Genomic DNA, 56,330 nt, shown 5'->3' on the forward strand with positions numbered 1-56,330 from the left:
CGTCCACCAGAGTCACGGCGGACTCCACGATGCCGCGCAGCACCTGCGGCAGGTCCAGTTCCCGGCCCACGGACATCACGGCTTCGAGCAGCCCGATGAGCCGGTCCCTGGTGCCACGCACCTCCTCGATACGCACCTGGACCTCGTCGATCAGCTCGTCGAGTCGCAGCCGCGGAAGCCTGTTCTCCGCGGGCTCCGGGCCCTCACGACCCATCCGAACCTCCGGCTGCATCGGGCGCACGGGCTGCACCCCGAGGCGCGCCCTTTCACCGTAGTCCGGATGAGCTGCCCGTTCCTGTCGGTTCCTCCGGGTGACGAGCCCGGTCGGGCCCGACCGGGGACCGTTCGGCCCTCCCCAGCCCCGGAGCGCGCGTTGCAGGGTGGTGACGCGGGGCAGCGAACGACCGGACCCGCATCACCTCACCCGCCCGGACCCAGCACGACCTCGCTCGGTGACTCAGCTCAGACAGGACAAGCCGTGCCTACCACCGCTCTGACCCGATCACTCGTGACGTCGCTGATCGAAGACGCCGTCACCGCTCCCTCGATGCACAATGCACAGCCCTGGAGGTTCGTCCACCGGACGGGCACCGACGTCATCGAGCTGCACGGCGATCCGCTGCGCGCGATGCCCCGCGAGGACCCGGATCACCGCGCGCTCCACCTCGGTTGCGGCGCAGCGCTGCTCGGCCTGCGGGTCGCCGCGGCACACAGGGGTCGGCACGCCGAGGTCCGACCGCTGCCCGCGCCCGAGGACCCCTGGTACCTGGCCGACGTGCGCCTCGGTGGTCCGGAGGACTCCGACGCCGCACTCGACGCGCTCCACCCCGCCCTCGCGCGCCGGCACACCAGCCGCTTCCCCTTCACCGAGGAGCGGATCCCCTCCGAGGTGATCGACGGGCTCCGTGCCGCGGCATTGTGTGAGGGCTGCCGACTGGCCGTACCGGGTGCCTGGCACACGGACACCGTCATGGGCCTCGTCCACACCGCCGAACTGTTCGAGGCGGCGGACGAGGCCGTACGAGCCGAGATCGCCGCCTGGACACGCACGGGCGTGCCCGGGGAAGGCCCCGCCTCCGAGGGAGTCCCCGCGTACGCCTTCGGCCCACGGCAGTACGACGTGACCTCTCCGGTCAGGGACTTCGGCGCCCCTCGCCGGGTGCCCGGCCGTGCCTCGGCACGCTTCGAGAAGGACCCGCAGATCGCGCTGCTCGGCACGGCCGCGGACACTCCGGAGGACTGGCTGAGGGCCGGGCAGGCCATGCAGCGGGTCCTTCTTCAGGCCACCCTCGACGGCCTCGCCACGTCCCTGATGTCCCAGCCACTGGAATGGCCCGAACTCCGTGTCGACGCGCGCGATCCCAGCTCCTCGATCAGCTTCGTCCACATGGTGTTCCGACTGGGCTACGGCCCCCAGGGGCTGGCCACGCCCCGCCGGCCCGTGTCCGAGGTGCTCAGCTTCGCATGAGTCTCCTCGTCGGAGACGGAACCGATGTCGGAGGACGTCGAAGACGGAACCGACGTCGTCACGGACGGAACCGGCGTCGTCAGGACGGAACCGACGTCAGAGACGGAACCAGCGCTCCTGTCCTGGTGCGACGGCCACCCGCCGGTCGCCGGGGAGCACGACGGTGAGCGGCCCCTCGGGCGAGGCGGGAACCCGGACGGCCAGCCGCCCGGGCAGGATCCTCAGGCGCACCCCGCGGTGACGGCCGCAGCACAGGGTGAAGGCGAACCGCGGGATCTCCGCCAGCGGCACCGGAGCCACCCGAAGTCCTTCCGGCCCTGTTTCCAGGCCGGTGATCCCCCGTTCGACCAGATCGATGGTGCCGGCCATCGCCCCGAGGTGGATCCCTTCGCCGGTCGTTCCGCCCTGGACGTCGGCCACGTCTGCGAGGAGGGCCTCCTCGCAGTACCGCCATGCGTCGGCACCCTTCTGCCGGGCCAGCACCCACCCGTGGACGAGACTGCTCAGCGTGGAGCCGTGACTGGTGCGTCGCAGGTAGTACGCGACGGTCGCACGCCACACCTCGTCGTCCAGCGCGTAGCCGAGCCGGGCGAAGAGGGCGCGCAGTTCGTCGGGCCGGAAGAGGTAGCCGAGCATGAGCGTGTCGGCCTGCTTCGACGCCTGGTAGCGGTTGACCGAGTCGCCCTCGGCCTCAAGGATCCGGTCCAGCCTGCGGATGTCGCCGTACCGGGCCCGACAGCGGTCCCAGTCGAGCTCCGCCAGTTCGCCGAATCCGTCGAACTGGCTCACCACGCCGCGGTGGAACGGCACGTACAGACGGCGGGAGACGTCCTCCCAGCGCGCGATCTCGGCTGCGTCCAGCGGCAGTTGCTCCGCGAGTTCCGAGCGGCGGGCCTCGGGCAGTTCGGCGAGCAGGTCGAGACCACGGGCGAGCACCCAGGCGGCGGTCGCGTTGGTGTAGGCGTTGTCGTCGATGCCGGGGGCCGGGGCATCGGGATACGCGTCGTGGTACTCGTCCGGCCCCACGACCCCACGGATGCGGTAGCGACCGAGCGCGGGGTCGAACACGGCTGCCCCGGACCAGTAGCGGGCGACCTCCAGGAGGATCTCCGCCCCGGCCGAGTGGAGGAATCCGCGGTCGCAGGTGGCCTGCGCGTACCGCCAGACGTTGAACGCGACGGCCGAGCCCACATGGCGCTGGAGCCGGGAGTGGTCGGCCAGCCAGCGTCCTCCGCGCGCGGGCACGCCCACGTCGAGCTCCGCCGTGTGCGGCGAGAGCGTCTGCAGCAGGTGGAACACGTGCAGCCGCAGGATGCGCCCCGCCTCCCCAGGCGCGTGCAGCTCACCCTGCTCCCAGACTCGCTGCCAGGCCGCCCTGTGGGTGGCGAGCAGCCGGGAGAACTCCGGGGCACGAGCGATCCCCCCGGTGGCCGCGGGGAGCGGATCGGCGGCGGGCCGGTCCGTCGAGGTGTGCAGTGCCAGGGTCTTCACGACCATCGCCGAGCGGCGGGGAACGACCGGCAGGCGGTACGTCTGCACGGTGCCGGTCCTCGTCGCCTCCTCCCGCGCGGGCCGCGCTGGGCGGGTGACCGTGCGAACGGCGAGGGCGATCCCGACGCCCGGATCTACCGTACGGCAGGCGAGCCAGGCGACGCCGCCGGGCTCGAATCCGGCCTGGTGGTCCGTGAGGTGACGTCCGTCCAGGTGCCGGTAGCGCTCGACTCCCGCATTGGTGACGGCGCCGTCGAGAAGGGACCGCGCCTCGATCGAACCGCTCCAGCCGTAGGCGCGGAACACGGTGCACTGGGCCGCGAGGCCGGGGTCTCCCATGTGGACGAGACGGATGTGGGTGACGCGCAGGCCCCTCCCCCGGGCGTCCTCGAAGAGCAGGTGCCGGGTGAGAACACCCGCGCGGAGGTCGAGGCGTACGCCGTGGTGGCGCAGTTCCCCGGAGTCGGGGGTCAGCCAGTCGCCGGGCGGACCGTCGTCGGGTAGGCGGCGGTACCGCAGCAACGTCCAGTTCGGGAGGTTGACGAGGTCCTCGTTCTCGACCCGCTCGCCGGCGACGCCCGAGGTGAGCCGGTGCCGGTGGTCATCCGCGCTCGCCCCACACGCTCCGGACCAGCGTGGTGAGATCCGGCACCACCAGGTCCGCGCCCCGCTCCCGCAGGGCGGCCGCCGCGCGCCCCGACGGTGTGCGGTCGACGCCGACGACGAGGCCGAAGCCGCCGCGACGCGCGGCCTCGACCCCGGCGAGAGCGTCCTCGGCGAGCACGGTCTCCTGCGGGAGGCTGCCGAGGAGGGCGGCCGCCCGCAGGAACAGCGCGGGATCCGGCTTGCCGGCGAGGCGGAGCCGGGCGGCGTCCTCGCCGTCCACGATCAGGGTGAGGAGTCCGGCGAGCCCCGCGGCACGGATGAGTGCCCGGGCGTGGCGGGAGGCCGAGACCGCGGCGCACGGCACGCCCGCCGCGCCCAGCGCGTCGAGAGCGGGCAGGACGTCCCCGAAGGCGGCGACGCCCCGCGCCCGCAGCAGATCGAGGAACGCCCGTTCCTTCAGGGCGGCGACCGCCCAGATGGTCGCGTGGCCGGGCGGGTCGCGAGGGGTTCCCGCCGGCAGTCCGAGGCCCCTGGCGGCGAGGAAGGCCGCCGCCCCGTCGTAGCGGGGTCTTCCGTCGACGAACCGGCGGTACTCGGCCTCGGCGTCGAACGGCTCCTGCTGCTCCTCCCCCGCCATGGACTCCAGACAGGCGTCCAGCGCGGTCTTCCAGGCCGCCGCGTGCAGCCGGGCGGAGTCCAGGAGCACACCGTCCGTGTCCAGGACGAGGGCGAGGAGCGGGCGGGATCCGGGGCTTCGCCCGTCCGCGCCGGCGATCCGTCCCGGACGGGCGCGGGGACCGGTCCTCGGCACGTCCTACACCCCTCCGAGGGCGACCTTGAGGGCACCCGTCTCCGCCGCGCGTCCGAAGACGTCGTACGCCTCCTCCATCTGCCCCAGCGCGAAGCGGTGGGTGACCAGTGAGGCGGACGGCAGCCGTCCGGCGGCCATCATGCGCAGCAGCAGGGGTGTGGAGGAGGTGTCCACGAGCCCGGTGGTGATCGTGACGTCCTTGATCCACAGGTCTTCGAGGTGGAGCAGCGCCGGCTTGCCGTGGACCCCGATGTTGGCGACCCGGCCGCCGGGCCGGACCATCCGGGTGCACATCTCGAACGCCTCCGGAACACCGACGGCTTCCATGACGACGTCCGCACCGAGGCCGTCGGTCAGGTCGGCGACCAGCTGTTCCGGTTCCTCCGCGGCGTTCACGGTGGCGTCCGCGCCGAGGGCGCGGGCCGCGGCCAGCCTCGACCCGGCCAGGTCCACGGCGACGACACGGCCGGGGCTGAAGAACCGGGCGGTGGCGACGGCGGCGAGACCGACGGGGCCCGCTCCGACCACGACCACGGTGTCCGCGGGGCGCACGGCGCCGCTCAGCACACCGACCTCGTAGGCGGTGGGAAAGATGTCGGCGAGCAGGACGGCGTCGAAGCCGTCGATCGAGTCCGGCAGCGGGTGGACCGACAGATCGGCGAAGGGCACCCGGACGTACTCGGCCTGGGTGCCGTCGACAGTGTGGCCGAGGATCCAGCCGCCTCCGCCACGGCACTGCCCGTAACGGCTCTCGCGGCAGAAGCGGCACCTGCCGCAGGCGGAGATGCAGGAGACCAGGACGCGGTCGCCCGGGCGCACCGTGCGGACGCCGCCGCCGGTCTCGACCACCGTGCCGACCGCCTCGTGCCCGAGGACCCTGCCCGGGGTCACCTCGGGCACGTCCCCCTTGACGATGTGCAGGTCCGTACCGCAGATGGTCACGGCGTCGACCCGGACGATCGCGTCGTCGGGGTCCTTGACCACCGGGTCGGGGACGTCCTGCCAGGCGATCCGGCCCGGCTCCCGGAGGACGAGTGCCTTCATGGCGCCCACCCACTTCCTGTCGCGTGTCGGTGCGGTCCTCGTCCACCAGGCTCCGCGGATCCCGTCCGCGGCGCATGGGCCGTTCGGCCCCTGTACGGGCCCGCTCGGGCCTCCGGGCCGGGCGGCCCCGGAGGCGAGAGCGGAGGCGACCGCCTCCGCGGCGCTGCGCGACCGCATCGACCACGATCGGGGCCGGACGGCCGTCGTCCCCGGCCCGGAGAGGCCGTCCTGGCCCGCTGACCGCGGTGCCCGTGGTCGAGGGAGCGCCGTTCCCGTGCGGGCCGGGGTCGGGCGGCGCATGCTCGAAGCATGTCCCAGGTGACCGCCACCGACCTGTACCAGGTCACGATGGCGCTCTCGTACCTGCGGGAGGACATGCGGGCTCCGGCCACCTTCGGCCTCTTCGTCCGCGACCTTCCGCCGGGCCGCGGATTCCTCGTCGCCGCGGGGCTCGAACCGGCCCTCGACCACCTCTCCCGGTTCCGGGTGGGGCGCGGTGACGTCCAGCACTTCGCGGACGCGCTGCGGCGGCCCGTCGGGGACCTCGAACCGCTGCACGGCCTGTCCTTCGACGGCCAGGTCCGCGCCGTGCCCGAAGGGAGGCTCGTCTTCGCCGGTGAGCCCCTCCTGGAGGTCACCGCCCCGCTTCCGCAGGCGCAGCTCGTGGAGACGTACCTGCTGTCACTCGTCTGCCATCAGACGGCGGTCGCCTCCAAGGCGGCGCGGTGTGTGCTCGCCGCCGCCGGCCGCCCCCTCGTGGACTTCTCCCTGCGCCGCTCGCACGGCCCCGAGGCCGGCATGCAGGCGGCGCGCGTCTGCGCGCTCGTCGGCTTCGCCGGCACCAGCAACGTCGCCGCCGCCAACCGGTACGGCATCCCCTCCTCCGGCACGATGGCCCACTCGTACGTCGAGGCCTTCGGCTCCGAGGAGCAGGCGTTCCGGGCCTTCGCCCGCACCCATCCGGGGCCGGTGACCTTCCTGGTCGACACCTACGACACCGGCCACGGCGTCGCGACCGCCGCGCGCGTCCTCACGGATCTCGGCCTCGGTCCCGGCTGTGGGATCCGCCTCGACAGCGGCGACCTCGGCGCGCTCGCCCGACGCGCCCGTACCGCCCTCGACGAGGCAGGGCTGAGCGATGTGCAGATCATCGCGAGCGGCGGCCTGGACGAGTACGGCGTCGACGCCCTCGTACGAGCGGGGGCGCCCGTCGACGTGTACGCCGTGGGGACGAAGGTCGGCACGGCCGCCGACGCCCCGTATCTCGACGCGGCGTACAAGCTGGTCGAGTACGACGGTCAGCCCGTCATGAAGCTGTCGTCCGAGAAGGTGACGGCTCCGGGCCGGAAGCAGGTCCATCGCGGCCCAGGACTCCAGGACGTCATCGGCCTGGCGAACGAGGAGCCGCCCGAGGGCACGGAGTCGCTGCTGCGGACCGTGATGCGCGGCGGCCTCCGCACGGAGCCGCCCGACACCCTGGACGCCGCCCGGGCCCGCTTCGAGGCCGATCTCGCGGCGCTGCCCGAGGAGGCCCGGCGCATCGACCACCCGGTGGCGCCGCTGCCCGCCGTGTCGACGCGGCTGGCGGCGCTGACGACCGTCGTCCGGCACCGGATCGGGTCCCGGGGGCGAGCCTGGCGGTAGCACCGGGGCTCAGTCGCGCCGTGGCTCCGGCACACCCGGGCTCCGGCGCGTCCGAAGGGGCGAGCGGGTACCGCCGGCGGGCTGAGTCCCACGCCGCGGACCGGGACTCCCACGCCGCTCGCGGGAAAGGTGCCTGGATGACGTGGTTGGCGACACCCCTGGGCGCTGTGCTGGTGCTGTTCATCCTCCGGGACGTGTTCCACACGCTCTGGCACCCGACGCGTCACGGCGGTCTGAGCCGGCGCGTGATGGTGTCCCTGTGGTGGCTGGCCGCGCGCCTCGGCACGCGGAGGCGGCCGGCCGGTCTCGCGGGCCCGCTCGGCATGGTGACGGTCGTCGCGGTGTGGGCGCTGACCGTGGCCGTGGGGTGGGGGCTCGTCTACTGGCCCCACATGCCGCAGGACTTCTCGTACGCGGCGGGGCTCGTCCCGTCCGAGCACGCGGGCCCGCTCGACGCCCTGTACATCTCGCTCGTCACCCTGGCCACGCTCGGCCTCGGCGACATCGCGCCGACCGCTGGATGGCTGCGCGTCCTGGCCCCCGTGGAGGCCCTCGTGGGCTTCGTGCTGCTGTCGGCGACCGTCGCCTGGATCCTCGGCATCTACCCCGCGCTCGCCCGCCGCAGGGCACTGGCCCTGCGGCTGTCCCACGTACGCCGCAGCCGTGCAGCCGCCGAGGCGCTCGACTCCGACGGGGGTGCGGCGCTCCTCGACGGCCTCGCCTCGGTGCTCTCCACGATCACGGTCGACTTCCTGCAGTACGCCGAGTCGTACTACTTCCACGACGTGGACGAGAACACGTCCCTGCCCCGGCAGCTCGGCTACGCCGTCGGCCTCGCGGACCGGGCCACCGCGGCACGTCACCCGGACGTACGCCTCTCCGCGTCGGTTCTGCGCAGGGCGCTGGAGGACCTGGCCACCGTGCTCGACGAGCGCTTTCTGCACACGGGAGGGGGACCCGATCGGGTCTTCGCGGCCTACGCCGACGATCACGGGCAGCTCCTGGGGCCGGACCGGCCGCCCCGAGCCGGCGGAAGCGGGTGATCCTGAGAGGTGGGGGGCCGCCCGTCGAACGTTCGAGAAGGTGACGCCCATGACCACCCCGAGCGCCCCGCACCCTTCCGTCGCGGTGACCGCCGAACTCGACAAGCCGCTGTCGCGCTGGCTGTGGCTGGTCAAGTGGATCCTGACGATTCCCCACTGGATCGTGCTGTTCTTCCTCTGGATCGCGTTCTTCGTGGTGACGGTGATCGCCTTCTTCGCCATCCTCTTCACCGAGCGCTACCCACGGGGCTTGTTCGACTTCAACCTCGGCGTGCTCCGCTGGTCGTGGCGGGTGTCGTACTACTCGTACGCGGCCCTGGGCACCGACCGCTACCCGCCCTTCAGCCTGGGCCCCGAGCCGGACTACCCGGCCCGGCTGGACATCGCCTACCCGGAGCGGCTCTCCCGCTCGCTGGTCCTGGTCAAGTGGTGGCTGCTCGCCATCCCCCACTACCTGGTGCTCGCCTTCCTCAGCGGCGGCATGCGCGCCGGCTGGTGGAGCGGCGGCCTGATCACCCTGCTCACGGTCATCGCGGGCTTCGCCGTGGCCTTCACCGAACGGTATCCGCGCGATCTGTTCGCCCTGATCGTCGGCCTCAACCGCTGGGTCCTGCGCGTCGCCGCCTACGCCAGCCTCATGACGGACGTCTACCCGCCCTTCCGCCTCGACCAGGGCGGCACGGAGCCGGACTCCGGCGCCGTCCGCTGACCGCGCGGCCCGGTTCCGTCACAGGGCCGCACCGGTCAGGGCGTGGCGCCGAGTTCCGTTCCGATGTGGTGGGCCCATGCCTTGATCCGTTCCGGATTGCGGAAGTCTCCGCCCCTGCCCCGTTCCACCATGTGCCGGGCGACCGGGTCCGACGTCTCGGCGGACACGGCGCCGCCGAAGGTCATGTGCTCGCGTGCACCGAGCTTCCTCATCCGCCGGGCGACTCCTCGTACGGGCGGGATGTCGTGCTCGTCCGCGGACCGGTCGACGGGACCGCTGCTGAAGAGCCAGAGAGGCCGGTGCCTGAGCTGCTCGGCGTTCCGCCGGGCAAACCGTCGCGCCTTGGAGGTCCAGTGCCCGGCTTAGAGGGCTCCACCGAGGACGACTCCGTCGTACGCGGTCACGTCGGTGACGGTGTCCGCCGGCAGGACGACGGCGTCGAAGCCGTCGTCCCTGAGCGTCCGGGCGATCTCTTCGGCGATTCCGGCGGTCGCGCCGGCCTTGCTTCCGTAGGCGACCAGGACACTCTTCGCGTTCATGACTCGCGGCCGATCGGGTCGTACGGAGCCCGGTCCGACCCCGTGACCCACTCTGCTGTCCGCGAGGCTGTGCGGAGCAGTGTCCAAAGGGGCGGTCCGACGGGGCCGACCGGGCCGCTCCGGTAGGGGCCGACCTGCCCACGGCGCCGCGGCGCCGGTGCTGTCGGCGGCAGACCCGCTCGCCGAAGTGCCCCGCCTGCCCGGCCTGGTGCCACGGCCGCGGCGCTTCGCAGGGGGCCGACCGTCCCGGAAGGGGACCGTTCGGCACTGCCCGGGAGGGGGCTTCGCGCACCAGGGTGGGAGCTGCCGGGGCCGCCGCGCCCCGTGGAGGAGGACCGTCATGCGGCACCGTACGCCCGACGTGGAGTCGCCGCGATGAAAGCCCTGTGGGTGGCACCGGTCATGCCCGACTACGACAGCGCCCGGGACACGTTCTCCTGGCGGCGCGAGCGGGCCCGCCTCGCCGGACTGCCGGACGGCGGCATCAACATCGGGTACGAGGCGGTCGACCGGCACCTGCGCGAGGGCCACGGCGAGCAGGCCGCGCTGCGCTGCGTCGCCCGCGACGGATCCGTTCGAACCATGACGTTCGCCGGGCTCGCGGCCGAGAGTTCCCGTTTCGCGCACGTGCTGGAGACGCTCGGCGTGGCACGCGGCGAGCGGGTGTTCACCCTGCTCGGCCGCCGGTCCGAGCTGATCGCCACCGTCCTCGGAACGCTGCGCGCCGGGCGGGTCCTGTGCCCCCTGTTCACCGGCTTCGGTCCCGGACCCGTCGCCCTGTGCATGGAGCTGGGCAACGCCCGGGCGCTGATCACCACCCGGGAGCTGTACGAGCGCACGGTGGCGCCGGCACGGTCCCGCCTCCCGCACCTGCGGTACGTCCTGCTTCTCGACCCCGGCCCCGACCCGCCCCCGGACACCCTCTCCTTCCCCGCCCTCACGGCCGCCGCACCGGACACGTACGCAGTCGGTCCGACCGATCCGGCGGAGCCTGCGCTGCTGCACTTCACCAGCGGCACGACCGGCACGCCCAAGGGCGCGGTACACGTGCACGAGGTAGTCCTCGCCCATCACGTCACCTCCGCCTACGCCCTGGACCTGCACGAGGGCGACGTCTTCTGGTGCACCGCCGACCCCGGCTGGGTCACCGGCATGTCGTACGGCATCATCGCCCCGCTCAGCCACGGAGTGACGACCGTCGTCGACGAAGGGGACTTCTCCCCCGCCCGCTGGTACGGGATCCTCGCCGACGAGCACGTCACCGTCTGGTACACGGCACCCTCGGCACTCCGCATGCTGATGCGGGCCGCACCGCGGGGCGGCGCCCCGACGCCCGCCGCACGGCACGACCTCTCGGCGCTCCGGTTCGTCGCGAGTGCCGGCGAACCGCTGCACTCCGAGGCCGTGCACTGGGGCCGGGAGGCGCTCGGCCTTCCGGTCCACGACACCTGGTGGCAGACGGAGACCGGTGCCGTCATGATCGCCAACTTCGCGGCCGATCCCGTGCGGCCGGGTTCGATGGGCCGACCGATGCCCGGCGTCGAAGCCGCCGTCCTGGCGTGCGGCGAGGACGGCCGGGCCACGACCGCCGGCGGGCACGTCCGGATCCTCCGGGAGCCGGGCGCCCAGGGCGAGCTCGCCCTGCGGGCCGGCTGGCCGTCGATGTTCCGCGGCTACCTCCACGAGCCGCACCGGTACGAGGCGTGCTTCGCGGACGGGTGGTACCTGACCGGTGACCTCGTCAGCCGCGACGCCGACGGCTGGTACTGGTTCGTGGGCCGCGCCGACGACGTCATCGAGTCCGCGGGGCACCTCATCGGGCCGTTCGAGGTCGAGAGCGCGCTCATGGAGCACCCGGCCGTCGCCGAGGCGGGAGTCGTCGGGCGTCCCGACCCCCTGGCCGGCGCGATCGTCAAGGCGTTCGTGCTGCCGCGCCCCGGGTGCCGGCCCGACACCGAACTGCGGCGCGACGTCCTGGCGTTCGCCCACCGGCGCCTCGGCTCGGCCGTCGCACCCCGGGAGATCGAGTTCGTCGAGGACCTGCCGCGCACCCTCAGCGGCAAGGTGATGCACCGCCTCCTGCGGGCCCGTGAACCGGGCCTGCCCGAGGCCGACGTGACGACGCCGCAAGCACCCGAACCGGCCCGGACCGCCGGGCCCTTTGAACAGGAGCCGTGATGGCCTCGGTCTCCCGCACCCGTCACACGTACGACGTCGACGACACCGGACGAGGAGGTGGACGATCATGACGCGGAGCATCGTGGTCGGCCTGGACGGCACGAAGCAGGCCGACGCCGCCGCGGAGTGGGCGGCGGCGGAGGCCCTGCTGCGCGGCACCGGGGTACACCTGGTGTACGCGAAGGAAGTGGCACCGTGGATCGTCCAGTCGCTCTGGTCCCGGGAGTCCGAGGAGGCGTGGGCCGAGGAGATGGTGGCGCGCGTCGCCGGGGACCTGCGCGAGCGCCGTCCCGGCCTGTCGGTGACCACCGACCTGCTGTCCACGGGTCCCGTGCCAGGGCTCGTCGCCGCGGCCCGGGAGAGCGAGCTGCTGGTCCTCGGATCGCGAGCGCTCGGCAGTCTGGCCGGTTACCTGGTCGGCTCGGTCGGCCTGACGGTGGCCGGTGCCGTCGAACGGCCCGTCGTGCTGGTGCGGGCCGGTGGCGGGGCGACCGCCCCGCAGGCCCCCGTCGTGATCGGAACGGACCTACGGGAGCCCGTGGACGCCGTCCTGGGCTTCGCCTTCGAGGACGCCGCCCGGCGGCACTCCCCGGTCCACGTCGTGTACGCGGAACAGCTCCCGCTCTTCGCGGGGCTGGGGCCCGCCATGGTCCCGGACATCCGCGCCGCCGTGGCACCGGAGATCCGGCGTTCGCTCGACGAACTGCTGGATCCCTGGCGGGCGAAGTACCCCGACGTCGAGGCTGCCCCGCGTGTGGTGGTCGGATCGGCCGGCCTCGAACTGGTCGGGGCCGCCCGGGACGCCGCGCTCGTGGTGGTGGGCCGGCGTAGGCGCCGCTCGACGCCGGGCGCGCACATCGGCAGCGTGGCCCACGCCGTCCTGCACCACAGCCCGGTGCCCGTGGCCCTCGTGCCGCACGACTGAATCCGGCGCAGCGGTCCTTCCTGTGGGAGAGCGCCTTCATCGCCCTGGAGGGAATCGTCCTCGGATCACTGCTGGGCGTGCTCACGACCAGCAGATGCACAGCAACAGCGCCGCGTTCGAGGGCCTCGAAGGAGGATTCCCTGTCGAATGGGCCGGCATCTGCGGCCTGGCCGCAGCCACCTTCGCCGCCTCGCTCCTGGCCACGATCGGCCCGGCGCGCCGCGCCGCCGCCATCCGCCCCGCGCTCGCGGTCCGCGTCACCGAATGAAAGGGCACCCCTCGCGGCGGCTTCAGCGGCGGACGCGGGGCATGCCCAGTCCGATCCAGGAGATGATCTCGCGCTGGATCTCGTTGTTGCCGCCGCCGAAGGTGAAGATGACGGCCGAGCGGTAGCCGCGTTCCAGTTCGCCGTGGAGGACCGCGCCCGCCGAGCCCTCCTTGAGGGCGCCCGCCGAGCCGACGACCTCCAGGAGGGCCGCGTAGGCGTCGCGGCGGGCCTCGGAGCCGTAGACCTTGACGGCCGAGGCGTCCTGGGGGGTGAGGGCGCCGTGCTGGACGGCGTTCACCATCTGCCAGTTGAGGAGCTTCATCGCGTCGAGGCGTGCGTGGGTGCGGGCGAGGGTGCGGCGGACCCACGGGAGGTCCAGGACGCGGCGGCCGTCGGTGAGCCGGGTGGCGGCGGCCCAGCGCTGGACGTCGTGGAGGGCGCGGATCGCCATCGTGCCGTGGGCCGCGAGCGTCACGCGCTCGTGGTTGAGCTGGTTGGTGATGAGGCGCCAGCCCTTGTTCTCCTCGCCGACGCGGCGCGAGGCCGGGACCCGGACGTTGTCGTAGTAGCTCGCGGTCGTGTCGTGCGAGGCGAGGGTGTTGATGATCGTGCAGGAGTAGCCCGGGTCGTCGGTCGGGACCAGGAGCATGGTGATGCCCTTGTGGGGCGGGGCGTCGACGTCGGTGCGGACGGCGAGCCAGACCCAGTCGGCGGTGTCGCCGTTCGTCGTCCAGATCTTCTGGCCGTTGACGACGTACGTGTCCCCCTCCCGTACCGCGCGGGTCTTCAGCGCGGCCAGGTCGGTGCCCGCGTCCGGCTCGCTGTAGCCGATGGCGAAGTCGATCTCGCCGGAGAGGATGCGGGGCAGGAAGTACGCCTTCTGCTCGTCGGTGCCGAAGCGCATGATCGTCGGCCCGACGGTGTTCAGGGCCATGAGCGGCAGGGGCACGCCGGCCTGGGCGGCCTCGTCGAAGAAGATGAACTGCTCCATCGGGGAGAGTCCGCGCCCCCCGTACTCGGTCGGCCAGCCCACGCCGAGCCAGCCGTCCGCGCCGAGCCTGCGCACGGTCTCCCGGTAGAAGCGCTTCTGCGCGGCCGGGTCGTCGTAGCGGGTCTGAACGTCGTCCGGGACGAGCGCGGAGAAGTACGCACGCAGCTCGGCGCGCAGGCTGTTCTGGGCGGGCGTGTACTCGAGGTGCATGCGGGGCCTCCCGTGGCGGCACGTCGTGCGACGGCGGCCACGGTAGAACGTGTTTCACAAATATGGAAGGCCGAGGCCCCGGTTCGGACGATCCGAGCCGGGGCCGAGGGGACGGGAGGGACGAACGGGTACGGGCCTCTCCTAGGGCGTGTTGCGAAAGTCCCGCCTGCCCGACGGCGCCTGGCACGCACGCTCGCCGCGTTGTCGGGATCACCCCGATACATCCAGTATCGGGGCGCCCCTCCGCCTTGCGATCGCACGCACCAGACGCCGTCGGGCCCGCCCTTCGGGCGGCCGACGCTACTTTCGCAACACGCCCTAGGGCAGGAGCTCGTCCATGGAGGCGCGCCCCTTCTGCTCCATTCGGCGTTCGGCCCAGGCGAGGGTCTTCGGATTCACGTCACGTCCGGAGGCCAGGACCAGGTCCTCCGCCGTGAACTCGCCCTCCGACCCGGCGTGGAGCAGCCGGTCGGGCGTCGGGCGATCCCCCATGGACGTCTTGTCGGGCTCAGCGTTCATGCCGCCTCCTACGTGTTCTTCCGGCACTCGCCATTCTCGTGTCCGGCCGACGGGACCGCATCCGGGGCGGTGGCGGTGGCCCCGGATGCCGTGTCGGACGGGTGTCGGTGGCGTGTCGACGGGGCCCGGGAGGCTGGGCGGGCCCGCCTTGCCGGGCCGCTTCCGCGAGACCGTCGACCCCAGGAGCCAGTGATGCCCCAGCCCCCCGCCTTCCCCCTGCGGCGCCTGCGGGTGACCGCCGTCCGCCGGATCACCCCGCGTACGCTCCGGGTCACCCTCGGCGGCCCCGACCTCACCGGGTTCACGCTCGACGGGCCCGACCGGCAGGTGAAGCTGTTCCTCCCCCGGACGCCCGGCACGGAGCCCGTCCTGCCCGCCGTCGAGGCGGACGGCGACGTGATGCGGTGGTACGGGGCCTACGCGGCGATCCCGGGGGCGGAGCGGCCGTGGATGCGGAGCTACACCGTCCGGGCGCACGACCCCGTCGCCGAGACGGTCGACATCGACTTCCACCTGCACGGGGAGGACGGCCCGGCGGGCGACGAGGGTCCGGCGACCCGCTGGGCCCGGGGTGCCCGGCCCGGTGACCCGCTCGGCGTGTTCGGGCCGTCCGCCGCCTTCGCGGTGCCCTTCGAGCCCGGCGCGGGCGACTGGACGCTCCTGTACGCCGACGCCTGCGCGGTGCCCGCCCTCGCCACGGTCGTCGCCTCGCTTCCGGCGGGCCGGCGGGCCCTCGCGTACGTCCAGGTCGACGACCCGGCGGACGTCCAGCCCCTGGAGACGCCCGGGGACCTCACCGTACGGCTGCTGCCCCGCGGCGCGGTGCCGGCCGACGCCGTCCGCGCGGACACGCTGCCGGCCGGCAGCCCCTCGGTCTGGCTCGCGGGCGAGGCCTCGGCGGTGCGCGGGCTGCGCCGGCACCTCGTGGCGGAGCGCGGGGTCGACCGCCGGGCGGTCCATTTCACCGGCTACTGGCGCCGACGCCTCACCCAGGACGACGCCCCCACCTCCGAGGACCTGGCGGAGGCCCGGGAGCGGCTGACGGCCGGCTGAGCGGCGGACCCGGCACCGGTAGCGGGGGCGCTCAGGCATCGGTGCCGACGCCGGTGCCGGAGGGGCGCGCTCAGGCATCGGTGCCGGTACCGGTGCCGGGGGCGCTCAGGTGTCGGGGCACGTCTCCTCCGGCTGCCGGACGAGGGCCACCGCGGTCTCCAGGGGGACCTTCGCACCCTCCTCGTAGTGGCGGGCGTACGCCTCCGGAGCGAGCCGCGCGCGGAGCGCCTCCTCGGCGCGGGTGCGGATCGCGGTCTCCGTCTGCGGGGTGAAGGGGCGGAAGCCGCCGCCGGTCGGCGGGCCGATGTGGGTGTCGTACGCGCCGAGGAGCCCGGCTCCGGTCTCGGCGTCGCCCGGGCCGCCCCGGCCGCCGCGGGCCCAGGCGGCCGTCGCGAACTGGGCGACGACGAGGTAGGGCGCGACCAGGTGGGCGAGCATCTCCAGGTCGGCGACGGCCCGGGCCAGCCGCCGCAGGGCCCGGTCGTGTGCGCCGTCCAGGCAGTCGAGCCAGGCCCACATCCCGCCGGCCAGGCCCCAGAAGAGCGTCGGGGTGTGCTCGCCGAACTCCTCCTCCAGCCGGGCGAGCTGCCCGCGGGCCAGGGCCGTGCGCCCGGTGTGGCCGTAGTGCTGGGCGAGGAGCAGCCGCCCGGTGCCGGCGGCCTCGGCCCCCCACCGGCCCGCCTCGTCGGCGGCCTCGGCCAGGAGCCGTTCGGTCGCCTCGTCGCCCTCGGGGCGGAGCCGGAGGCGTACGGCCGCGAGGCGCGCCGTGAAGAGCGGCACCTGGGAGCGGGCGCCGACGAGGGCGGCGGCGTGGGCGGCCCGCTCGAAGTCGGCGGCGGCCTCGGGGAGCCGGCCGGCGCGCTCGTACGCCTCGCCCCGCGCGGAGAGGGTCTCCGCGATGCCCCAGGCGTCCTCGGCGTCCTCGAAGAGGGCGAGTGCCTCGTCGGCGTCCTCGGGTCCGTGGCCGAGGAGCTTCCCCCTCATGAGGAGGGCGAAGCCGAGGTCCCAGCCGGCGCCGTGCTCGCGGCAGGCCTCGACGGTCAGCGTCAGTGTCTCTTCGAGACCGGCGAGCTCTCCCGTCATCAGACGGGCGAAGAACCACATCGTCCCCGGCTGGCGGCAGTTCTGCGGAAGGCCGGGCCGGTACGCGGCGACGAGGGCGGTCAGGCGGGCGCGGACCTCCGGGCGTTCCAGGGAGGTGGCGCCCTGGCCGCCCTCGGTCGCGAGCGCGTAGAGCCGCCCGCCGCGGCGTGCCTCCCACAGCCGCTCGCCGGTCCAGGGCGGCGGCACGTCCACGCAGCGGCCCTCGAAGGGCTCGGCGGGGCGGACGGGCTCCTGGAAGGGATCGGGTCCGAGGGCGGCGGCCGCAGCCGCCCACGTCCGGGCGTCGGTCCGGTGGAACCGCAGCTGCCAGAACCAGCTCAGGGAGTGGACGAGGCAGAGCGCCTCCTGCTCGTCGCCGATGGCCACCGCGGTGCGCAGGGCGGCCCGCAGGTTGCCGTGCTCGCGCTCCAGGCGGGCGATGGCGGCGACCTGTCCGGGGCCGCGGAGCTCGGGGTCGGTGCGGCGGGCGAGCTCGCGGTGGTACGTGAGGTGGCGCCGCTCGGTGGCGGCCCGTTCCCCCGCCTCGTCGAGCCGTTCACCCGCGTACTCCGCCACCGTCTCCAGGAGGCGGTAGCGCATACCGGTGTCGTCACCGGGGACGGAGACGACGAGCGACTTGTCGACAAGAGCACCCAGGACGTCCAGTACATCCGGTGCGTCCGCGCCGTCGCCCCGCACCTCCGTGCCCTCGCCCTCCACGGCCGTGCCCGCGCCCCGCGCCCCGTCGGCGCAGACCGTCTCCGCCGCCGCCAGCTCGCACCCGCCGGTGAACACCGCGAGCCGCCGCAGCACCGCCCGCTCCGGCCCGTCGAGCAGCTCCCACGACCAGTCCACGACCGCCCGCAGCGTCTGCTGGCGCGGCAGCACCGTCCGCGCCCCCGAGGTGAGCAGCCGGAAGCGGTCGTCCAGCCGGTCCGCGATCTGCCGCACCGACAGCATCCGCAGCCGCGCCGCCGCCAGCTCGATCGCCAGCGGCAGGCCGTCGAGGCGACGGCACACCTCCTCGGCCGCCGCCGGGTCGTCCCCGACCCGGAAGCCCGGGCGTGCCGCCGCGCCCCGCTCGTCGAGCAGCCGCAGCGCCATCTCGGCGGGCAGCGGCCCCAACGGACTCAGCGCCTCCCCCGGCACCCCCAGCGGCTCCCGGCTCGTCGCCAGGACCGTGACGCCGGGGCACCGGGTGAGGAGGGTCTCGGCGAGCTCCGCCGCGGCGGCGATCACGTGCTCGCAGTTGTCGAGGACGAGGAGCATCCGGCGCCCGGCGCAGTACTCGACCAGCTGGGCGAGCGCGCCCTTCGCCCCGGCGGCCTCGGCGACGCCCGGACCGCTCCAGAGCTGCGTCTCTCGGGCGCCCAGCGCGCCGAGGACGGCCGCCGCGACCGAGGACTCCTCCCGTACGGAGGCGAGTTCGGCGACGTGGACGGGTCCGCCGTCGAAGGCCTCGGCCGCCTCCAGGGCGAGCCGGGTCTTGCCGACGCCGCCCGGTCCCGTGAGCGTGACGAGCCGCCGTTCGGCCCACCCCGCCGCGAGGGCGCCGAGCTCGCCGTCCCGGCCGATGAACGAGGTCAGCCGGGCCGGCAACCGCCCGCCGCGGTCCGCCGGGAGCCCGGTTCCGTGCGCGGGCGTCGGTGTGCCGGCGCCGAGGAGCTCGGCGTGCAGGGCGCGCAGTTCGGGTCCCGGGTCCGTACCCAGCCGGTCGGCGAGGCCGGCGCGTACCTCCTCGTACGCGGCGAGGGCCTCCGCGGACCGTCCGGCGGCCCGGAGGGCCCGGATCCGCAGGGCCTGGACGGGCTCGTCGAGCGGAGCCCCGGCCGCGAGGGCCGCGAGCGGCGCGAGGACGTCCGCGGCCCGCCCCAGGGCCAGATCGGCGGCGTACCGGTCGCGGCGCGCCCGCGCGTGCCGCTGTTCGAGCCGTACGACGAGGGGGTCGGCGTCCCGGCCCGGCAGGTCCGCGAGGGCGGGTCCGCGCCACAGGCCGAGGGCCTCGTCGAGGAGCGCGGCGGCCCGTGCGGCGTCGCCGCCGGTCAGGGCCGCCGACCCCTCGGCGGCGAGCCGTTCGAAGCGGTGCAGGTCGACGGCGTCCGGCTCGGCCGCCAGCCGGTAGCCACCGGGCCCGGAGACGACGGCCTCGTGTCCGAGGGCCCGGCGCAGCCGGCCCACCAGGGCCTGGAGCGCGGCCGTCCGGTCGAGGGGGGCGGCCGGGTCGTCGTCGGCCCACACCTGGGCGATCAGCGCACCGACGCTCACGGCGCGCCCGGCACCCGTGCCGACGGCCCCGCCCGCACTGACTGCCCCGCCCGTACTGACTGCCCCGCCCGTCCCGCCTGTCCCGGCAGACCCGGCCGCGCCGACTGCCCAGCCCGTCCCGGCAGACCTGGCCGTACCGACTGCCCCGCCCGTCCCGCCAGTCCCGCCTGACCCGCCCGGGGTGTCCGCGGCGCCCGCGGCGAGCGCGGTGAGCAGCGCCCGGAGCCTGGCACCGTTCAGCACGGCCTCCGTACCGTCGTCGGAACGGAGCGCCTGACAGGGACCGAGGACACGGTAGGACGGCTGCACCGGCCCATTCTGCCCCGCCCCGACGGGCCACCGGTGACCGGTGCTTCGAGGCGAACTCGCGCCACGCCGTGTCACCGCCATGGCGTCCACGGGGTCCGGGTTCGACAATGGGGGGGATGACCGACGACGACCGGCGTACGCGCAGTGGCGAGATCGGGCCCGCCGAGCGGCTCGCCATGAACCGGACCGGCAGCTTCGACTGGGATCTCGACACGGGAACGATCGATGTCGACGAGTCCGGGCTGCTGGTCTTCGGGCTGTCCCAGGACGCCTACGACGGCCGCCCGGCGACGCTGATCGCGCGCCTGGCACCGGAGGAGCGGTCCCGCCTCGAAGGCATCGTCCGGGAGGCCGTGAAGGGCGGCTCGGTGTCGTACACCGCGCACTTCCCGATCCCGCAGGCCGAGGGCGCACCCCACTGGACGCACGTGCAGGCGCGCATCCTGCGCAAGCCGGACGGCCGGGCCCAGCGGATCGTCGGGGTCGTGCGGGACACGACCGCCGAGGTCTCGCACACCGCCTTCGTGCTGGAGCTGGAGAAGCGGCGCGAGGTGCAGACGAGCATCGTCGAGCGGACGACCAACGCGCTGTCGCGCGCGGTGACGGTGGACGACGTGACCGCCGCGCTGACGGGTCCGGGCGGGCTCGCCCGGCTCGGCGCCGAGGGGCTGGCGCTCGGGCTCGTCGAGAACGGCTCGCTCAACGTGATCGCGCTCAGCGGCGAGTCCCTCGACGCCCTCAACGACTTCCGCACCCGGCGGCTCGACCGGGGGCTCCCGCTGGCCGAGGCGGTGCTCAGCGGCCGGCCGCGGTTCGTCTCCTCGTTCCAGTCGCTCGGGCGGGACTTCCCCGAGCTGGCGCCGTACCTGTCGCGGCTGCAGTTCAAGTCCGCCTGCTATCTGCCCCTGGTGGCGCAGGCCCGTTCGCTGGGCGGCATGGCGCTGTTCTACCGGGGCCGTTCGGCCTTCAACCCCGACGAGCGGAACCTCGCGCTCGGTCTCGCGGCGATCGTCGCGCAGTCGCTCCAGCGGGCGATCCTCTTCGACGAGGAGCGGGAGCTCGCGACCGGGCTCCAGGCGACGATGCTGCCGCGCCGGATCCCGGAGATCACCGGCGGCGAGATCGCCGTGCGGTACCACGCGGCGTGGAGCGGACGACAGGTCGGCGGCGACTGGTACGACGTGATCGCGCTGCCCCGCGGCCGGGTCGGGATCGTCGTCGGCGACGTCCAGGGCCATGACACCCACGCCGCCGCCATCATGGGGCAGTTGCGGATCGCGCTGCGGGCGTACGCGGGTGAGGGCCACGCCCCGTCGACGGTCCTCGCCCGGGCCTCGCGCTTCCTCGCCGAGCTGGACACCAACCGCTTCGCCACCTGCACCTACGCGCAGGTCGACCTGGCGAGCGGCACCCTGCGCGCCGTCCGGGCCGGGCACCTCGGTCCGCTGATCCGGCACACCGACGGCCGCGTCGGGCAGCCCAAGCTGCGCGGCGGGCTGCCGCTGGGGCTCGCGACCGTGTTCGGCGAGGAGGAGTTCCCGGAGACGCGGCTCGACCTGGTGCCCGGGGAGACGCTCGTGCTGTGCACGGACGGGCTGGTGGAACAGCCGGGCAGCGACATCGAGTCGGGCCTCGAAGCGCTCTCCGAGGCCATCGGCAGCGGGCCGCCGCAGGCGGAGGCGCTCGCCGACCACCTCTCGGAGCGGCTGTGGGAGCGGTGGGGCTCCGGCGACGACGTCGCGCTCCTCGTCCTGCGGCGCAGCCCCGACCCGGGCACGCCCCGGGCGCCGCGGATCCACCAGTACATCCACCAGGCCGATCCGCAGGGACTGTCGGACGCGCGGGCGGCCGTGGGGCAGGCGCTGCGCGACTGGGGTCTGCCGGAACTGGCCGACGACGCCGAGCTGTTGACGGGCGAGCTGCTCGTCAACGTCCTGCTGCACACCGAGGGCGGCGCGGTGCTCACCCTGGAGGTGCTGCCGGAGCCGGTGCGGCGGGTACGGCTCTCGGTGCAGGACCGGTCCAGCGCCTGGCCCCGGCGGCGTACCCCCGGCGAGGCCGCCACCTCGGGGCGGGGACTGCTCCTGCTCGACGCGCTCGCCTCCCGGTGGGGGGTCGAGCCGCGCGGCGAGGGCAAGGCCGTGTGGTGCGAGATCGAGCCGGCCCCGCTCGCCGCGGGCGCAGGCCAGGGCGGTGGGTGAGGAGGACGCCGTGGACCCCGTGGCCGCGCTGAACCGGATCGCGTTCCTGCTGGAGCGCGCCCAGGCGCCGGGCTATCGGGCGCGGGCGTTCCGTACGGCCGCTGCCGCCGTCGAGGCCCTGCCTGCGGGCGAGGCGGCCGGGCGCGCGGCGGCGGGCACCCTGGAGTCGGTGAAGGGACTCGGGCCGAAGACGGCGGCGGTGGTGCGCGAGGCGCTGGAGGGCCGGGTGCCGGAGTACCTGGCGGGGCTGGAGGAGGAGCTCACGGAGAGCCTGAGCTCCTCGGCGCCGGCGGACGGCGCCGGTGAGACGCTGCGGGCGGCGCTGCGCGGCGACTGCCACGTCCACTCCGACTGGTCGGACGGCGGCGCGACGATCGAGTCGATGGGCCGGACGGCGGCGGGCCTCGGGCACGAGTGGACGGTGCTGACGGACCACTCGCCGCGCCTCACGGTCGCTCGGGGCCTCTCGCCGGAGCGGCTGCGGGAGCAACTGGACGTGGTGGCGCGGCTGAACGAGGAGTGGGCGCCCTTCCGGCTGCTCACCGGGATCGAGTGCGACATCCTGGACGACGGTTCGCTCGACCAGGAGCCGGAGCTGCTCGACCGGCTCGACGTGGTGGTCGCCTCGGTGCACTCGAAGCTGCGGATGGACGCGCGGGCGATGACCCGCCGGCTCGAACGGGCCGTGCGCGACCCGCTCGTGGACGTCCTCGGCCACTGCACGGGCCGGCTCGTGGCGGGCGGCCGACTGCGACCCGCCTCGGAGTTCGACGCGGAACGGGTCTTCGCGGCCTGCGCCGAGGCGGGCACGGCGGTGGAGGTCAACAGCCGCCCGGAGCGCCTCGATCCGCCGCGCTCCCTGCTGCGGCTCGTGGTCGAGGCGGGGGCGTACGTCGCGATCGACACGGACGCGCACGCGCCGGGGCAGCTGGAGTGGCAGGTCCTCGGCTGCGCACGCGCCGAGGAGTGCGGCGTACCGGAGGACCGGGTCGTCAACACCTGGCCGGCGGAGCGGCTGCTGGAGTGGACGCGGGAGTGACCCCGCCCCGGGGCCGCCGGTCCGGTCAGGCGCGCCGCCAGACCGTCGTCGCGTTGCAGAACTCGCGGATGCCGTGGCCGGACAGCTCGCGGCCGTAGCCGGAGCGTTTGATCCCGCCGAAGGGGAGCGCCGGGTGGGAGGCCGTCATGCCGTTGACGAACACGCCGCCGGCCTCCAGGTCGCGGACGAAGAAGGCGATGTCCTCCTCCTTGCGGGTCCAGACGTTCGAACTGAGGCCGAACGGAGAGTCGTTGGCGACGGTGACGGCCTCCTCGATGTCCCGCACCGGGTAGACGGTGGCGACGGGCCCGAAGGTCTCCTCCTGGTGGATCCGCATCGCGGGCGTGATCCCCGTGAGCACGGTCGGCCGGTAGTACCAGCCCCGCCGCAGCGCCTCGCCCTCCGGGCGGCCGCCCCCGCACAGGACGGCCGCGCCCCGGTGTACGGCGTCGTCGACGAGCTCCTCCAGGTCGGTGCGGCCCTGCTCGGTGGCGAGGGGGCCGACGTCGGTGGACTCGTCGAGGGGGTCGCCGACGGTGAGGGCGTTCATGGCGGCGGTGAAGCGTTCGGCGAAGTCGTCGTAGACGTCCTGGTGGACGATGAACCGCTTGGCGGCGATGCACGACTGGCCGTTGTTCTGCACGCGCGCGGTGACGGCGGTCTTCACCGCCCGCACGATGTCGGCGGAGGGCATGACGATGTACGGGTCGCTGCCGCCCAGTTCCAGGACGGTCTTCTTGACCTCGTCGCCCGCGACGGCGGCGACGGCCCGGCCCGCGTTCTCGCTGCCGGTGAGGGTGGCGGCGACGACCCGGGGGTCCCGGAGGACGGCCTCGACGTCGCGGGAGCCGATGAGGAGGGTCTGGAAGCAGCCGTCCGGATATCCGGCACGGCGGAACAGGTCGCCCAGGTAGAGGGCGGTCCTCGGCACGTTGGAGGCGTGCTTGAGGAGGCCGGTGTTGCCCGCCATGAGCGCGGGTGCGGCGAAGCGGATCACCTGCCAGAGGGGGAAGTTCCACGGCATGACGGCGAGGACGGGGCCGAGGGGCCGGTAGTGGACGCGGGCCAGGTCGGCGCCGGAGTCCTGGACGTCGCTCTCGGCCGGGTGCTCGTCGGCGAGCAGCTGTTCGGCGTTGCGGGCGTACCAGCGCATGGCCTTGGCGCACTTGGCGGCCTCCGCGCGGGCGGCGGCGATCGGTTTGCCCATCTCGGTCGTCATGGTGCGGGCGATGTCCTCGCCGTCCTCGTCGAGGAGGGCGGCGGCGGCCCGCATCAGCCGGGCGCGCTCGGCGAAGGACGTGGTGCGGTACTGGCGGAACGCCTCGTGCGCGGCGGCGATGCGCCGCTCGACCTCCTCGGGCCCGTGGGCCTCGTAGGTACGCAGCGTCTCGCCCGTCGCGGGGTTCACCGTGGCGATGCCCATGACGTCTCTCCTCCTGACTGCGGCCCCCACCGGCAACCTCCCGCGCCGGGCGCGGCGGCGCAACAGGGGAGGGGCGGTGGGGTGAAGCCGTGCGGGGTGCCGCGCGCGGCCGACCGCCCGCGCGGGGCAGCCCGACCGGTCGATCCGTTGTCGTATCGGATACATCTCTGTATCTTTTGGCGCGCCGTGCCCCACCCGCTCACCGAGGAGCCGTCATGAGCACCGTGCCGCCCGCTCTCGCCGCCGCCGTCGGGCCGCTGCCCGACGGGGTCGTCCTGCCGCTGCCGCCGACCTTCGACACCGTCGAGGAGGAGCGCCGGTACCGCAAGGAGCAGCTCGCCGCCGGGTTCCGGATCTTCGGGCGGTTCGGGTTCTCCGAGGGCGTCGCCGGGCACATCACCGTCCGCGACCCCGGCGATCCGAACGCCTTCTGGGTCAATCCCTTCGGGATGAGCTTCGGCCAGATCAAGGCCTCCGACCTGATCCTGGTGGACCACGAGGGGACCGTCCTCGAAGGGCGCAGGCCCGTGAACCGGGCCGCGTTCGTCATCCACTCGCGCGTCCACGCCGCCCGGCCCGACGCCGTCGCCGCCGCGCACTCGCACTCCCTCCACGGAAAGGCGTTCTCCAGCCTCGGCATCCCGCTGGACCCGATCACCCAGGACGCGTGCGCCTTCTTCGAGGACCACGGGATCTACGACGACTACCGGGGCGTGGTGAACGAGACCGAGGAGGGCGAGCGGGTCGCGAAGGCCCTGGGCGGGCACAAGGCCGTCATCCTCAAGAACCACGGGCTCCTCACGGTCGGCCACTCCGTCGCCGAGGCCGTGTGGTGGTTCGTCACCATGGAGCGGTCCTGCCAGGCACAGCTCCTGGCGATGGCGGCGGGCACCCCGCAGCTGATCGACCGGGAGACGGCGCTCCTCACCCGGGGCCAGATCGGCGGCCACCTCGCGGGCTGGTTCCAGGCGCGCCCCCTGTGGGATCAGATCACGGCGTCCGACCCGGACCTCTTCGCCTGACCTCCGGCGGCGGGGAGCTCCCGGGTCGACACCTCCAGGAGCGGGGCGAGGAACTCGCGCTCGAGGGTGCCGGGCGGCAGGGCCGCCGGTTCGACGTAGCTCTGCGCGAGTCCGCCCTCGCGCAGGGCGACGATCAGCCGGGCGAAGCGGTCCGCGTCCACGGTCAGTTCGCGCCCCGCGCGGCGCAGCACATGGGTGAGGCCGCGGGCGATCTCGGCGCGCAGCCGCTCGTCGTGGCGCGCGAGCACCCAGGCGGCCTGCCGGTCGCGGATGGCGTGCAGCGTGAACTCCGTGGTGACCAGGTACCAGTCCCGCTCGTCCGGCTCGATCCGGGCGGCGAGCTCGGCGAGCCGCTGCAGGGTGTACTCCTCGGCGGTCAGCGCGTCGATCGCGTCGGCGAGGCGCCGTACGGTCCGGTCGCTGTGCTCGTCGAAGAGCGCCAGGAAGAGCTCTTCCTTGCTGGCGAAGTTCGAGTAGTACGCGCCCCGCGTGTAGCCCGCGCGCTCACAGATCTGCTCGATCGTCGTCGCGTGGAAACCGTGCTCGGCGAAGGCCTCCAGGGCGGCTCTCAGCAGCGCCGCGCGGGTGCGGGGCCGTCGCCTGGTGACACCTTTCGGCACGGGTGGGACTCCTTCGTCGGGCGCCGTGTCCGGCGGCGGAAGCGCCCACCCTACCGGCGCACACATCCCGGGCGGGGATCAGCGCCGACGGTTAGGATTCACGCATGGGAGAGCGGCCCGTCGCACCCGCCGCGCCCGCTCTGGTCCTCGAGATCGACGGGGACGCGACGCTGATGGACCCGGGTCGCGTCTATCGCATCGGGCGCGACCCCACCAGCGACGTCGTGCTGTCGGACGCCCGGGCGTCCTGGCACCACGCACTGCTCCGCGCCGTCGGCGGCCACTGGGACCTGACGGACGAGCACAGCACGAACGGCACCTTCACGAACGGGCTCCGGGTGGCCGGGGCCCGGGAGGTCGGCCCGGGGACGGTCGTACGGTTCGGGCATCCGGAGGACGGTCCGCGCGCGGTGCTCTCGGCCGCCCCCCGGGCCCGTCCGCCGGCACCCCCGCCGTCCGCGCCGCCGCGCCCCGGACCGCCGGACCCGGCGCCCCCGCACCACGAGCCGGCGTTCCCGACGGGGCCGGTCCGGCCGCCCGCCCCGGAACCGCCGGCGCCCCCGGCCCCCACACCTCCGATGCCGGTGCCCCCGGCCCCCGTACACCCGGTGTCGGCGGCCCCTCCCCCCGTGTCCTCCTCCCCCGCGCCGTCGGCCCCCGCGGCCGTCCCCGTGCCGCCCGCCCCGGTGCCCTCCGAGGCCACGCCGCTGCGCCCGCCCTCCGTCGTGCACCCCGCCGCCACCGGCACGTTCCGGGCGCCCACGTCCGTGCGGCCGCTGCCCGCCCACAGCATCCGGATCGGCCGGGCGCCCGACAACGACGTCGTCGTCGCCGACCTGGTCGTCTCCCGCCGGCACGCAGAACTGCTCGCCCGGCCCGACGGCACGTACTGGATCCACGACCTCGGCAGCCACAACGGCACCTTCCTCAACGGCCGCAGCGTCGTCGAGGCGCGTGTGACGCCGGACGACATCGTCGGCATCGGGCACTGCGCGTTCTGCCTGATCGGCGGACAACTCGTCGAGTTCACCGACGACGGCGAGGTCTCCCTCGACGTACAGGAACTCGCCGTCACCGTCGACCACGGCCACAAGACCCTCCTCGACGGGGTGTCCTTCCCCGTGGGCGAGAAGAGCCTGCTCGCGGTGGTCGGACCGTCCGGTGCCGGGAAGTCGACGCTCCTGAACGCGCTGACCGGCCAGCGGCCCGCCGACCGGGGCACGGTGCTCTACGACGGCCGTGACCTGTACCGGGACTACGCCGAACTGCGCCAGCGCATCGGACTCGTCCCGCAGGACGACATCCTGCACCTCCAGCTCACCGTCCGCCGGGCCCTCGGCTACGCCGCCGAGCTGCGCTTCCCCGAGGACACCGCCCCCGCGGAGCGGCGGGCCCGGGTCGACGAGGTGATCCGCGAGCTCGGGCTCGTGGAGCGCGCGGAGCAGCCGATCCACAGCCTCTCCGGCGGCCAGCGGAAGCGGGTGAGCGTCGCCCTCGAACTGCTCACCAAGCCCTCGCTGCTCTTCCTCGACGAGCCGACGTCCGGCCTCGACCCGGGCATGGACCGGTCGGTGATGCACATGCTGCGCGGGCTCGCGGACGACGGGCGCACGGTCGTCGTCGTCACGCACAGCGTGCTCAGCCTGGACGTCTGCGACCGGCTCCTGGTCCTCGCCCCCGGCGGCCGGGTGGCCTACTACGGGCCACCCGCCGACACCCTCGACTTCTTCGGCTACACGCAGTGGCCGGAGGCCTTCGAAGCCTTCGAGAACGACCGGGACCGCGACTGGGCCGGGCAGTATCTGGCCTCGCGCTTCCACCGGCGGTACGTCGCCGACGCGACGGCCCGCCCGCTCCTGCCCGGCGGCGTCCCCGCCTCCGGCACGGACGGACCGGGGGCCGGGCCGGCGGGAGGGCCGACAGGCGTCCCGGCCGGCGCGCGGGCAGTACGCGAGGCCCCTGAACCCGGTCCGCCGCCGAAGGCGCAGAGCTGGGGTTCCCAGCTGCGGACCCTGGTCCGGCGGTACGCCACCGCGCTCTCCGCCGACCGCACCTTCCTCGTGATCATGATCGCGCTGCCGTTCGTGATGGGCGCGATGGCCCGGGCGTTGTCCGAGGGCTCCTTCAACCCGGAGTCGTCGCTGAACGTCCTGCTCATCCTCTGTGTGGGCGGGGTCCTCACGGGTGCGGCGAACGCGGTGCGGGAGCTGGTCAAGGAGCGTTCGATCTACCGGCGCGAGAGAGCCGTCGGCCTGTCCCGCTCGGCCTACCTCGCGTCCAAGGTGGTGGTCCTCGGCACGATCACGATCGTGCAGGCGGTGGTCCTGACCCTGGTGGCCCTGGTCGGCGTCCCGCTGAACGCGCCCGACGGCAAGGGCGTCCTGATGCCGCCGCTCGTCGAGATCACGCTCGCCGTGGCGCTGCTCTCCTTCACCGCGATGATGCTCGGCCTGCTCGTGTCGGCCGTCGTCCGCAAGGAGGAGGTGACGATGCCGCTGCTCGTCCTCCTCGCCATCGTGCAGGTGGTGTTCTGCGGCGCGCTGCTCACGGTGAGCGGTACGCCCGTCCTGCAGCAGCTCGCCTGGCTCGTCCCCTCGCGCTGGGCGTTCGCCGCGATGGGCGCGACGATCGACATCGGCACGGTCGCACCGAGCGACAAGACCGACGATCCGCTGATGAACCACACCGCGGAGGCCTGGCTGTTCGACATGGGCATGCTGGTCGTGATCTGTCTCGCCCTCGGCGTGGTCGTGGCGCGGCTGCTGCGCCGCCACGAGCCGGTCGTGATGCGACGGTAGGGAGATGGGACCGTGAGCTTCCCCGTACTCGAAGGTGTGCCCGACTTCCGGCCCACCCACGTCGTGCCCCGCTCCGGTCTCCCGTCCTGGGAGGCCCCGGACCCGGAGCTGCCGACCGTGCCGCTCGACGCGTTCCTGCCGGTGCGGCTCACGGAGCGGGCCGGGGACTGGGGGCGGGTGCTGTGCTCGAACGGCTGGTCGGCCTGGGTAGACGCGCGGCTGCTCGTCACCGTGCCGGACGACCCTCCGGCGGCGGGCCGGCCCCTTTCGAGAACGGCCGATCCGCGCCCCCTGCTCGCCCGCGCCGAGGACTCGCTGGGCCGGTACCGGCGGGCCGCCGAGGAGCTGGGCGCGGGCCGCCTGGACGGCGAGGCCTTCCGGCTGCGGACCCGCGGTCTGCGGGTGGGGATGGTCGTCGACGGCGAGTCGGTGTGGCTGTACGACGCCGAGCACGAGCGCTGGGTGTTCTGCGACGGCCTCGGACTCAGTACGTACGCGGCCTCCGCGGCGCCCTCGGCCGCCGCGCCGGCCCCCGGCTCGCCCCGCTCCCCCGAGTCCGCCGCGCCCGGGGCGGACGAGGGCCCGGACCCCGCCGGGCCCGCCCCCGGTGACCGGTCGGCGGCCGGACCGCCGGCGTACGAGCCGACGCAGGTCGTGCCCCAGGCCGACCCGGTGGCGGCGGCCGGGCCACCGCCGACGCAGCTCGTGGAGCGGCCGCCCCGACCGGCGGGTGAGGACTGATGGCCGGCGGTGAGCACGACGCGGGTCTGAGGGCGGACCTGTCGGCGAGCCTCCCGGCGGGCCGCGCCTCGGGGCTCCTCGGCAAGGAGATCGCGGGCTACCGAGTGGAGAGCGAGATCGGACGCGGGGGCATGGCCGTCGTGTACCGGGCGCGGGACCTGCACCTGGACCGGACGGTGGCCCTGAAGCTGCTCGCGCCCGAGCTGGCCCGCAACGACACCTTCCGCAAGCGCTTCGCGCACGAGTCCCGGGTCGCCGCCTCCATCGACCACCCGCACATCGTGCCGGTCTTCGACGCCGGCGAGACCGAGGGGGTCCTGTACATCGCGATGCGGTACGTGGCCGGGCAGGACCTGGTGGCCCTGCTCGACCGCGAGGGGCCGCTGCCGCCCGCGACGGCGGGGCGGATCGCCGCCCAGGTGGCCTCCGCCCTGGACGCGGCGCACGCGCACGACCTGGTGCACCGGGACGTGAAACCGGGCAACATCCTGGTCGCCGAGGGCACCGACCGGGACCATCCCGAGCACGTCTACCTCACGGACTTCGGGCTGACGAAGAAGTCCCTCTCGCTGACCGGGTTCACGACGGTGGGCGAGTTCGTCGGCACCCTGGACTACGTGGCCCCGGAGCAGATCTCCGGCAAGCCGGTCGACGGCCGCTGCGACGTCTACAGCCTCGCGTGCGTGGTGTTCGAGACGCTGGTCGGCGCGCCGCCCTTCCGCCGCGAGACGGACTGGGCGGTGCTGTGGGCGCAGCAGTACGATCCGCCACCGCCGCTCTCCGAGGTGCGGCCGGGACTCCCGGCCGCCGCGGACTCCGTCTTCGCGAAGGCACTGGCGAAGAGCCCCGAGGAGCGGTACGGGACGTGCCTGGAGTTCGTCGCGGCGCTGCGGGCGGCACTGGCAGGGGCGACGGGTCCGGGCGGCGAGGTCGTGACGACGGGCACGCGCCCGCCGGGGCCGCCGCCGGCGCCGCCGGCCTGGGCGCGTCCGGTGTTCCGGGAACTCTGATCCGCCGGGGCCCTCCGGTGAGGCGCTCGGCTACTTCCGTTCCGTCGGCTCGGCCTCGACCTCGCCCCTGCGGTGGACCCGCGAGGCGAGGAGACCTCCGAGGAGGCCGAAGACGAGCCCCCAGAGGAGGGCGAAGCCGACCGTTCTCCAGACGTCCGGGCGCAGCAGTACCTCGCCGCCCAGTGCCTCGAGTTCGCCGATGCCGAGGATCGAGAGGCCGAACCGGGCCTCGACCAGGGTCAGGGGGGCGACGACCAGCATCGTCAGGGCGAAGCCGACGCCCAGGTGCAGGGAGTGCTGCCAGAGCCGGGTCCTGGCCGGGGAGCGGACCGCCGCCGCGAAGGCCGCGGCGAGCACGAGGACGGCGGCGATGGGCAGCAGCCACCAGGCCCTGCCGTCCTCCGCGGCGAGCGAGGAGAGGTCGACCGTGGAGAGGTCCGTGCTGTCGCCGCCCTCGCGGAGGACGGCGTCGAGGACCTGGGGCATGGGGAGGCCGAACGGGCCCTCGACCCTGCCCTCCCACGCGCCGCCGATGCCCACGCCGAGCGCGAGCCAGGCCACGTTGGGCAGGCCGAGCAGGAGGACGGCGAGGGTCTCCACCGCGTGGCCCCTGGTCGCCGCGACGACGATCCCGATGACGAGGCCCACGGCCACGTACGCGAGGAGCAGCATGAGCATCGCGTGGGCGGCGGGCCGCACGGGCTCGTGGTAGCGGACGAGGCGGGGCGGCAGCGGGGTCCTCCGGGAGACCAGGAGTGCGACGACGAGCACGCCGAGGATCCAGAGGAGCCCGTAGAAGAGGGTGGGGCCGACGTCCGTACGGAAGCCGACGGTGGGATCGACGGCGTCCATGAGCTCCCCGAAGAGGTCTCCGAGGACGTCCTCGGAGGTTTCCGAGGTGTCTCCGCCGATCGTGAGGGGGAAGTCGTGCCGGGCGAGGGCGGAGAGGCCCGCGAGGGCGGCCACCCAGAGGACGACGGTGCTCACGGCGCGGAGCAGGAGTTCGCGGGCGTCCGCGACCGCGTGGTGGCGCAGGGGCCGGAGGAAGAGGTATCCGGTGACGAGTGCGCCCACCAGGGTGACGGTGAGGGGCATGGCGGTCAGTTCTGCCTGGGTTCCCGCGAGGGACCCGGCGTCGCCGGAGAGCTCGATCTTGCCGCCCGCCGCCATGACGACGACCGCGGCGAGGACGGCGGTGAAGCCGCCGGGCAGGTCGGCCGCGCCCGCGGCCCAGAGGCCGAGCCCGGCGAAGACGCCCATGGCCACGTAGCCGGCGAACACCGCGGCCAGGGCCTGGACGGCGACGCGTACGAAGAGCCCGGTCGAGGTCACGGGGCTCGTGGGGGTGGAGAGCCGACTGCTCACGCTGTCCACGCTAGTACCGGTGGCGGCCGCCCGCTTGCGGACGGGCCTTCCTCCGCTTGCGGGCGGGTGACGTTCCGCGCACACAATAGGCGCGGAACGGAAGAAAGGGATGAACGTGACTTCCTACCCGCCGCCGGACCGCCCGTCCGGCCCTCCGTCGGTCCCGCCCACCGGCCCGCCCACCGGCCCGCCCTCCGGCCCCCTGTCGGGGCAGGGCAGCAGCCCGGGGGGCGCCGGAACCCCACCTCCCGGGCCGCCCTCGGGCGGCGGCGCGGGCGGCGGCTCGTCCGGCGGGGGCTCGCCGGGAGGCGGTACGTCCGGCGGGGACGGCCCGGGCGGAGGAGGCCCCTGGTGGCGCTCCGTTCCCAAGGTCGCTTCGGTCACCGCCGTCCTCGTGGCGGGCGTGGCGCTGGCCGTCGTCCTGACCAACCAGTCGGACGACAGCGGTGACACGAGCGCGTCCGGCGGGGGCGAGGTCTTCCTCCAGAACGCCGCCGCGTCCGGACCCGACCCGTTCACCCAGTCGACGGCACGCACCGACGCGGCCTCCGCCTCCCCGGCCTCGCTGCCGCCCCGCACCACCTCGGCAGAGACCGGCACACCGCGGGTGTCCGGCTCCACGCCCGGCCTCTACGGCGGTACGCAGTCGGTCGCGAGCTGCGACGTCGAGCAGCAGGTGCGCTACCTCTCCGCCGAGCCCACGAAGAACGCGGCCTTCGCCTCGGTGGCCGGGGTCGCACCGAACGAGGTCCCCTCGTACCTCCGCTCCCTGACCCCGCTCCAGCTGCGCGCCGACACCCGGGTGACGAACCACGGCTACAAGAACGGCACCGCCACCGCGTACCAGGCGACCCTGCAGAGCGGGACCGCCGTCCTGGTCGACAACCGGGGCGTGCCGCGCGTGCGCTGCGCGTGCGGGAACCCGCTGACCGAACCGGTCGCGCAGAAGGCGCCGAAGACCACGGGCACGCCCTGGCAGGGGTACAACTCCTCCCAGGTCGTCGTCGTGGCCCCCTCCGTGACGGTCGTGAACGTCTTCGTCGTGTACGACTACGAGGACGACGACTGGTTCGCGCGGCAGCACGGCGACCACGGCAAGAAGGACAAGCCCGCTCCGCCGCCGCCTCCGCCGCCCTCGCACTCGAAGTCCCCGCACGAGTCGCCGTCCACCTCCACGTCGCCGTCGGACTCCCCGTCCTCGTCCCCTTCGTGCGTGACGGTGACGGGTGACAAGGCGCCGGAGCCGATCGACGGCATCACCCCGCCGCCGTGCCCCGAGACGCTGACGCCCGCCCCGTCGACGTCCGCGCCCTCCGACACGACGAGCCCGAGCGACACGACGGGTCCGACCGACACGGGCCCGACCGAGGAGTCGCCGGCGACGGACGCCCCTCCGCCGGACCAGTCGGCGAGCGTCGAGTCGGCGCCGGTCACGGACGGGACCTCGGCGGCGACGAGCCAGTCGGCTCCGGTGTCCCCGCAGAGCCAGTCGCAGGCGCAGCCGGATTCGCCTTCCGTGTCGGCTCCGGGCTCGCCCTCCGTGCCGGCACCCGGTCCGCAGTCCGCGCTGTTCGTCTGACTCGACCCGATCCGGGCGTCACGCGCCCGTCACGCCCCGCCCGTCGCACCGCGCGACGGGCGGGTCGGCGTACCGGCGAAGAGGCGGGTGCCGCGCGCGTTCCTCCGCGGTACGCGGGCCGCTCGTGACGCGGCGCCGCGGAACGTCACGCGCAGGCCGCGGAGCCGGGCTCCGATCGCCAGGGGCCGCGCCGTGCGCTCCTCGGCGCGCTGCTGCCACATCCGCTCGTCGCGGTCGGTGAAGTGTCCGGACATCGGTCGTCCCCTTTCCATGGAAGTGGCCCAACCACCAGGCCACTGGACAGGAGTCTGTACGCTTATTGGACTGGACAGCACAGCCAATAAGGAGTGATTGGCATGGCAGTGGCCCGCGTGGTCCACACAGCGGACCGGACCCTGACGGGCCGCCAGCTCGCGTCCCTCCTCACCCCGCCCCCCGAGGGCCGGTTCGGCTACCGGGAGCTCGCCCGGGCGGTCCGTGAGGCGCTGCTCGACGGCCGGGTGGCGCTGCGCCTGCGGCTGCCGGCCGAGCGCGAGCTGGCGACGGTGCTCGCGGTGAGCCGGACGACGGTGACCGGGGCGTACGACCTGCTGCGGGAGAGCGGATACGCGCACAGCCGCCGCGGCGCCGGCACCTGGACCGCACTGCCGGACGGCCAGGCTCCGACCCCGCTCGGCGCCTTCCAGGACGACGCCGGGGCCACCATCGACCTCGCCCTCGCCGCGCCGCAGGCCCCGGAGGAGCTCACCGCGGCGCTGGCGTCGGCCGCCGCCGAACTCCCCCGCTACGCCGGCTCGCAGGGCTACCACCCGTACGGACTGCCCGTCCTGCGCTCCGCGATCGCGGAGCGGTACACGGCCCGCGGGCTGCCGACGCGGCCCGAGCAGATCCTCGTCACGACAGGCGCCCAGCAGGCCTTGTCGCTGGTCCTGACGCTGCTCGGCCGGACCGGCGACCGGGTGCTCGCCGAGAACCCCTCGTACACGAACGCCCTCGACGCGATGCGCGGCCGGATGCTCCGCATCACGCCCGTGCCCGTGACGGAGACCGGCTGGGACACCGGTCTCGTCGACGCCGCGCTGCGGCAGACCGCGCCCCGCCTGGCCTATCTGATCCCCGACTTCCACAATCCGACCGGGCATCTGATGCCGCAGGAGCAGCGCCGGGACCTGGCGCGGGCCGCGCGCGCCACGGGGACGTGGCTGGTCGCGGACGAGACGCTCGCCGACATCGCCCTGGACGTGCCCGCGCCGCTGCCCTTCGCGGCGGCGGCCGGCGGGGGCGACGGGGAGCAGATCGTCTCCGTCGGCTCGCTGAGCAAGAGCTGCTGGGGCGGGCTGCGGGTCGGCTGGGTCCGGGCCGCGTCCCGGGTCGTGACCGAGCTGGCCCGGGTCCGGATCACCGCCGACCTGTCGGGGTCCGTCCTGGACCAGCTGGTCGCGGTCGCACTCCTTGAGCGGCTCGACACGATCGTGCCGCGGCGCGTCGAGGAGCTGCGGCGGCGCCGGGACGCGCTGACGGCTGCGCTGGCCCGGCATGTGCCCGAATGGCGCTGGACGGAGCCGGCCGGCGGGATGTGCCTGTGGATCGACCTGGGCCGCCCGGTCGCCTCCGCCGTCGCGGCGCACGCCCTGCGGCACGGCGTACGGGTCGAGGGCGGCGCGCGGTTCGGGGTGGACCCGGGGACGCACGAGCACCGGCTGCGGATCCCGTACACCCTGCCGGAGGACGTGTACGAACCGGCGGCCGAGCGGCTCGCCGCGGCCCTCGACGGGGCTCCGGGGCGGTACGCCGACCCCGCCCAGCCGGACTGGGTGGCCTGAGGCGGCGGGCCGCGAGCCCGGGGCGGCCGTACGGCGCCCTCGCCCGGCCCTTATTAGGATGCCCGCAACCGGCAGGTCCGTGTACGGTCCACCGAGTGGACCCATTGACCGACAGACAGATCCGCGCGTCCTTCGTGAACTGCACCAAGGGCGAGGCGGCCCGACTCAAGCTGCCGCTCGACTTCGCCGAACTCCCCTGGGAGGACCTGGACTTCCTCGGCTGGGTCGACCCGGGCGCGCCGCTGCGCGCGCACGTGGTCCTGCCCCGCGAGGACGGCCCGCTCGGCGTGAGCCTGCGGGTCCCGGCCACCGGTCGGACCAGCGCCGTGAAGTCCAGCATGTGCCAGGTCTGCCTGACCGGGCACGCCTCCTCCGGCGTCACGCTCCTCGTGGCCCCGCTCGCCGGGAGCCGCGGGCGCGAGGGGAACACGGTCGGCATCTACCTCTGCGCCGACCTCGCCTGTTCCCTGTACGTCCGGGGCAGGCGGCAGCCGAAGCTGCGGGGCCGGCGCCACGAGGAGTCCCTCACGCTCGACGAGCAGGTGGCCCGCCTGACGGGCAACCTGGACGCCTTCGTCGACCGGGTGACGGCCGGCTGACGGCCACCGGGCGAGCCGGCCGACCGGCATCGGGTGACGGCCGGCCGACAGGCCCCGGGGTGAACCGGCCCGACCGTCGCGGTCGGGCCGGAGCTCAGCGGAAGGCCTGCTCGCCGGTGAGCGCCTTGCCGATGACCAGGGAGTGGACCTCGCTGGTGCCCTCGTAGGTGAGCACCGACTCCAGGTTGTTGGCGTGGCGGAGCACCGGGTACTCCAGCGTGATGCCGTTGGCGCCGAGGATCGTACGGCACTCACGGGCGATCGCGATGGCCTCCCGGACGTTGTTCAGCTTGCCCACGCTGATCTGTTCGGCCGTGAGCTCGCCCGCGTCCTTGAGGCGGCCGAGGTGGAGCGCGAGCAGCATGCCCTTGCCGAGCTCGACGGCCATGTCGGCGAGCTTCTGCTGGGTCAGCTGGTAGGAGGCGAGCGAGCGGGCGAAGACGGTGCGGTCGCGGGCGTAGGAGATCGCGGTCTCCAGGCAGTCGCGGGCGGCGCCGAGGGCGCCGAAGACGATGCCGAAGCGGGCCTCGTTGAGACAGCCGAGCGGTCCGGAGAGGCCGCGGGCCTCCGGCAGCATCGCGTCGGCGGGCAGGCGCACGTCCTCGAAGACCAGTTCGCTGGTGACGCTCGCGCGCAGCGAGAGCTTCATCTTGATCTCGGGGGCGCTGAAGCCGGGGGTGCCCGCCGGGACGAGGAAGCCCCGGACCCCGTCCTCCGTGCGGGCCCATACGACGGCGACGTCGGCGACGGAGCCGTTGGTGATCCACATCTTGGTGCCGTTGAGCACCCAGTCCGTGCCGTCGCGCTTGGCGTTGGTGCGCATCGCCCCGGGGTCCGAGCCGGCGTCGGGCTCGGTGAGCCCGAAGCAGCCGATGTACTCGCCCGCCGCCATCTTCGGCAGCCAGCGCTGCTTCTGCTCCTCGGAGCCGAACCTCCAGATCGCGTACATGGCGAGGGAGCCCTGCACGGAGACGAGGGAGCGCAGTCCGGAGTCGACGGCCTCCAGCTCCAGACAGGCGAGGCCGTACGCGACGGAGCCGGTGCCGGCGCAGCCGTACCCCTCCAGGTGCATGCCCAGGACGCCGAGGCCGCCAAGGGTGCGGGCGAGCTCACGGGCCGGGATCTCGCCCTTCTCGAACCAGCCGGCGATGTGCGGGCGCAGCTCGCGGTCGGCGGCGGTGCGCACCGTCCGACGGATCTCGCGCTCCTCGTCGGTGAGCAGGCCGTCGACGGCGAGCAGGTCGAAGGGGTGGACGGGAGTGGACGGCGACTTCACGGACGGCCTCCTGTGACGGGCGACGGGCGACTGTGCAACTCGGCGAGCCGAAGCGTAGCGGCAGATCGGATATTGGATCCAGTATGGAAAATCCGATCGTCGAGTCGTAGCGTCTCGGTCATCCGACGGGTCCGGCGCCTCCGAGAGGTCCGACGGGCGGCGTCGCCGGCGAGGGAGAAACGGAATGCGCGCAGACCAAGAGAGCACACCGGACGCGTCCCCCAAGGGCGCGCTGGACGGGATCGTCGTCGCCGACTTCGGGCGGGTGCTCGCCGGGCCGTACATGACGATGCTCCTCGCCGACCTGGGCGCGGACGTCATCAAGATCGAGCGGCCGGGCTCGGGCGACGACACGCGCGCGTGGGGGCCGCCGTTCGCCGACGGCGAGGCCACGTACTTCCTCGGGGTGAACCGGAACAAGCGGTCCGTCTCGCTCGACCTCACGGACCCCGAAGACCTGGCGACGGCGCGCGCGATCGTCGACCGCGCGGACGTCCTGGTGGAGAACTTCCGGCCCGGCACGATGGAGAAGCTCGGGCTCGGGTACGAGGACGTGCGCGCGGGCAATCCAGGGCTCGTCTACTGCTCGGTGACCGGCTTCGGAACCGCCGAGGGCGCCCGGCTGCCCGGCTACGACCTGCTCGTGCAGGCCGTGGGCGGCCTGATGAGCGTGACGGGTGAGCCGGAGGGGCCGGGGACCAAGGCGGGGGTCGCCCTCGTCGACGTCATCACCGGCCTCCACGCCGGCCTCGGGGTCCTCGCGGCGCTGCGGCACCGCGAGCGCACCGGCGAGGGCCAGCGCGTCGAGGTCTCCCTGCTCACCTCGCTCCTCTCGGCCCTCACCAACCAGGCCGCCGCCCACCTCGGCGCGGGGGTGGTGCCGCGCGCGATGGGCAACAGCCACCCGAGCATCGCGCCGTACGAGGTCTTCGAGGCCCGGGACCGGCCGCTGGTCCTGGCGGTCGGCACCGACCGCCAGTTCCGCACCCTGTGCGAGCGGCTCGGCCGGCCGGAGCTGGCCGACGACCCGCGCTTCGCGACGAACACGGCCCGGGTGGCCCACCGCGAGGAGCTGGTCGGGGAGCTGTCCGGGCCGCTCGGCTCGCGCCCGGCCGACGACTGGTTCGAGGAGCTCTCGGCCGCGGGGGTGCCCTGCGGGCCCATCAACGACGTGGCCGCCGCCTTCGACCTCGCCGACCGGCTGGGTCTCGCCCCGCGGGTCCCAGAGGCGGCGGCCGGCCCCGGCCAGGTCGCCAACCCGATCCGGCTCGGCGTCACCCCGCCCTCGTACCGCGGCGCTCCCCCGCGGCTGGGCGAGCACACGGACGTGCTGCTCGCGGCGCTGGGACGCCCCGCGCGGACGTCCTGATCCATAGGAAGATGGTGGTCACCGGTGCTTCGGGAGGCGCCGGTGGGCGACACGGGAACGGAAGGTCACAGGCGATGAGCAGCGCGGTGCAGAAGCGGCGGCCGCAGACCGCCCAGCAGTTCGTCCTGGAGGAACTGCGGCGCGCCATCACCAGCGGTGAGCTCAGGCCCGGCGACCAGATCCGCCAGGACGCGCTGGCGGCGCGGTTCGACGTGAGCCGCGTCCCGCTCCGCGAGGCGCTCAAGGCCCTGGAGGCCGAGGGTCTGGTCGTGCACCACATACACCGGGGGTACTTCGTCGCGGAGCTCTCGCTCGCGGACCTGGAGGAGATCTACCGGATCCGGGAGCTGCTGGAGACGGAGGCCGTGCGCATGGCCGTTCGCCGCATGCCGGACGGGACGTTCGAGGCGCTCGAAGCCCTCCAGCGCGAGGTGGAGCGGGCGGCCGAGGACGGTGACGTGCCGGCGATGGCGGCGGCGAACAGGCGCTTCCACTTCACCCTGATCGAGGCGTCCGGGATGCCGCGCCTCGTCCGCCTCATCGCGACGCTGTGGGACTCCACCGACGCGTACCGCTCGCTCTACTACGCGGAGACCGCGCACCGCGAGCAGGCCGTCCACGAGCACCGGGCCGTACTGTCGGCCCTGCTCCACGGCGACGAGCACGCCGCGGTGCGATGGCTCGACGAGCACCGCGCCCACGCGGTGGCAGCCCTCCGCCAGGTCCTGGAGCTGGACCGGGGCTGACGCGGAATCATCCGCCGCCTCACCGGGAGGCGGTCGTCTCGACCTTGAACAGGGGGTGGTCCAGGCCGTCGGCGAACTCCAGGACACCCGCCTGGCCGTCGGGCACCTCGAACACGGTGGTCCCTCGCACGAACTCCCCGGGCCGGGGGTCGGGTTCGGCGAGCAGGTTCTCCTCGACGAGGCCGACCCCGGCGCAGTGCGTGCCGATGACCTGGTCGACGTTCTTCGTCTCCCCGTCCTTGCCGATCCAGCGCGCCTTGGTCAGGTGCGAGGTGTCGAACTCCTCGGTGCTCACGTTCTCGACCTTGAACTCCAGGCAGACGAACGTCGTACCTCGCTCGGCGACCTCAGGTTCCAGGTGCTCGCCCTGCGGGAGCCGCTCCGCCTGCTTCAGCGCGGTGAGGGTCACGTCCGCCGAGCTCGCCGGGATGTCGAAGAGGTCGTTGGGCGAGATCGCGACGGTCAGTGTCCGCCCCTGTTCGAGGGTGCGCACGTCGTCCGGCGACGGGCTGGGCGCGGCGAGGGCGGCAAGGGGAAACACCGTCCAGCCCGCGACCACCGCGACACCGAAGGCCGCGAGGCGCACGAGTCCACGAGGGCGAGGCGAGCTTCCTCCCATGGCGACGGCTCCTTCCGGACGCTTGCCTGCCTCCAGCTTGACCCCACGCCCCGCGGAACGCAGGTCGGCGGGGTGTGCGGCGGACGGCCGGCCTCGCGGAACGCCGTTACGCTCCGCGCTCCTCGCGCCTTACCCTGTCGCCGGACGCGAGGAGGAACCATGGGGCGGATGCCGTCGGCCGAACGACGCACGCAGCTTGTCGAGGCGGCGATCAGGGCGATGACCAGGGACGGTGTGGCGCGGACGACCACGCGGTCGATCTGCGCCGAGGCGGGCGTCTCGCTGAGCGTCTTCCACTACTGCTTCGACTCGAAGCAGGCGCTGCTCGAAGCCGCGATCGAGACGATCACCGGCAACTACGTGACCCGCGTGAAGTCGGCGGTCGAGCCGCGGGCCACGCTGCGCGAGACCGTACGGGCCGGGCTGCAGACGTACTGGGACCACGTCACGGCCCACCCCGGTGAGCACATGCTGACCTACGACCTCACCCAGTACGCGCTGCGCGAGCCCGGTTTCGAGCACCTGGCGCGTGCCCAGTACGCGCAGTACGTGGCCTCGGCCGCCGTCCTGCTCGACCAGGTGCGCACGGTCCTCGGCGTGGAGCCGCGGGTGCCGGTGGAGGAGCTCGCCCGCTTCCTGGCCGCGTCGATCGACGGCCTCACTCTCCAGTACCTCGTCCTGAGGGACGAGCAAGTCGCCGACGATCACCTGGACATGACGGCCGATCAGCTGACCACGTTGATCGGGGGGTAGCGACCTACCCGTCGGTCACTTCGCCAACAGGTCGTTTGTCCCGGACTCTTGACTCACTGGCTCGACACCGCGATTCTCGGGGCGCCCGGCACACCCCCACCAACCGGAGGCCTCGCCGATGTCGACACGACCCTCACCGCGAAGGAGCGGCGGCCGATCCGCCCTCCTCGCACTGTTCCTGGCCCTCGCGGCCCTCCTCTTCGGCTCGGGACCGGTACCGGCGGCCGCCGCCGGATCCGCCGCCGGCGCGTGGTGGGAGCCGACCTCCCGCCCCGCGCCGGACTCCGGGATCAACGTCACCGGTGCGCCGTTCACCGGGACCGACGCCCGGGGGAAGGTGCGCGGGTTCGTCGACGCGCACAACCACCTGATGTCCGACGAAGGGTTCGGCGGCCGGCTCATCTGCGGCAAGCCCTTCTCCACGGCCGGCGTCGCCGACGCCCTCAAGGACTGTCCCGAGCACTACCCGGACGGCCGTGGCGCGCTCTTCGAGAACATCACCGGCGGCGCGGACGGCACGCACGACCCGGTCGGCTGGCCCTCGTTCAAGGACTGGCCCGCCAACAACTCCCTGACGCACCAGCAGAACTACTACGCCTGGGTCGAGCGGGCCTGGCGCGGCGGCCAGCGCGTCCTCGTCAACGACCTGGTGACGAACGGCCTGATCTGCTCGATCCTGCCCCGGGACCGCGGCTGTGACGAGATGGAGTCGATCCGCCTCCAGGCGAAGAAGACGTACGAGCTCCAGGACTACGTCGACGGCATGTACGGCGGCCCAGGAAAGGGCTGGTTCCGGATCGTCACCGACGCCGCCCAGGCCCGCTCGGTGGTCGAGCAGGGCAAGCTCGCCGTCGTCCTCGGCGTCGAGACCTCCGAGCCCTTCGGCTGCAAGCAGATCCTCGACATCGCCCAGTGCGACAAGGCCGACATCGACCGCGGCCTCGACGAGCTGTACGGGCTCGGCGTGCGCAGCATGTTCCTGTGCCACAAGTTCGACAACGCGCTGTGCGGCGTGCGGTTCGACTCGGGCACCATCGGCGCGGCCGTGAACATCGGCCAGTTCCTGTCCACCGGCACCTTCTGGGCCACGGAGCGCTGCACCGGCCCGCAGCACGACAACCCGATCGGTCTGAACGCCGCGCCCGTGATGGCGTCGAAGCTGCCGGCCGGGGTGAGCGCGCCCTCGTACGCCTCGGACGCCAAGTGCAACACCCGGGGCCTGACCAGGCTGGGCGAGCACGCCCTGCGGGGCATGATCGACCGGGGCATGATGCTGGAGCTCGACCACATGAGCGTCAAGGCCGCCGGGCGTGCGCTCGACATCCTGGAGGCCGAGGAGTACCCGGGCGTCCTCTCCACGCACAGCTGGATGGACCTCGACTGGACCGAGCGGCTCTACCGCCTCGGCGGCTTCGTCGCCCAGTACATGCACGGCGCCGAGGGCTTCATCGGCGAGGCCGGCCAGAAGGCGGACCTCCGCGAGAAGTACGGGGTCGGCCTCGGGTACGGCACGGACATGAACGGTGTCGGCGGCTGGCCGGGCCCGGTCGGACCGGACGCCCCGAACGCCGTGAAGTACCCCTTCCGCAGCGCCGACGGCAGCGCGGTGCTCGACCGTCAGGTCACGGGCGAGCGCACCTGGGACCTCAACACCGACGGCGCCGCGCACAACGGCCTGGTCCCGGACTGGATCGAGCAGATCCGGCTCAGCGGCGGCCAGGGTGTCGTGGACGAGCTGGCCGACGGGGCGGAGTCGTACCTGACCACGTGGAGGTCGACCGAGAAGCACGAGCCGGGGATCAACCTCGCCACGGGCGCGGCGACTTCGGCGAGTTCCACGGAGTGGCACCCGTTCACCAGCTACGCGCCGGGCCGCGCCGTCGACGGCGACGCGGGCACGCGCTGGGCCAGCGACTGGTCGGACGGCCAGTGGCTGCGGCTGGACCTCGGGGCCGTGCACCGGGTGGGCAAGGTGACCCTGGACTGGGAGCGGGCGTACGCGCGGGAGTACCGCATCGAGCTGTCCGAGAACGGCACGGACTGGCGGACGGCGTGGTCCACGACCGCCGGTGACGGCGGTTACGACACGGCGGAGTTCGACTCGCAGCCCGCGCGGTACGTACGGATCCAGGGGGTGCGGCGCGCGACCCAGTGGGGCTACTCGCTCCACGAGGTCGCGGTGCACCGCACCTGACGCTCACCGCGTCACCGGATCAACTCCCCGCGGGGCCCGTCCAGTCGGCGGGCACCCGGGCGAGCCGGACGCGCTGCGGGTGGTCGCCGACGTCGACGGTGGCCACCCGCCGGCCGGTCGCGAAGTCGATCGCGCTCACCCGGTCGGCGCCGCTCTCCGAGACGACGCAGGACCGTCCGTCGCCGCTCACGGTCGCCCAGTAGGGCTTGGACACCTCGACGAGCGGGCCCTGCTGGAGCGTCGCCCTGTCGACGACGGTGGCGTAGTCGTCCATCGTCCCGGCGACGCACAGCTTGGCACCGTCGGGGCTGATCGAAAGGCCGTGGTGGCGCGAGTCGTTGACCCACTTCGTACGGTCGGGATCGGTGGCCGGGCTTCCCGGGAGGTACTTGGCCCGGGTGATCCGGTCGGTGGCGAGGTCGTACTCCAGGAACCCGCCGAGGAACGAGACCTGGAAGTACAGGGTCTTCTCGTCCGGGGTGAAGACGAGCGGCCGTACGGCGTCGGAGAGGTCGTCGCGGCCGAAGGCGTCGAGGCGTTCGCGCATGTCGATCACCCGGACGGTCTCGAAGGTGCGGGCGTCGACGACGGTGATGCGGCGGTCGCCCTTGGTCCAGTCGAGCCAGGGGGCGTCGAGGGCGGTGGTGACCTCGCCGATGGACATGTTCCAGAGGCGGCCGTCGGAGGTGAAGACGTTCTCGTGCGGCTTGTCGCCGGTCTTGAACGAGCCGAGCTGACGGCCGGTCGCGATGTCGAGGACGTGGACCGTGTTCGCCGTGGAGGCGGAGACCGCGACCCGGGTGCCGTCGGGGGAGACGGCCATGTGGTCGGCGCGGTAACCGGCCACCGGGAAGCGCCAGTTGATCCGGCCGGTGCGCAGGTCGAGGGAGACCACGTCCGCAAAGCTGGGGCGGGAGACGACCATGGAGGAGCCGTCGGGGGTCGCGTACATGTCGTCGACGAACTGGTCATGCCCCTCCCCCGGCCCATTGCGGACGCCGAGGAAGAAGGCGAGCTTGACGGGGTTCAGATAGATCTCCCGCAGCCGTTCCGCCTTGTCGGGGACGACGTTCAGGCGCGCGATGCGGCGGAAGTCGCCCCGGGACTCGATGACGTCGGCCGTGCCGTCCCAGTTGTTGCCGACGAACATCACCTCCCGCAGCCCGGAGCGGGCGCCGTCCGGGGCCGGCCCGGCGACGGCGTCCGCCGGAGCCGCCGTTCCCGGGGAGGCCGTCCCGGTGGCGGCCGTCGTCGCGAGGAGCGCGAGGGCCAGTGCGAGAGCGCCGCCGAACCGGCGGCTGCGGAGGGTGCGAGGGGATGACATGAGAGGTCCTTCTTCCGTCTCGGAACCGCGACTTACCCGAAGTAACCATGTACATGACAAGCACGCAAGCCCTCTTCGCACCCCCGTTCGCCACCCCCTCACACCAGGACTACCTCCGGTGCGGGACCATGGAGTCCGGAACGCAGAAGGGACGGAACGGACGATGAGGAACCGCAGTGTCGCGGACCTGATGACGCCGGCCGCGGTCGCGGTGCAGCGGGGGACGTCATTCAAGGAGATCGCGCGGCTCCTCGACGAGTACGGCATCACCGCGGTCCCCGTCGTCGACGAGGAGAACCGTCCCGTGGGCGTCGTCTCCGAGGCGGACCTCCTGCGGCGGCACACCGCGAAGGGCGGCCCGAGCACGGCCGAGGCCATGATGTCGAGCCCGGTCGTGACGGCCCGACCCTCGTGGACGGCGGTCGAGGCGGCCAGGCTGATGGAGCGCCACCGGGTGAAGCGGCTGCCGGTGGTGGACTCGGACGGCCGGCTGATCGGGGTGCTGAGCCGGAGCGACCTCCTCCAGCTGTTCCTGCGGCGGGACCGGTCGATCCAGGAGGAGATCCGGGAGGACGTCCTCGTTCGCATCCTGCGCCTCTCGCCCTCCGCCGTGCACATCGACGTCGACGAGGGCGTGGTGACCCTCAGCGGCGACCTGCCCGACCCGGCCGTCACCCCGGTCCTGGTCCGGCTGTGCGAGACGGTGGACGGAGTGGTCGAGGTCGTGGACCGGCTCGCGCGCGAGGGCGACGGCGAGGACGGCGGCGCTTAGGGCCGGGGTCGGGCAGCACTCGGACAGGGGTCCGGCGCCGGGCCGGACCCCTGGGGGCGGGCGCGGCGACTCCCTCAGGAGACCTCGGGAGTCAGGAGACCCCGGGAGTCAGAAGACCCCGAGGGTCAGGAGACCGCCTCCGGCCAGCCGTATCCGGGGCCGGTGCGCCGGGGCACGGTCCCCGCTCCCACCGCCTCCATCTCCCGGTTGGCCTCCCGCATGAGCTTGCCGGCCAGGTCCTTCATCGCCCGGCTCGCGGCGAGCTCGTCGCCGATCGCCGGTACGTCCACGTCCGACGGGTTGCAGCGGGCGGTGCCGTGGCCCGTGATGGTCGCGCTGCCGGTGCTCAGCCGCGCCTCGGCCTCCGTCCTGCCGCTCTCCTCGACCAGTTCCAGGCCGACCGTCCACTCCTGGGTACGTGTCATGGTCTGCCTCCTCGCACGTCGCCACCGGGATCCGTCCGCACGGGGACTCCCGGCGGCCGTTCGCCCGGTTACTTCAAGGATCCACCGGTGCGGCCCTCAGGGCGCGCGGAAGAGGCGGGGGAAGCGGGGCGCGAGCCACGGCCTGCGCCCCCAGCCGAGCGCCTTGCCCCGGGCGATCACGGGCCACGGGTCGACCCGGCCGAGCGCGAGCAGGAGGAAGGCGACCGGCTCCGTCAGGATCGTGCAGTCCGGGCGCGCGGGCGGCTCGTGCGCGACCCGGACCTCGCCGTCCGCGACGGTGACGCCGAAGCCCGGGCCTCCCCGGAGCCGTACCTCGAAGCGTGCGGTCAGACCGGCGACGGCGGCCGGGTCGGCGACCCTCGGCATCGCCGTGACCATGAACGGGAGGGTCAGGGCGACCCTGCGGGCGTCCAGCATGTGGGGGCGGCCCAGGGCCAGGGCCAGGTCGTACCCGTGGCCGAGCATATGGGTCAGCAGGTACGAGCCGAGGACGGCCGGACCCATCGCGCCGAGCGGGGTGGCGAGCACGTCGGCCGGGTCGCGGCGCTCGACGGCGGCGAGGAAGCCCTCGGCCTGCTCCGTGATCATCTCGGCGAGCAGGGCGGGATCGCGTTCCGCGAAGGCGGCGAGGGCCAGCTCGTTGGCCTCGGCGAGGCCGCCGGGGGTGCCGTCGCCGTAGGGGCGCTCGTGTCCGGCTGCGAGGTCGGCCATGAGGGCGTTGGCGTGCGCGAGGTGAGCGGCGGCCTCACCGACGGTCCACGTGGACCGGGGAACGGGCAGTCCGCCCCGATGCCCGGCGACGCCGGCGCGACCGCCGGCAGAGCGCCCGACGCCGGCACCACCGCCGTCGGCGCGCCCGCCCCCGTCGCCGAGCACCTCGGCGATGTCCCGGGCGGTTCCCCGTATCGCCTCGGCCAGATCCTCGGGAAGCACCCCGCTCGTGAGCCGCACCCTTTCCACCCCTCCCCGGACGCCGTCACTCCTGGGCGGAGCATCGGCCGGTGAGGGACCGTACCAGGGGTAAGCCCACGTGACATCGGGCTCCGCACGAATGACGTTGCATGACCATGCAGGATCATGCATACTCTTCCTATGTCTAAGGTCCTCACCTCCCTCCCCGCCGGCGAGCGCGTCGGCATCGCCTTCTCGGGCGGTCTCGACACCTCGGTCGCGGTCGCGTGGATGCGTGACAAGGGCGCCGTCCCGTGCACGTACACCGCCGACATCGGTCAGTACGACGAGCCCGACATCGCCTCGGTGCCCGGCCGCGCGAAGACGTACGGCGCCGAGATCGCCCGTCTGGTCGACTGCCGCGCCGCGCTGGTCGAGGAAGGCCTGGCCGCGCTCACCTGCGGCGCGTTCCACATCCGCTCGGGCGGGCGGGCGTACTTCAACACCACGCCGCTCGGCCGCGCCGTCACCGGCACCCTGCTGGTCCGGGCGATGCTCGAGGACGACGTACAGATCTGGGGCGACGGCTCGACGTTCAAGGGCAACGACATCGAGCGGTTCTACCGGTACGGCCTGCTGGCCAACCCGCACCTGCGGATCTACAAGCCGTGGCTCGACGCGGACTTCGTGACCGAGCTCGGCGGCCGGAAGGAGATGTCGGAGTGGCTCCTCGCCCACGACCTCCCCTACCGGGACAGCGCGGAGAAGGCGTACTCCACCGACGCGAACATCTGGGGCGCCACGCACGAGGCGAAGACCCTGGAGCACCTGAACACCGGTGTGGAGACCGTGCAGCCCATCATGGGCGTCCGGTTCTGGGACCCCTCGGTCGAGATCGCCACCGAGGACGTCACGATCGGCTTCGACCAGGGCCGCCCCGTGACCATCAACGGCAAGGAGTTCACCTCCGCCGTCGACCTGGTGATGGAGGCCAACGCCATCGGCGGCCGCCACGGCATGGGCATGTCCGACCAGATCGAGAACCGGATCATCGAGGCCAAGAGCCGCGGCATCTACGAGGCGCCCGGCATGGCCCTGCTGCACGCGGCCTACGAGCGGCTCGTCAACGCGATCCACAACGAGGACACCCTCGCCCAGTACCACAACGAGGGCCGGCGCCTCGGCCGTCTCATGTACGAGGGCCGGTGGCTGGACCCGCAGGCCCTGATGGTCCGCGAGTCGCTCCAGCGCTGGGTCGGCGCGGCCGTCACCGGCGAGGTGACCCTGCGGCTGCGGCGCGGCGAGGACTACTCGATCCTCGACACGACGGGCCCGGCCTTCAGCTACCACCCGGACAAGCTCTCCATGGAGCGGACCGAGGACTCGGCGTTCGGCCCGGTGGACCGGATCGGCCAGCTCACCATGCGGAACCTCGACATCGCCGACTCCCGCGCCAAGCTGGAGCAGTACGCCGGTCTCGGCCTGATCGGCACGGGCAGCCCGGCCATCGGCGCCGCCCAGGCGGCCGCGACCGGTCTGATCGGCACGCTGACGGAGCTGCCGGAGGGCGGCGCCGAGGCGATCGCCTCGCGCGGCGAGGTCTCCGGCGACGACGAGATGCTGGACCGCGCGGCGATGGAGATGGGCACGGACTGACCGCCGCTCCCCCATTCAGCGAGAAGGGCCGTCCTGGCGCACCGTGCGCCGGGACGGCCCTTTCGCCGTCGTGAGGCGGCACGATCCAGCCCTGTCGACCCCGCCTGCCCGGCCTCGCGGCTCAGCCGCCGGCCGCCTCCTGGGCGATCCGGTCGAACTGGGCACCCATGGCCTCGGCGAGCGCCCGGGCCGCCGACAGGGGGCGGACCATGACGGTCAGGTCGTCGATCTTCCCCTCCTCGTCGAAGTGCAGGAAGTCGCAGCCCTGGATCTGCTTCCCCGCGACCGTCGCGGTGAAGACGAGGGCGTGGTCGCGGCCGTCGGGATTCCCGATCTCCCGCACGTAGGTGAAGTCCTCGAAGACGCGCAGCACGCCGCGGAGGATCGCGGCGGTCATCGCCCGCCCCGGGTACGGCGCGAAGGCGACGGGGCTGGTGAAGACGACCTCCTCGGCGAGCAGCGCCTCCAGAGCCTCCGGATCGCGGTCCTCCACGGCCTTGCGGAACGGGTGCATGCCTCTCCTCGACCAGCTACTAAAGGAATTGAATAGGTGCACCGGAGACTATGACGAGCCGATGCACCTGTCCAGCACCGATCGATCCCCCTCCACCCTCGTTGCTACTAAGAATCTTAGAAGATTAGTATGCGGCGGAAGCCTTCGCAGAGCCGATCGCCCACCCGGGGCGGCGGCGGAGGCACCGCCGTGCCCGCTGTCCACACAGCCCTGTCGGCGGCCGAGCAAGAAGGAGCTCCCCCGTGGCTTCCCACCGCCGCCCGAAGCAGCCCGGCCCGGGCCGCACCGGAGTCCTCACCGCGACCGCCGCGGCGGCCGTCGCCCTCACCGCCCAGACGGCCTCCGCCGACCCGCTCCCCGACCCGAACAAGAAGGGCGTGCAGGCGCAGATCGACCGGCTGTACGAACAGGCGACGCAGGCGACCGAGAAGTACAACGGGATCAAGGAGGACGCCGACGCGCTCAAGAAGCAGGTCGCGAACCTCCAGGACTCCGCCGCCCGCAAGCAGGACGAACTCAACGAACTCCGCGACCGCATCGGCACGGTGGCGGCCGGCCAGTACCGCTCGGGCGGCCTCGACCCGGCGCTCCAGCTCTTCCTCTCCGAGGACCCCGACACCTATCTGGCCAAGGCCTCGGCCCTCGACCGGGCCGGTGACCGGCAGACCGCCACCCTCCAGCAGTTCCTGTCCCAGCAGCGCGCGCTCCGGCAGCAGCGCGGGGAGGCGGCGAAGAAGCTGGGCGACCTCGACGCCGTACAGAAGCAGCTGGGCGAGCGCAAGACGGAGATCCAGGGCAAGCTGCGCGAGGCCCAGCGCCTCCTCAACACCCTGTCGGCGAAGGAGCGCGCGCGGATCGCGGAGGGCGAGGCGCGCGCCGACCGGGCGAGCGCCCGGGTCGACCTGGGCAACGAGGCGAGTGCCTCGCAGCGCGCCGCGGCCGCCTTCGCCGCGGCCAAGAGCCGGGTCGGCATGCCCTACATCTGGGGCGCGAGCGGGCCGACGTCCTTCGACTGCTCCGGCCTCACGTCGTGGGCGTTCCGCCAGGCCGACGTCTCCCTGCCCCGTACGTCACAGGCGCAGGCCGCGGTCGGGACGCGCATCGACTCCCTGAGCGCGCTCAGGCCCGGCGACCTGATCATCATGCGCACCGACCTGAGCCACGTCGGCTTCTACGCGGGCAACGGGCAGATCCTCCACTCCCCCAAGCCGGGCGCGCAGGTGCGTTACGAGTCGATCGCCCGCAGCGGCATGCCCTTCATGTGGGGCGTACGCATCGGCTGACGCGCGTGCCGGCTCCCGGTGCCGCAGACCGTGCCGACGCCCGGAGCCGCGTGCCCGGAAGGGCCGTGACCTGCCCGACTACGATGAAGCCGAGTGCGGGAACGGCGGAGAGGACACGGCCCATGCGTCGGCTGGGGGAGCTCGAGGCGGAGATCATGGACCGCTTCTGGAGATGGGACCGCCCCGCGACCGTCCGCGAGGTCGTCGACGACATCAACCGGCACCGGGACGCCGCCTACACCACGGTGACCACCGTGACGAGCATCCTCTTCCACAAGGGCCACCTCACGCGCACCCGCGACGGCCGGGTCTGGCACTACAAGGCCGCCGCCTCCCGCGAGGCGTACGCGGCGGCACTCATGGAGGACGGCCTCGGCGCCAGCGAGGACCGCCCGGCGGCCCTGGCCCAGTTCGTGGAGAACCTCGACGCCGACGAGATCGCGGCACTCCGCAAGGCTCTCCGGGACGTCGGACGGCGGGCGAAGGAGTGAACGCGGCTCCCGCGCTGCTGGCGTACGCGGTCGTCGTCGGTGTCGCCGTGCCGCGCCTGATGGCACGCAGCGCCTGGCCGTACCGCGCCCCCGTGCTGGGCGCGGTCGTGTGGCTCGCGCTGATGGTGTCGTTCACGCTGACGGTCGCGCTCGCGGCCACCCAGCTCGCGGCGCCGACCGAGCATCTGCACGCGGGGCTCCTGGGGCTGCTCCACGCCTGCGGACTGGGCACGGAGGCGGTCGAGCCCGACCCCACGACCGCGGACCGACTGGCCCTCGCCATGCCCGTCGCCGTCGTCACCGCCTTCCTCGGCGCGTCCCTCTCCCACCTCGCGCGCACGGGCCTCGTCCGCGCCCGGCACCGTGACCGGCTCGACAAGGTGGGAACACGCTGCGACCGGCTCCGGGTCACGGTGCTCCCGCACTCCACCCCGGGGGCGTACTGCCTGCCCGGCTTCCGCTCGCGCATCGTCGTCAGCGACGCCGCCGTCCGGCTGCTCACCGAGGAGCAGTTGGGCGCCGTCCTCGACCACGAGCGGGCACACGTCGCCGGCCGTCACCACCTGCCGCTCGCCGTGGCGGAGGGGTTCGCCACCGTCTTCCGCCGACTGCCGCTGGCACGTCTCGGGCGGGAGCAGACGGCCGTCCTGCTGGAGATGATCGCGGACGACGGCGCGCTGCGGCGGTATCCCCGGGAGGTCCTCGCGACCGCGATGTACGAGATGGCGGCCGGCCGCGCGCCCGAGGGCGCCTTCGCGGTGGGCGGGTCGACGGCGCTGCTCCGCATGCAGCGGATCCTGGGCCCGCACCGGGCTCCGCATCCCGCGCTCCGGGGGTCCCTGGCCTCGGCGGCCGTCGCCGTTCCGCTGCTGCCGCTGCTGGTGGCCTGCCCTCCGGGCATCTGAACCTGTTTCGAGGGGGGACCCGGTGGAGTGGGAGCTCGGCCTGGCGGGCCTGGTGGTCGGGCTGCTGACGGCCGTGGTGACGGCGCCGGTCGGCGTCTCCGGGGCCGTGTTCCTGCTCCCGGTCCAGCTCAGCGTCTTCGCCGTGCCCAATCCCGCCGTCACGCCCACGAACCTGCTCTACAACGTGGTGGCGGGCCCCGGCGCCCTGCTGCGCTACCGGAAGGACGGCGCTCTGAGGGGGCCGCTCGTACGGCTCCTGGTGCTGGGTTCGCTGCCCGGTGTCGTGCTCGGCGCGGTCATCCGGGTGTTCGCCCTGCCGGGCCCGCGTGTCTTCCGCCTCCTGATCGCCGCGCTGATGCTGCCGCTCGGCGTGTGGCTCGTCGTCAGAACCCTCCGCCCCGCGCACTCCGCGGGTCCGCGGACCGGACCCGCGCCCCGGTCGGTCGTGTCGATGGCACTGGCGGTCGGGGTCGTGGGCGGCGTCTACGGCATCGGCGGCGGGTCGATCCTCGGCCCCGTCCTCGTCGGTCGCGGTGTGCCCGTCGCCACCGTCGCACCGGCGGCGCTCGCCTCGACGTTCGCCACGTCGGTGGTCGGTGCCGGCACCTACGCCCTGCTGTCCGTGACGCAGGGCGGCAGCATCGCCCCCGACTGGGCCCTCGGCCTGGCCTGCGGCCTCGGCGGACTCATCGGCGGCTACCTGGGAGCACACCTCCAGCCGCGCATGCCGGAGACGTTCCTGCGCGTACTGCTCGGCTCCCTGGCCGTCGTACTCGGCACCCTCTACCTGGTCGAGGGGCTGCTCTGACGAGGATCCCGCCCCCTCCCCGACCAGTGGGCACTGCCGACGCTCGGCGTGGCCGGCGGGCGTCAGGCCGACCCGTTGCGGACGCGCCGGTAGCGTTCGAAGACCACGCGCGAGGCGAACGTACGGGTTTCGGCCAGTTCCAGGTGGACCGCCTCGGTGACCGGGGGAAGGTAGGGCGTGCCGCCGCCGACGATGATCGGGCTGCGGAACATCTGCAGCTCGTCGACGAGTCCGAGTCCGATCGCCTCGGCGGCCAGACCGGCGCCGCCGATGCCGACGTCCTTGTCCGTCGCGTCACGGGCCGCGGCGGCCTCCTCGGCCAACGACCCCTTGGCGAGCCGGGCGTTGCCCTGGACGCTGTCGAGGGTGCGGCTGAAGACGACCTTCGGGATCGCGCACCAGACGTCGGCGAACTCGGCCTCGGGTGCGGTCGCGCGGAACGACGGATCCGTGTCCCAGACCAGCATCGTCTCGTAGAGCTTGCGGCCCAGCAGGAAGACGCCGACCTGGCGTGTCTGCTCGATGTGGAACCGGAACTGCTCCTCGTCCGGCTCGCCCCAGTCGAATTTCCCCTCCCGGTCCTTGACGAAGCCGTCCACCGTCATACCCATCGAATAGATCAGCACGGGCCTGTTCCTTTCTCCGGGCAGGGGCCGGCCGGTGTCGGCGCCGGCCCCTGCGCGTGATGCTCCCGCCGGGTCAGCGGATGGCGAGGGCGATGATCTGGGTGACCGCGTCCGAGACGAAGTTGTCGTCGCTGACCAGGATCAACGACCGCTCACCGGTGGGAAGTTCCGGACCCCACGTCATGCCTTCGGTGTTGTCGACGGTGGACAGGCCGAGGGTGTCGAAGTCCGCGACGAGCTTCTTGCGCATCGTCACGACGGGCTGCCCGGCCAGCGACTCCACGGCCTGCACGTCGGTCGCACCACGCGTGGTGGCGTCGTACAGCCGGATCTTGTAACCCGAGCCGGCGACCCAGGTGCGTTCGAGGACGAGGTAGCGGTGGGGGTTGTCGGGGAAGGCGAGGAGGGACGGGACTCCGGTGTCCGGGCCCCAGGGGCTCGTCGGGTCGGACGCGGCGAAGATCTTCTCCAGGGGGTACGCGAACTGGCCGAGCACCCGGCCGTCGCGGGTCTGCCGCGTGACCCGGACGAGCGCGCCGTTCTCCGTGTCGGGCACCGGGCCGTCCTGGAGCAGCGGGCCCTCGACCGCGCTGGTCACCACGCGGCCCTGGGAGCCGAAGGTGATCGCCTCGATCGCCTGGTTCCGGCGCGGACCGCGCTCCTCCATGCTGATCTCGTAGTTCGACGGCAGCGGCAGCCGTCCGAGGTAGGAGCCGGTGGGCCCGGCGAACTGGATCGACGGCTGGATCACCGGTCCGGCGCCGACCGCCCTGGGCCGGTCGCCCTCCTGCGCCCACCAGTAGTCGCAGCTCCGCGGGTCGACCCGGATCTCCTCCGGGTCGACGGCCTTGCCGTCGCCGAGGGACGGTGACGGGTAGGTCGAGCCGTCGGGCTGGAGCAGCGGGTGGGTGCCGGTGAAGTCGACCGCGTGCACGCCGGCCGCGTCCACGTCCAGCTTCGCGGTGTAGAAGCGGGCGGGCTGAAGCTGCGAGCGGTCGTCGCTGAGGAACACGTACTCACCGGTGCACCGGTTGCGGTCGATGCCGGAGAAGCCGCCGACCGTGGTGCCCCGGAAGTCGAGCTTGTGCGGAACGATCTTCTCGCCGAGCAGCCGGGCCTGTGCCGCCGCGCGCTCCGACGGCCGGTGGTCCGCACCGGGTTGGGCGGCCACGGCCACCGCGGGGGCGAGCGTGGACGTCACGAGAAGGGCTACGGCGCACGCGCGGCGCGTCAGGGAGGCTCTCATTCCGATGATCTTGCCGTCGGCCGCCCGGTGGCGCAGTCACCCAACCGGGTACTCCTGCGGGCCGGTCGGACACGTGTCCGAGTCGCCGGGGTCCCGGCCCTCAGGCCTGCGGCGTCGGGGCGGTGACATCGCAGCGGCACCGCGTCTCGCCCCGGCCGATGAACCGGAGCGGTGCGGCGCGGCGGTCGGCGGGCTCGGGCACCGCGGGTGCGTACGGGGCGGAGAACAGTGCGAGGACGCGCGGGTGTACGGCACAGAGGGGCATGCGGCCGTTCTCGGCGGCCGCGGCCCGGAGCCGCTCGTCGGCGGCGAGCCGCCCGCCGCTGACGTAGAGGAAGGCGTTCTGCGCGTACCAGGGCTCGATCGCCTGGTCGTCCCACAGGCGGCTACGGAGGCAGTCGACGAGTTCGTACCCCCACCGCCCGAAGCGCTCACGCCAGTACGGCGGCCACTGCTCGTTGCGGTGGTCCGTTCCCGTCTGGCCGGGGATCGCGGCGGAGAACAGGACGACGTCCGCCATGGCGCACAGGTCCGCCACCAGGGAGTCGGCCCGGGACTCGTCGAAGTGCTCGGCGGCCTCCATGCACATCGCCAGGTCGAACCGCCGGTCCAGGCGCAGCGGGGCGGAGAGGTCCTGCTGCAGGAAGCGCTCCGGGGGGATGCGCAGGGCGTCGACGGAGACCCAGGGCCCGTCGACACCCAGGATCTCGTCGACCCCGAGGTGCCGGGCGGCGGCGAGCCAGGACCCGGTGCCACAGCCGACGTCCACGTTCCGATGAGACGCGCACGCGGGGTCGACGGCCCAATGCCCTGTCCGGCCGATCGCGGTGACGTGCCATGAGTGCGCACATGCGCGCCTGCCCAGGGGGTTCGCACCACGTCCGAAACTCGTGCGTGCGAAACGGCGAGCGGGTCGTTGAACGCGGTGACGCCCCAGAGGCCCCTTAGACGGGCTTCGCCCACCGCACGAACCGGTACGGGACCGCGTGCCGGACCTTCTCGACCTCGGGAGACTCCCATCAAGATCCTGATCACCGGTGGTGCCGGATTCATCGGCTCGACGATCGCCTCGCGGTGCCTCGACGAGGACATCGAGGTCGTCGTCCTCGATGACCTGTCGACCGGCCGCGCCGAGTTCGTCCACGGCCGCAACTGGTACCAGGGGCGGATCGACGACGGCGCGCTCGTCGACCGGATCTTCGCCGAGCACCCCGACATCGAGGCGGCCGTCGGCTGTGCCGCGAAGATCGTCGTCCCCGAATCCGTCTCCGCGCCGCTGTACTACTACAACGAGAACGTCGTGGCCGGGCTCGCGCTCATCAGCCACCTGCTGCGCAACGGCTGCCACCGGTTCGTGTTCTCGTCGTCGGCGGCCATCTACGCACCGGGGCCGGCCATCACCGAGCGGGCCCCGCTGAATCCGATGAGCCCGTACGCGCGGACGAAGGCCCACTTCGAGCAGGCCCTGGAGGACATCACGGCCGGCACGAAGCTCCGGGCCGTCTCCCTGAGGTATTTCAACCCGGTCGGCGCCGACCCCCGCCTCCGCACCGGCCTCCAGGTCCGTCGCCCGACCCATGCGCTCGGCGTGATGATCGACAAGTACCACTCGGGCGAGCCGTACCCCGTCACCGGCACGGACTGGGAGACCCGCGACGGCACCGGCATCCGCGACTACGTCCATGTCTGGGACCTCGCCGGCGCCCACCTCGACGCGCTGCGCCGCTTCGACGCCATCACGTCCTCCGACGGCGCCGGTGCGTACCGCGTGATCAATCTCGGGTCCGGGGCCGGCACCACCGTCCTCGAACTGATCACAGCGTTCGAGCAGGTCACCGGCACGGCACTGCCCGTCGAGCACCTGGACCGCCGCCCGGGGGACAACGCGGGCGCGTACCCCGACATCACTCTCGCCGGCGAGCTCCTCGGCTGGCGACCGGCCCTGACGGTCGAGCAGGGCATCGCCGACTCGCTGGCCTGGTACGCGCGCCGGGACACCGTGCTGACCGGCGATGCAGGAGTCGTACGGGTACCTGGGGGCGCGTGAGGTCCGGGCGGCCCCTGTGCGGGCCGGTCGCCGCCGGTGGGTGGCGACCGGCCGCGGGCAGCCGGGGGTCCCGGTCAGACAGCCGGGGGTTTCCGGTCAGGCGGCCGGGGGGACGACCGGCTGGGACTGGGTGGCGCAGTGGATGCCGCCACCGCCGCTCGCGATGTTGTCGATGTTCAGCTGGACGACGTTCCGGCCGGGGTAGGCAGCCTGGAGGATGGCGTGGGCGGTGCTGTGGGCCGCGGTGTCTCCGAAGCAGGGCACCCGGCGGCCCGTTGATGCCCTGCGCCGCGGGAGTGTGATCAGCGGGCCAGGAAGGCGAGGATGCGCTCGTTGACTTCCTGCGGCTTCTCCGCGAGGAGGTGGTGGCCGGCGCCTTCGATCATCGCGCCGTCCGATCCCGGCGGCAGCATCGCGACGATGTCGGCGAGTGTCGCCTCGTCGACCACGGGGTCCTCGGTTCCGTGGAGGTAGAGGGTGGGCTGGGAAGGCAGCTCGTCCAGCACGCGAATCATGTCCCACTCCGGGGTGCCGAACGTCGCGGCCGGGAAGTTCTGCCGGTAGAGCTCCAGGCCGAGGTGGAGCCTTTCGGGCGTGTTGAGTCCCTCCTTCATCGCCTTGCGGTCCTCGGTGGAGTCGTAGCCGGGGACGTTCCCCGTCCAGTGGTCCCAGAGCCAGTCGAGGTAGGCGAGGTCGTTGGCCGCGACGAGGCGGTCGGCTATGGCCATCTGGAAGAAATAGAAGTGGACGTACCGTTCGATCCTGGCGGGATCCGCGCTGTCGCGGTCGTAGAACTCCAGGGGCGGGACGTCGTTGACGACCACCTTGGCCCACCGCTCGGGTGCGGCCGCGGCGGCGCCCCAGGTGGTGAAGCCGCCCCAGTCGTGCCCGATAAGGACCGCGTCGGAGCCGCCGCCGAGCGCCTCGTGCAGGCCGTTGGCGTCGGCGATCAGGTCGGGAAGGCGCATGCTGCCGTCCGGCGGCACCT

The 56,330-nt window shown here is 73.6% G+C and carries 50 protein-coding genes and 2 pseudogenes (1 of these 52 running past the window's edge); 28 read left to right on the top strand and 24 right to left on the bottom strand.

Translation table 11 applies throughout. The annotated features are described in order from the left end of the window. Positions 1–214 (bottom strand): annotated as a pseudogene (locus ACF08F_RS35325) (histidine kinase); the annotation flags it as partial. Between the two features lie 264 nt (positions 215–478). Here ACF08F_RS35325 and ACF08F_RS35330 point away from each other — a divergent pair. Next, the gene (locus ACF08F_RS35330) at positions 479–1,468 is read left to right on the top strand and encodes an Acg family FMN-binding oxidoreductase (protein WP_392302637.1); all 990 of its coding nucleotides are present in this window, start codon (positions 479–481) and stop codon (positions 1,466–1,468) included. 96 nt (positions 1,469–1,564) lie between these two features. Here ACF08F_RS35330 and ACF08F_RS35335 read toward each other — a convergent pair whose 3' ends face one another. The 3 genes from ACF08F_RS35335 to ACF08F_RS35345 are packed head-to-tail and all read right to left on the bottom strand — an operon-like array spanning position 1,565 to position 5,420. Continuing rightward, on the bottom strand, positions 1,565–3,604 hold the full coding sequence (locus ACF08F_RS35335) for a glycoside hydrolase family 65 protein (RefSeq protein ID WP_392302710.1): 2,040 nt from the start codon (positions 3,602–3,604) through the stop codon (positions 1,565–1,567). Then, the gene (locus tag ACF08F_RS35340; protein ID WP_392302638.1) at positions 3,561–4,376 is read right to left on the bottom strand and encodes an HAD family hydrolase; all 816 of its coding nucleotides are present in this window, start codon (positions 4,374–4,376) and stop codon (positions 3,561–3,563) included. Before ACF08F_RS35340 ends, ACF08F_RS35335 begins: the two co-directional genes overlap by 44 nt. A gap of 3 nt (positions 4,377–4,379) precedes the next feature. Further along, a complete protein-coding gene (locus ACF08F_RS35345) occupies positions 4,380–5,420 on the bottom strand; it encodes an alcohol dehydrogenase catalytic domain-containing protein (RefSeq protein WP_392302639.1) in 1,041 nt (346 codons plus the stop codon). A 309-nt stretch (positions 5,421–5,729) separates the two neighbouring features. On the opposite strand from ACF08F_RS35345, the gene ACF08F_RS35350 reads away from it, so the two are divergent. The 3 genes from ACF08F_RS35350 (at position 5,730) to ACF08F_RS35360 (ending at position 8,816) form a co-directional block, all read left to right on the top strand. Continuing rightward, on the top strand, positions 5,730–7,064 hold the full coding sequence (locus ACF08F_RS35350; protein ID WP_392302640.1) for a nicotinate phosphoribosyltransferase: 1,335 nt from the start codon (positions 5,730–5,732) through the stop codon (positions 7,062–7,064). 137 nt (positions 7,065–7,201) lie between these two features. Further along, positions 7,202–8,107 carry a potassium channel family protein gene (locus ACF08F_RS35355; protein WP_392302641.1) on the top strand — a complete coding sequence of 302 codons (906 nt, stop codon included), beginning with the start codon at positions 7,202–7,204 and terminating at the stop codon, positions 8,105–8,107. A gap of 49 nt (positions 8,108–8,156) precedes the next feature. Then, a complete protein-coding gene (locus tag ACF08F_RS35360; RefSeq protein WP_392302642.1) occupies positions 8,157–8,816 on the top strand; it encodes a DUF4389 domain-containing protein in 660 nt (219 codons plus the stop codon). Between the two features lie 35 nt (positions 8,817–8,851). Here the strand turns inward: ACF08F_RS35360 and ACF08F_RS35365 are convergent, their stop codons facing one another. Then, positions 8,852–9,028 carry a hypothetical protein gene (locus tag ACF08F_RS35365; RefSeq protein ID WP_392302643.1) on the bottom strand — a complete coding sequence of 59 codons (177 nt, stop codon included), beginning with the start codon at positions 9,026–9,028 and terminating at the stop codon, positions 8,852–8,854. Positions 9,029–9,178: 150 nt separating this feature from the next. Then, positions 9,179–9,355: a flavodoxin domain-containing protein gene (locus ACF08F_RS35370; RefSeq protein ID WP_392302644.1), complete on the bottom strand. Its 177-nt coding sequence runs from the start codon at positions 9,353–9,355 to the stop codon at positions 9,179–9,181. A 375-nt stretch (positions 9,356–9,730) separates the two neighbouring features. On the opposite strand from ACF08F_RS35370, the gene acsA reads away from it, so the two are divergent. The 3 genes from acsA to ACF08F_RS35385 all read left to right on the top strand — a co-directional run bounded on the left by acsA (position 9,731) and on the right by ACF08F_RS35385 (position 12,726). Next, on the top strand, positions 9,731–11,533 hold the full coding sequence (gene acsA, locus ACF08F_RS35375; RefSeq protein ID WP_392302645.1) for an acetate--CoA ligase: 1,803 nt from the start codon (positions 9,731–9,733) through the stop codon (positions 11,531–11,533). A 67-nt stretch (positions 11,534–11,600) separates the two neighbouring features. Beyond that, positions 11,601–12,458 (top strand): universal stress protein, encoded by an 858-nt coding sequence (locus ACF08F_RS35380; protein ID WP_392302646.1) that lies wholly within the window; start codon positions 11,601–11,603, stop codon positions 12,456–12,458. A gap of 94 nt (positions 12,459–12,552) precedes the next feature. Further along, positions 12,553–12,726 (top strand): hypothetical protein, encoded by a 174-nt coding sequence (locus ACF08F_RS35385; protein ID WP_392302647.1) that lies wholly within the window; start codon positions 12,553–12,555, stop codon positions 12,724–12,726. Between the two features lie 22 nt (positions 12,727–12,748). On the opposite strand, the gene ACF08F_RS35390 is transcribed toward ACF08F_RS35385, so the two are convergent. Next, positions 12,749–13,927, bottom strand: a complete 1,179-nt coding sequence (locus ACF08F_RS35390) for an acyl-CoA dehydrogenase family protein (protein WP_392302648.1) — start codon at positions 13,925–13,927, stop codon at positions 12,749–12,751. Between the two features lie 318 nt (positions 13,928–14,245). After that, positions 14,246–14,446 (bottom strand): hypothetical protein, encoded by a 201-nt coding sequence (locus ACF08F_RS35395; protein WP_150273225.1) that lies wholly within the window; start codon positions 14,444–14,446, stop codon positions 14,246–14,248. 192 nt (positions 14,447–14,638) lie between these two features. Between ACF08F_RS35395 and ACF08F_RS35400 the strand changes: the two genes are divergently transcribed. Then, a complete protein-coding gene (locus ACF08F_RS35400; protein ID WP_392302649.1) occupies positions 14,639–15,499 on the top strand; it encodes a siderophore-interacting protein in 861 nt (286 codons plus the stop codon). Between the two features lie 105 nt (positions 15,500–15,604). On the opposite strand, the pseudogene ACF08F_RS35405 reads toward ACF08F_RS35400, so the two are convergent. Then, positions 15,605–18,865: pseudogene (locus ACF08F_RS35405) on the bottom strand (BTAD domain-containing putative transcriptional regulator); the annotation flags it as partial. Positions 18,866–19,272: 407 nt separating this feature from the next. Between ACF08F_RS35405 and ACF08F_RS35410 the strand changes: the two are divergent. Next, positions 19,273–21,357, top strand: coding sequence for a SpoIIE family protein phosphatase (locus ACF08F_RS35410; RefSeq protein WP_392302650.1), 2,085 nt, complete (start codon positions 19,273–19,275; stop codon positions 21,355–21,357). 10 nt (positions 21,358–21,367) lie between these two features. Continuing rightward, entirely contained in the window at positions 21,368–22,396 is a 1,029-nt protein-coding gene (locus ACF08F_RS35415; protein WP_392302651.1) for a PHP domain-containing protein, read from the top strand. 25 nt (positions 22,397–22,421) lie between these two features. On the opposite strand, the gene ACF08F_RS35420 is transcribed toward ACF08F_RS35415, so the two are convergent. Then, a complete protein-coding gene (locus ACF08F_RS35420; RefSeq protein ID WP_392302652.1) occupies positions 22,422–23,819 on the bottom strand; it encodes an NADP-dependent succinic semialdehyde dehydrogenase in 1,398 nt (465 codons plus the stop codon). A gap of 215 nt (positions 23,820–24,034) precedes the next feature. On the opposite strand from ACF08F_RS35420, the gene ACF08F_RS35425 reads away from it, so the two are divergent. Then, positions 24,035–24,841: a class II aldolase/adducin family protein gene (locus tag ACF08F_RS35425; RefSeq protein ID WP_392302653.1), complete on the top strand. Its 807-nt coding sequence runs from the start codon at positions 24,035–24,037 to the stop codon at positions 24,839–24,841. On the opposite strand, the gene ACF08F_RS35430 is transcribed toward ACF08F_RS35425, so the two are convergent. After that, positions 24,805–25,461, bottom strand: coding sequence for a TetR/AcrR family transcriptional regulator (locus ACF08F_RS35430; RefSeq protein ID WP_392302654.1), 657 nt, complete (start codon positions 25,459–25,461; stop codon positions 24,805–24,807). The two genes, ACF08F_RS35425 and ACF08F_RS35430, sit on opposite strands and share 37 nt — an antisense overlap. 104 nt (positions 25,462–25,565) lie before the next feature. Between ACF08F_RS35430 and ACF08F_RS35435 the strand changes: the two genes are divergently transcribed. The 3 genes from ACF08F_RS35435 to ACF08F_RS35445 are packed head-to-tail and all read left to right on the top strand — an operon-like array spanning position 25,566 to position 30,010. Further along, positions 25,566–28,259 carry an FHA domain-containing protein gene (locus tag ACF08F_RS35435; protein ID WP_392302655.1) on the top strand — a complete coding sequence of 898 codons (2,694 nt, stop codon included), beginning with the start codon at positions 25,566–25,568 and terminating at the stop codon, positions 28,257–28,259. A 12-nt stretch (positions 28,260–28,271) separates the two neighbouring features. Next, a complete protein-coding gene (locus ACF08F_RS35440) occupies positions 28,272–29,000 on the top strand; it encodes a hypothetical protein (RefSeq protein WP_392302656.1) in 729 nt (242 codons plus the stop codon). Beyond that, complete coding sequence (locus ACF08F_RS35445; RefSeq protein ID WP_392302657.1) at positions 29,000–30,010, top strand: serine/threonine-protein kinase; 1,011 nt, start codon at positions 29,000–29,002, stop codon at positions 30,008–30,010. Before ACF08F_RS35440 ends, ACF08F_RS35445 begins: the two co-directional genes overlap by 1 nt. Positions 30,011–30,040: 30 nt before the next feature. Here ACF08F_RS35445 and ACF08F_RS35450 read toward each other — a convergent pair whose 3' ends face one another. Beyond that, positions 30,041–31,384, bottom strand: a complete 1,344-nt coding sequence (locus ACF08F_RS35450) for a streptophobe family protein (protein ID WP_392302658.1) — start codon at positions 31,382–31,384, stop codon at positions 30,041–30,043. Positions 31,385–31,484: 100 nt separating this feature from the next. Between ACF08F_RS35450 and ACF08F_RS35455 the strand changes: the two genes are divergently transcribed. Beyond that, complete coding sequence (locus tag ACF08F_RS35455; protein WP_392302659.1) at positions 31,485–32,954, top strand: DUF6777 domain-containing protein; 1,470 nt, start codon at positions 31,485–31,487, stop codon at positions 32,952–32,954. A 29-nt stretch (positions 32,955–32,983) separates the two neighbouring features. Here the strand turns inward: ACF08F_RS35455 and ACF08F_RS35460 are convergent, their stop codons facing one another. Next, complete coding sequence (locus ACF08F_RS35460; protein WP_392302660.1) at positions 32,984–33,208, bottom strand: hypothetical protein; 225 nt, start codon at positions 33,206–33,208, stop codon at positions 32,984–32,986. Positions 33,209–33,310: 102 nt separating this feature from the next. On the opposite strand from ACF08F_RS35460, the gene ACF08F_RS35465 reads away from it, so the two are divergent. Then, complete coding sequence (locus ACF08F_RS35465; protein ID WP_392302661.1) at positions 33,311–34,777, top strand: PLP-dependent aminotransferase family protein; 1,467 nt, start codon at positions 33,311–33,313, stop codon at positions 34,775–34,777. Positions 34,778–34,872: 95 nt separating this feature from the next. Next, on the top strand, positions 34,873–35,376 hold the full coding sequence (locus tag ACF08F_RS35470) for an FBP domain-containing protein (protein ID WP_392302662.1): 504 nt from the start codon (positions 34,873–34,875) through the stop codon (positions 35,374–35,376). Positions 35,377–35,470: 94 nt separating this feature from the next. Here the strand turns inward: ACF08F_RS35470 and ACF08F_RS35475 are convergent, their stop codons facing one another. Next, positions 35,471–36,652 (bottom strand): acyl-CoA dehydrogenase family protein, encoded by a 1,182-nt coding sequence (locus ACF08F_RS35475; RefSeq protein ID WP_392302663.1) that lies wholly within the window; start codon positions 36,650–36,652, stop codon positions 35,471–35,473. A gap of 184 nt (positions 36,653–36,836) precedes the next feature. Here ACF08F_RS35475 and ACF08F_RS35480 point away from each other — a divergent pair, with 184 nt between their 5' ends. Both ACF08F_RS35480 and ACF08F_RS35485 read left to right on the top strand, forming a co-directional pair. Continuing rightward, on the top strand, positions 36,837–38,021 hold the full coding sequence (locus tag ACF08F_RS35480; RefSeq protein WP_392302664.1) for a CaiB/BaiF CoA transferase family protein: 1,185 nt from the start codon (positions 36,837–36,839) through the stop codon (positions 38,019–38,021). A 74-nt stretch (positions 38,022–38,095) separates the two neighbouring features. Next, complete coding sequence (locus ACF08F_RS35485) at positions 38,096–38,767, top strand: GntR family transcriptional regulator (protein WP_392302665.1); 672 nt, start codon at positions 38,096–38,098, stop codon at positions 38,765–38,767. A gap of 19 nt (positions 38,768–38,786) precedes the next feature. Here the strand turns inward: ACF08F_RS35485 and ACF08F_RS35490 are convergent, their stop codons facing one another. Next, positions 38,787–39,386: a hypothetical protein gene (locus ACF08F_RS35490; RefSeq protein WP_392302666.1), complete on the bottom strand. Its 600-nt coding sequence runs from the start codon at positions 39,384–39,386 to the stop codon at positions 38,787–38,789. 159 nt (positions 39,387–39,545) lie between these two features. On the opposite strand from ACF08F_RS35490, the gene ACF08F_RS35495 reads away from it, so the two are divergent. Both ACF08F_RS35495 and ACF08F_RS35500 read left to right on the top strand, forming a co-directional pair. Continuing rightward, the gene (locus ACF08F_RS35495; RefSeq protein ID WP_392302667.1) at positions 39,546–40,139 is read left to right on the top strand and encodes a TetR/AcrR family transcriptional regulator; all 594 of its coding nucleotides are present in this window, start codon (positions 39,546–39,548) and stop codon (positions 40,137–40,139) included. 118 nt (positions 40,140–40,257) lie between these two features. Further along, on the top strand, positions 40,258–42,333 hold the full coding sequence (locus tag ACF08F_RS35500; protein ID WP_392302668.1) for a discoidin domain-containing protein: 2,076 nt from the start codon (positions 40,258–40,260) through the stop codon (positions 42,331–42,333). A gap of 19 nt (positions 42,334–42,352) precedes the next feature. Here the strand turns inward: ACF08F_RS35500 and ACF08F_RS35505 are convergent, their stop codons facing one another. Further along, a complete protein-coding gene (locus ACF08F_RS35505; protein WP_392302669.1) occupies positions 42,353–43,657 on the bottom strand; it encodes a YncE family protein in 1,305 nt (434 codons plus the stop codon). Between the two features lie 163 nt (positions 43,658–43,820). On the opposite strand from ACF08F_RS35505, the gene ACF08F_RS35510 reads away from it, so the two are divergent. Further along, entirely contained in the window at positions 43,821–44,429 is a 609-nt protein-coding gene (locus ACF08F_RS35510; protein ID WP_392302670.1) for a CBS domain-containing protein, read from the top strand. Between the two features lie 125 nt (positions 44,430–44,554). Here the strand turns inward: ACF08F_RS35510 and ACF08F_RS35515 are convergent, their stop codons facing one another. Continuing rightward, positions 44,555–44,854, bottom strand: coding sequence for a DUF1876 domain-containing protein (locus ACF08F_RS35515; protein WP_392302671.1), 300 nt, complete (start codon positions 44,852–44,854; stop codon positions 44,555–44,557). A 96-nt stretch (positions 44,855–44,950) separates the two neighbouring features. Beyond that, positions 44,951–45,826, bottom strand: a complete 876-nt coding sequence (locus tag ACF08F_RS35520) for a maleylpyruvate isomerase family mycothiol-dependent enzyme (protein WP_392302672.1) — start codon at positions 45,824–45,826, stop codon at positions 44,951–44,953. 141 nt (positions 45,827–45,967) lie between these two features. Between ACF08F_RS35520 and argG the strand changes: the two genes are divergently transcribed. Then, on the top strand, positions 45,968–47,422 hold the full coding sequence (argG, locus tag ACF08F_RS35525) for an argininosuccinate synthase (RefSeq protein WP_392302673.1): 1,455 nt from the start codon (positions 45,968–45,970) through the stop codon (positions 47,420–47,422). A gap of 121 nt (positions 47,423–47,543) precedes the next feature. On the opposite strand, the gene ACF08F_RS35530 is transcribed toward argG, so the two are convergent. Next, positions 47,544–47,936 (bottom strand): nuclear transport factor 2 family protein, encoded by a 393-nt coding sequence (locus ACF08F_RS35530; protein ID WP_392302674.1) that lies wholly within the window; start codon positions 47,934–47,936, stop codon positions 47,544–47,546. Positions 47,937–48,178: 242 nt separating this feature from the next. Between ACF08F_RS35530 and ACF08F_RS35535 the strand changes: the two genes are divergently transcribed. The 4 genes from ACF08F_RS35535 to ACF08F_RS35550 all read left to right on the top strand — a co-directional run bounded on the left by ACF08F_RS35535 (position 48,179) and on the right by ACF08F_RS35550 (position 51,423). Next, entirely contained in the window at positions 48,179–49,219 is a 1,041-nt protein-coding gene (locus ACF08F_RS35535; protein ID WP_392302675.1) for an NlpC/P60 family protein, read from the top strand. A gap of 122 nt (positions 49,220–49,341) precedes the next feature. Further along, positions 49,342–49,710 carry a BlaI/MecI/CopY family transcriptional regulator gene (locus ACF08F_RS35540; protein WP_392302676.1) on the top strand — a complete coding sequence of 123 codons (369 nt, stop codon included), beginning with the start codon at positions 49,342–49,344 and terminating at the stop codon, positions 49,708–49,710. Further along, the gene (locus ACF08F_RS35545) at positions 49,707–50,615 is read left to right on the top strand and encodes a M56 family metallopeptidase (protein ID WP_392302677.1); all 909 of its coding nucleotides are present in this window, start codon (positions 49,707–49,709) and stop codon (positions 50,613–50,615) included. The genes ACF08F_RS35540 and ACF08F_RS35545 overlap by 4 nt, the downstream gene beginning before the upstream one ends. A 22-nt stretch (positions 50,616–50,637) precedes the next feature. Then, entirely contained in the window at positions 50,638–51,423 is a 786-nt protein-coding gene (locus ACF08F_RS35550) for a sulfite exporter TauE/SafE family protein (protein ID WP_392302678.1), read from the top strand. 62 nt (positions 51,424–51,485) lie between these two features. Here the strand turns inward: ACF08F_RS35550 and ACF08F_RS35555 are convergent, their stop codons facing one another. From ACF08F_RS35555 to ACF08F_RS35565, 3 genes are all read right to left on the bottom strand, one after another. Further along, entirely contained in the window at positions 51,486–52,049 is a 564-nt protein-coding gene (locus tag ACF08F_RS35555) for a dihydrofolate reductase family protein (RefSeq protein WP_392302679.1), read from the bottom strand. A 73-nt stretch (positions 52,050–52,122) separates the two neighbouring features. Beyond that, positions 52,123–53,295 carry an esterase-like activity of phytase family protein gene (locus ACF08F_RS35560; protein ID WP_392302680.1) on the bottom strand — a complete coding sequence of 391 codons (1,173 nt, stop codon included), beginning with the start codon at positions 53,293–53,295 and terminating at the stop codon, positions 52,123–52,125. Positions 53,296–53,395: 100 nt separating this feature from the next. Next, positions 53,396–54,064: a class I SAM-dependent methyltransferase gene (locus ACF08F_RS35565; RefSeq protein ID WP_392302681.1), complete on the bottom strand. Its 669-nt coding sequence runs from the start codon at positions 54,062–54,064 to the stop codon at positions 53,396–53,398. 156 nt (positions 54,065–54,220) lie between these two features. On the opposite strand from ACF08F_RS35565, the gene galE reads away from it, so the two are divergent. Beyond that, on the top strand, positions 54,221–55,342 hold the full coding sequence (gene galE / locus ACF08F_RS35570; protein WP_392302682.1) for a UDP-glucose 4-epimerase GalE: 1,122 nt from the start codon (positions 54,221–54,223) through the stop codon (positions 55,340–55,342). A gap of 96 nt (positions 55,343–55,438) precedes the next feature. On the opposite strand, the gene ACF08F_RS35575 is transcribed toward galE, so the two are convergent. Together ACF08F_RS35575 and ACF08F_RS35580 are read right to left on the bottom strand one after the other, a co-directional pair. Beyond that, a complete protein-coding gene (locus tag ACF08F_RS35575) occupies positions 55,439–55,606 on the bottom strand; it encodes an agmatine deiminase family protein (RefSeq protein ID WP_392302683.1) in 168 nt (55 codons plus the stop codon). 38 nt (positions 55,607–55,644) lie between these two features. Beyond that, on the bottom strand, positions 55,645–56,330 hold the 3' portion of the coding sequence (locus tag ACF08F_RS35580) for an alpha/beta fold hydrolase (RefSeq protein WP_392302684.1). 184 nt of this gene lie beyond the right edge of the window; 686 of the gene's 870 nt are visible here — the last part of the coding sequence; the start codon falls outside the window, past its right edge — the gene reads right to left on this strand; the stop codon is at positions 55,645–55,647.

This window comes from Streptomyces sp. NPDC015130 (genome assembly GCF_043080005.1).
Lineage (GTDB): Bacteria > Actinomycetota > Actinomycetes > Streptomycetales > Streptomycetaceae > Streptomyces.

Coding starts and splice junctions, on each gene's coding strand:
- ACF08F_RS35445 (WP_392302657.1), top strand. CDS start 29,000: ATGGCCGGCGGTGAGCACGACGCGGGTCTGAGGGCGGACCTGTCGGCG.
- ACF08F_RS35495 (WP_392302667.1), top strand. CDS start 39,546: ATGGGGCGGATGCCGTCGGCCGAACGACGCACGCAGCTTGTCGAGGCG.
- ACF08F_RS35540 (WP_392302676.1), top strand. CDS start 49,342: ATGCGTCGGCTGGGGGAGCTCGAGGCGGAGATCATGGACCGCTTCTGG.
- ACF08F_RS35370 (WP_392302644.1), bottom strand. CDS start 9,355: ATGAACGCGAAGAGTGTCCTGGTCGCCTACGGAAGCAAGGCCGGCGCG.
- ACF08F_RS35510 (WP_392302670.1), top strand. CDS start 43,821: ATGAGGAACCGCAGTGTCGCGGACCTGATGACGCCGGCCGCGGTCGCG.
- acsA (WP_392302645.1), top strand. CDS start 9,731: ATGAAAGCCCTGTGGGTGGCACCGGTCATGCCCGACTACGACAGCGCC.
- ACF08F_RS35465 (WP_392302661.1), top strand. CDS start 33,311: ATGGCAGTGGCCCGCGTGGTCCACACAGCGGACCGGACCCTGACGGGC.
- ACF08F_RS35490 (WP_392302666.1), bottom strand. CDS start 39,386: ATGGGAGGAAGCTCGCCTCGCCCTCGTGGACTCGTGCGCCTCGCGGCC.
- ACF08F_RS35390 (WP_392302648.1), bottom strand. CDS start 13,927: ATGCACCTCGAGTACACGCCCGCCCAGAACAGCCTGCGCGCCGAGCTG.
- ACF08F_RS35485 (WP_392302665.1), top strand. CDS start 38,096: ATGAGCAGCGCGGTGCAGAAGCGGCGGCCGCAGACCGCCCAGCAGTTC.
- ACF08F_RS35350 (WP_392302640.1), top strand. CDS start 5,730: ATGTCCCAGGTGACCGCCACCGACCTGTACCAGGTCACGATGGCGCTC.
- argG (WP_392302673.1), top strand. CDS start 45,968: ATGTCTAAGGTCCTCACCTCCCTCCCCGCCGGCGAGCGCGTCGGCATC.
- ACF08F_RS35425 (WP_392302653.1), top strand. CDS start 24,035: ATGAGCACCGTGCCGCCCGCTCTCGCCGCCGCCGTCGGGCCGCTGCCC.
- ACF08F_RS35530 (WP_392302674.1), bottom strand. CDS start 47,936: ATGCACCCGTTCCGCAAGGCCGTGGAGGACCGCGATCCGGAGGCTCTG.
- ACF08F_RS35505 (WP_392302669.1), bottom strand. CDS start 43,657: ATGTCATCCCCTCGCACCCTCCGCAGCCGCCGGTTCGGCGGCGCTCTC.
- ACF08F_RS35480 (WP_392302664.1), top strand. CDS start 36,837: ATGCGCGCAGACCAAGAGAGCACACCGGACGCGTCCCCCAAGGGCGCG.
- ACF08F_RS35365 (WP_392302643.1), bottom strand. CDS start 9,028: ATGAGGAAGCTCGGTGCACGCGAGCACATGACCTTCGGCGGCGCCGTG.
- ACF08F_RS35395 (WP_150273225.1), bottom strand. CDS start 14,446: ATGAACGCTGAGCCCGACAAGACGTCCATGGGGGATCGCCCGACGCCC.
- ACF08F_RS35420 (WP_392302652.1), bottom strand. CDS start 23,819: ATGGGCATCGCCACGGTGAACCCCGCGACGGGCGAGACGCTGCGTACC.
- ACF08F_RS35435 (WP_392302655.1), top strand. CDS start 25,566: ATGGGAGAGCGGCCCGTCGCACCCGCCGCGCCCGCTCTGGTCCTCGAG.
- ACF08F_RS35380 (WP_392302646.1), top strand. CDS start 11,601: ATGACGCGGAGCATCGTGGTCGGCCTGGACGGCACGAAGCAGGCCGAC.
- ACF08F_RS35500 (WP_392302668.1), top strand. CDS start 40,258: ATGTCGACACGACCCTCACCGCGAAGGAGCGGCGGCCGATCCGCCCTC.
- ACF08F_RS35515 (WP_392302671.1), bottom strand. CDS start 44,854: ATGACACGTACCCAGGAGTGGACGGTCGGCCTGGAACTGGTCGAGGAG.
- ACF08F_RS35410 (WP_392302650.1), top strand. CDS start 19,273: ATGACCGACGACGACCGGCGTACGCGCAGTGGCGAGATCGGGCCCGCC.
- ACF08F_RS35560 (WP_392302680.1), bottom strand. CDS start 53,295: ATGAGAGCCTCCCTGACGCGCCGCGCGTGCGCCGTAGCCCTTCTCGTG.
- ACF08F_RS35400 (WP_392302649.1), top strand. CDS start 14,639: ATGCCCCAGCCCCCCGCCTTCCCCCTGCGGCGCCTGCGGGTGACCGCC.
- ACF08F_RS35385 (WP_392302647.1), top strand. CDS start 12,553: ATGCACAGCAACAGCGCCGCGTTCGAGGGCCTCGAAGGAGGATTCCCT.
- ACF08F_RS35345 (WP_392302639.1), bottom strand. CDS start 5,420: ATGAAGGCACTCGTCCTCCGGGAGCCGGGCCGGATCGCCTGGCAGGAC.
- ACF08F_RS35360 (WP_392302642.1), top strand. CDS start 8,157: ATGACCACCCCGAGCGCCCCGCACCCTTCCGTCGCGGTGACCGCCGAA.
- ACF08F_RS35460 (WP_392302660.1), bottom strand. CDS start 33,208: ATGTCCGGACACTTCACCGACCGCGACGAGCGGATGTGGCAGCAGCGC.
- ACF08F_RS35355 (WP_392302641.1), top strand. CDS start 7,202: ATGACGTGGTTGGCGACACCCCTGGGCGCTGTGCTGGTGCTGTTCATC.
- ACF08F_RS35455 (WP_392302659.1), top strand. CDS start 31,485: ATGAACGTGACTTCCTACCCGCCGCCGGACCGCCCGTCCGGCCCTCCG.